This window comes from Chromobacterium sp. ATCC 53434 (assembly GCF_002848345.1).
Classification (GTDB): Bacteria; Pseudomonadota; Gammaproteobacteria; order Burkholderiales; family Chromobacteriaceae; genus Chromobacterium.
Map to the genome: position 1 here is coordinate 2352059 of NZ_CP025429.1, position 57061 is coordinate 2409119.

A 57061-nucleotide genomic window follows, 5' to 3' on the forward strand; every position below is an offset into this window, starting at 1 on the left:
ATTCCGGAGCCGGTCAGCCACGCATTGAACTGGTCCATCGTGACATTGTATTTCTGGAGCAACTGGGCGACCGACGCCGCGAGGTCTGCCGTAGAAGGGCTTGCTGCTGACATCACGCCTCCAAAGAAGAAGCCCCGCTGTCGCGGGGCTTGGGATAGGTGTTTTTGACGGCGCGAATCTGGTCCAGCATCGCCGCCGCCTCCGGCGGCAACGTGTCGGGCGGCAGGCTGGCAATCACCCGCCACAACACGTCGAGCTGCTCGCCTGTGTCCGGGTACCGCTGACGCCGCGCCACGACGTGGTCGCCGACATGGTGGATTTTCATCATGTCGTCACCTCGAATACAGCGGTTTGCGCCGGGAAGGCCTCGACGACGACGACATGGCGGCCCGGATGCGCGAACGACAACTCGCACACCGCGTCCGCGCACCGGTACTCCGCGCCGTCGATGTATAGCCAGCACGGCGCCGGCAGCTGCCGCAGCACCAGGCCGTCCAACTGCGCGGTGGCGGGCGGGCGCGGCGCAATGGCGCCGTCGCGCACGTACTGCGTCACCGGGTCGGCCACGACGGCGAGGATGCGCTTGCCGGCGGCGCGATCCAGTTTGATGTTTTCCGGCCGGGACGTCCCGGTTTGCAGAATCCGGCCGGTGTCGTCGTACTCGACGATGTTGATAGCCATGCTCATCTCCTGAAAAGAACGCAACCATAGCGGATCATGCCGTTCAGTCCGCTGCTGATCGCCGGCGACGATACGCCGATCGTCACGACCTCGCCGGCATTGACGTTGAGGACCAACACTGCACTGCCGTTGATCGGCGTGGAGCGCCCCCGCCCGTAGAGGGTTGCGATCGGATCGGCATACGGCGAGTCGGCGAACGCCAGCAGCGTGCCGCTGTCGCTGCAGCTGAACTGGAATGAATAGTCGAACGGAGGGACGCGACCGGTGACGGTAATCGAGCGCGTGTCATTCTTGCTGACCGCCTCCCCCTTGATCTGCAACGTGTCCACCATCAGATTGCGGATGAAAGAGCCGTCGATTCCGTTCATGCTGACGATGATATTCCCCACTGCATCCCTGATCGTCATGCCCCGAGTGTCGATTTGCCCGACCGTCAACTGCCCTTTGATATACGCGGCCCCCATCCCGGTCATGTCGACCACGACGCCGCCGGCAGCATCGCAGATGGTCAACCCTCGCGTATTGATCTGGCCTGCATCGATAGAACCGGACACGATTGCATTTCGACCGGAAATCGAGCCATCAACGATCATGGCGCCGTCGACGCCGACAGCCGCCTGCCCGTTGATACGACCGACCGTGAAAGCCGGGCGCGGATTAGAGCCGTCCGGAAACGCGACCTGGAACTTGTCCGCCAGGACCGCAAACGAAGACCCGCCCTGCCCATTGTTCAACTGGATGCCGGCAACACGGGGATTCTGGCCGTTCGCGTCCAACTGGATCTTCACCGCCCACTGCCCGAGCAGCCCGTTAAGGCTCTGGGTCTGTTGGGCGATGGTCGCGCTGTTACCGTTGAGGGTCGTCTGCAACTGAGACAGCTGGCTCGCCGCGGCGCTGTCAGCAGTGACACGTGCCATCCATTCGCTGGTGATCGCCGCGGCGTTGCCGGCGACGGCCGCCTGCAGAGCCAAAATGTTCGACGCCATCGCGGCATTCTGGTCGGCGCGGACTTTCTGCTCATTCACGATTGCCGCTGTTGCCTGGCCGCTGATCACTCGCGCGCCGCGCGCCTGCGACCATGACGTGTCCACTTGCAGCAACGCTTGCAGCAGTGCGCTCGCCACATTGTCATTGCTGGTGATGCTGCCGGCCAGATCCGGCGCAAGCAGGCTGTAGTCGACGCCGCCCTGCAGCTGCTGGAGCAGCAGCGTGGGATCCTTCATCGTTTGAGCTTGAGCCGTGGCAAACGCCGAAACATTCCCCCAGGTATCGTATATTCGAAGCCAGAAGAAGTAAGTCACACCCAGCTGCGCGCCCTGAAAGGTAAAGGCCGTCGTGGGATAGCCGAGGTCCGCCAGCTTGCCGGGATTGGGGTCCGCTGCAGTGGTGCTATAAAACAGCTCGGCCCGCTTGATGTCCGGCCGGCCGGCAGGATACGCCCACGTCAGATCGACCTTCATCGCGCCACCCACGGCCGACAACGTCGGCGCCGGCGGCGGCGTCACCTGCCCTTGAGTCTGCTGATTTCCGGTAACGGGAATGCTGACGACGCCGGTCACCGATACAGTCGACACCCGGACATCGTAACTGCCGGGCACCACATCCATGATTTCGGCGTGATTGCTCACCTGGTCCGGCAGAACAATCCAGTTCCCCCCGTCCTGCCTATAGGTCACCCGATAACCACGAAGGTACGGATGCACGACCGCCGGCCAGTCCACCAACAGCTTCACCCTGCGGCTGCCATCTGGCGCCAAATAGGGCTGCTCCTGGAGCTGAACCGCCAGGACCGGCGGCATCGCGCCAGGATCTGGAAGATTGCTGGTCGGGGCCGGGTCGAAGCGGAGGCCGGTTTCGATGGCAGCCCATTTATTCGGATCGTACTGCAGGCCCGAGATCTCGAACTCGCCGTTATCGGCAGCCTTGATAGACACGCAGGTCCACAGGTCAGGCTGAAGATTGGTCGCGATCAACACCCAGGTGGCACCGGCGACCGGCTGGGCCGGATACTGCGACACGATGGTCAGCGTGTCAGTCGTTCCCGGCGGAGCGACAACCCCACGACGCACCGGTACGCCATCCGGCCCCGTCACCTCCAACGTGTAGGTGACACCTGCCTGCAGCGTAACTGGAGCATCGAGCCGAACCACGGTGCCGGCCACCGAAACTACCCGACCACCCATCCGCGCGCCGGCCACGTGGAAGTCGGACGTCGCAAACAGGTCACCCGGTTGCAAATCCGCGCTGTACGCCGCCGCCTTGAAATCCACCATCTCGGTACTGCGCTGCGCAGTCTCCAGGATGTACCGGCCACAGCGGCGCGCCTGCCCGCGCGTGACGGCGCCCATCGCCACCGCCGACGTCTGCTGCAGCCCGTAGGTCAGCAGCCCTTGCCCATGCTCGGTGTACTCCACCGCGCGCCGGTAGCGGTCGCTCGGATCCGTCCAGGCCACGGCCGCAGCAGTGAAGCGCCCATTTTTCGGAGTGGACGAATAGGTGAATTTTCCATCAATGACATTGGTGGCGTTGAAGTGCTTGACCGGCTGTTTGCCGGGCATGTCCGCGACGATCCGAATGCCGCCGGCAGACCAGTAGGCCTGGCCGCAGAAACTGCTCACGATGTCGGAAACGACTTTCCAGGCATCCTGCGTGTCTTGCTGGAAATTGTGGAACTGGAATCGCGGCTCGAAGCCGCCGTAACCGTCCGGAACAGGCTGATCACACCACTGGGCGATAGCGTACATCCCCCAGCGGTCCATGTTGGCCGCCGGAATGTTGATGCCGAAACGGTTATCCGTGCAGTAGGTCCACAGGAACCAGACGGGGTTACTGGTCGGCGCCGGCTTGAAGTTGCCATCCCATGGGCCGGTATACGTGCGCGCCACCGGATCGTAATTGCTGGGCACCTGGCACTTCAGCTGCTGCCACAGCACCGACACCTCCGGCATCCGACTGAACTGGCGCGCGTCGAACTTCAGCGCGACCACAGACAGGTTTGGATAGCGCAGCTGCGCGTCGATGATGCTGGTGAACGATGTGAAAACGGTCTGGTTTGCCAGATACTGCGTCGTGCTGTCCGGCGTGATTCTGCGAACCCGGACGAGCCACGGGCCAGTGCCAGGCAACTGCAGCCGCGTGCTGCGCTGGTAGTTGGCCGTGGTTTTGTCGGAAATGGTGACCATGGCAGCTTGGGAAAATTTGCCATTCGTCGGCGCCAAATCGATGGCGTACTGCACCGACGAACCACCGGTGTCGCCGGTTTTCGGATCGGTGGAGCGCAGGCCGGCGGGCAGAGATACCGTCACCCGGATGGCGGTGGCGTTCACATCCGCCACAGTTTGCGTGATCGGATTCGTCGCCTTCACCTCCAAGCCCACGCCGATCTCCGTCTCGACAGCCGGAAAACCCTGAATCGCGGGCTGCGTTTGGGTGCCAGTGCGATACGAAACCTGCATGTTCTGGAAGTTGAACGAACCGTCAGAATTCTGAATCGGCGTATCGTCCAGATAGATGCTTTTCAGCGGATTGGCCGGGTCGGCCGGCCCGCCGGTCTCGCCATGGCCCAGCAGCACCATCATGCGGCCGTAGCTGATCGACTGCGCGGTGTCGGGCGACTCTACCGGGGTATGCTGGCTGCCACCGCCGCCGCCCTTGGCGCCAAAGATTGCATCGTCGGACATTCATGCTCCAGAAAAGATGCCCGCGCTCGGCGGGCTATACGAGTACAGGGGAGTTGGTGGGCAGCGCCCCGGTGCCGATGTCCTCGACGCTGACGCCGGCGGAAATCACAGTGCCGGCAATCAGCATGGTGCCGACGCCTATCGGGATGGGCAGGCCCTGGGCGCTGGTCTGCTGCGCGCCGTTGAACCAGTAGTTCGGCTTGCCGTCCTTGGCCTGCCAGTCGGGCTGCTTGGGGATGGGGGTCAGCAGTTGAATCGCTCCGCCAATCATCATGCTTGCGCCGACGCCATAGCCTGCGGTCACTGCCGCGGCACTCCAGTACAGCGGGTTCCACCACGAGAAAGCCAAGATGGCCGCACCGGCCAGAAAGCGAACGCCAGCACTCGCCCCAACGATCACCGGCATAATCAGGATGTCGCCCTGACTCACCAGCACGATCTCATCCTCCGCGACATCCCTATCAGCCACCGTCACGCGATATCCGACCTTCTCCGGATCGCTCTCACGCAGGTGCTGGGCAAACCCTGGCCAGTTGGCTTCCAGCATGCGGATGGCTTCCGCCACGCTGTCCACGTAGGCGGCGAACTCCTTCACGAACTTCTCGCCCAACTCTCCGCCCAGGCGGACGTTCCGTTTCTCACCCATTTCGAGACCTCACAATCGTGACGGTACAGCGCCGCCACCAGCCGCCATAAATGCCGACCTGGCTGGGCTGATGGTAGAGCTGATGAAGGATGCGGCTATCGCCGAGGTAGATGGCAACGTGGTTGACCACGCTGGCCTCGCACATCATGAAGATCAGGTCGCCACGCGCGGGCTCGCCTTCAACGACATCCACCGACGCGCTAGCCAGCCACGCCGGGAATGGGCTATCTCCCCGCTTCCAGAATTCCTCTGCCACCTGCGCCCGCGGCAATACAATCCCGGTCTCCCGACGATGCCAGTCCTGCGCCAGCGTGAAGCAGTCGAACATGCCCCAGCAGAATGGCCGCCCCTCGTAGGGCGCCTGCCAGCCGATGGGCTCGGTCAGCGTGTGCTCACCGTTCGGCCAACTGACGATGTGCCAGGGCAGCCCGGTCCGCTCGCACATCACACGATCCACCATCGATGGCTCGGCGGTGTCGTCGGGGTGACTGTGCCAGATGCCGACAACTCGGCCCAGTTGCTCAGCGGCGGCATAGTCAACCGGGTCGAGCTCAAACTGCGCGCGGGGGTCGCCGGCGATGTTCCGGCACTGGTAGACGCGCCCGGAGTTCAGCAGCACGCCGCACGCCTCCTGCGGGTGTGCCAGCTCCGCCAGGTGAAGCATTTCGTTGATCATGGGACATCCAGAAACGAGAAAACCCGCCGGAGCGGGTTGATTGTAGGGGTGAGATCGCTCAGCCGTAACGACGCAGCCCCAGCAGTCCAGGGAAGTTGGTCTGGTTCCCTCGGCACTGGCAGTCGCTGTAGTGCTTGCCGCAAGCGTCTTTGTTGGGATCGCTATTAATCCGGCAGTAATAATCCGTACAGATTGTATACTTCCGGCATGGAAAAAATCGATGTGCGCAAGCTTGAACTGGCCGCCCGTGAGCAGCTGAGGCGTACCGCTATCCGGATGTACAAGCGAGGCCGGTCTCAAGCCAGTATTGCCGAAGAACTCGGGCTGCGCCGCCCCACCATTTCCGCCTGGGTGGTGCGTGAGGCAGCACTAGGTGCGCAGGGATTCAAAGAACAGAAGCGCGGTCGCGCCGAAGGCACCGGCCGTCGGCTGACCGAGGCGCAGGAAGCCCGGATCAAGCAGGACATCGTGGATCGCACGCCAGACCAGATGAAGCTGAGGTTTGCCCTGTGGAGTGCTCAGGCGGTCAAGGCTGTAATCAAGCAGATGTTTCTGATCGATCTGCCGATCCGTACTGTCCGTCTGTACTTGGCCCGCTGGGGCTTTACGCCGCAGCGCCCGCTCAAACGCGCTTATGAGCAGCGACCGGCAGCAGTCGAGAAATGGCTCAAGGAGGAATACCCGGCTATCGTCGCGCGTGCCAAAGCGGAAATGGCTGAAATCAGCTGGGGCGACGAATCGGCGGTGTCGAGTGTTGAGCACTTTCCGCGTGGCTACGCCCCAAAAGGCCAAACCCCAGTTCTGGTGTTATCCCAATCGAAAAGAGCGCGCATCAACTTGATTTCGGCCATTACCAACCAAGGCAAGATGCGCTTCATGCTGTACCGGGAGACCTTGACGGCCCGGGTGCTGATCAAGTTTCTGATGCGGCTGATCCGTGATGCTGGCGGCAAGAAGGTGTTCTTGATCCTCGACAACTTGCGCGTGCATCACAGCAAGCTGGTGCAAGCATGGTTGGAGGAGGAAGAGAACAAGAAGGCGATTGAGTTGTTCTTCCTGCCCAGCTACTCACCGGAACTGAACCCGGATGAATACTTGAACGGCGACCTGAAGGCCAGAATGAGCGCAGGTGAGCCGGTTCGATCAGACGGTCAACTTCAAGGGAAAGTGCTGTCCCATTTACGCTCATTGCAGAAGCAGCCGGCCAGAATCCGGTCGTACTTCCGGCATGAAAAAATCCGCTACGCGGCATGAGCTTTCTGTACGGTATTTGACTGCCGGATTAATAGCTCCGGCCGCCTTCCATTGCTTCATGAAGGCCGCGCCCCGCCCCTGGATGAAGGTGCTGGCGATCTCCAACGAAGCTTCGTAGCTGGAGAAGCCACTGCCGACCAGGCTTTGCATGCTGCCCTGGTAGTCGATGCCGGCCTTCTTGTACGCCTCTATGGTCGGCTTGGCATTCATGTGCGACAGCCAGTTACGCAGATTGGTCACGGCCTCGTCGCCGGACCCGGCGCCTTCGCGGCCGACTTCCAGACTGGCCACGATCTGGGTGACTGCTTCCTGGCCCTTGATGCCTTTGGCCGCAAAGGCGGCCGTCATTTCCGGCAACGCCTTCGCCATGTCCTTCAGTTCGAACCTCCCCAACTTGCCGCCATAGGCCGCCCGGTTGAACGCCTCCTTCAAGCCCTTTTCGGTTTTGATACCCAGCGTCTCGGTGAAGCTGTAGACCATGCTGGCCACGTCCCGCATGTCGGCATTGGTCGCCGTCGACACCTGGCCAAGCAGCTTGGCCCGTTCCCCGGCCTCCTTGGCATCCATGCCGGCCGCAACCAACGTGTTGACGCCTTCCATGATTGCGGCATGCCCCTGGTTGGTGGTGAGGGCCGCCTGGCGGATCAGCCCTCCGACCTGCTGCTCCTGCAGCTTGGTCAGATTGCCGGTGATGGCGATATCGCGCAGGCCCGACTCGAATCGTGCTCCCTGCTTTATGGAGCTGAAGACCGGCGCGCCAACGGCTACCGCTGTCGCTGCGCTTTCCTTCATCCCCGACCAGCTGTCCTGGCGTGCCTGCTTCAACTCCAAGCCGCGCGCCATGCTGGCGGCCAGCTTTTCCTGCTTCAGCCTGAGCGCGTCCACTGCGCGCCCCAGCCGTTCGTAGTCGCGGTTCAGCGCGGCTAGGCTGCCGCCGCTCAAAGTGCCCATGGCGCGCCGCATAGACTGCCCCAGGGCGTCCTGCTGGGCCGTCAATTGCTTGCTGGTGGCGCCGAGTACATCCATGGTGCGTTTGGCGCCAGCGAATGCGGCAAGGTAGGAACCCTGCAAAACGGCACCGATTGCCACACTGACCAGCATGTTGTTCGCCATCTGAAAGCGTCCTCGCTATACTGCGCTTATGAAAATCGAAACCCATGACATCAGCGAAACCATCGCTGAAGCCGTCCAGATCGTCGGTGCCGCCGTCGCCTGCGGAGTCGCCATATGGTGGGCATGGTCGCTTGCTGCGGGTAGCGTGGTCGGCTTTGTCTTGCTGTTGCTTCTGGCCGTGCTATTCATCGCGCCGCTGGTCGCCTGGGGATTGCCGATGGTGGCGCTGGTGCTGGGCGCGCTGGTCCGGGTGATCCGCTCCGACCACTCCATCCCGCTGTAAGTCCGGCTCTTCGCCACAGGCCGCCGATAATCCGGCGGCCTTTGCTTTGTGGCCTTAGTGAGTTTGCCGGCGCTTAATCTCCCTCTCCGCAGCTCCCAGCCAGAACCAGTAATCTTCCATCTCCAGCCCGTCGATCTCGGACGGCGGCATCCCCAGCGCGATCAACAGCACTTCATCCAGCGGCAGCAGGCTGCTCTCCGATGCCCACCATTTGGCGAAAACAATCGGACAATGCCTTGCTGTCGGCGATGTCCAGCTGGTCGATGTCTTCCAGCGTCAGGCCCGTCATGCGGGCGAACAGGTAGTCTTCCTGGTCGGCGTCGTCTTGGCTGTGGCGGCTGGCGGCCTTCAAGTCCGCGCGCTTCAGGCGCTTGATGTCCAGCGCCTCAATACGCTGGCCTGCGGCACTGGTGAACGGGTACTGCAGCTTGAGCTTGTCCATGGAAATATCCTTCCGTTTGATTGATTGGGAACCACGAAAGGATTGTGGCCGGGTGGCCGAGGAAACGCCGTTAAAGGGCTTTAAAGAAGGGTTTGCACGTTTGGTCAGTCGAAAAGGTCAAGGTATCGTGATAGTTTCCGCGGCCATGAAACCCGTCATCAGATTGGGCGACCCCACCAGCCACGACGGCAAGGTGGTCAGCGCCTCCAGTACCACCACCATGTTCGGCAAGGCTGTCGCATTGGTGGGCGACTCCGTCTCTTGCCCACAGCAGGGCCATACCAATTGTGTGATTGTTGAAGGCGATCCCACCTGGACAGTGGGAGGCAAAAGCGTCGCGTTGGACGGCCACAAGGTCAGCTGCGGTGCCACGCTGATCAGCACGCTCGGCGCAGTGATGCGAAGCTATGAAAGTAGTGGAACAGCGACTACAGGGGCTAGCTCTATTGGGGTTGCCGCTGGCGCCGCAGTTGCCGCGGCGGCGGTGGGCCTTGCCGCCTTCGATGAGCAGATCAGGTTCTTTACTGCCAATCGCAATGTCTTGGCGAACACCCGTTACAAGCTATTAATCCGGCAGTCAAATACCGTACAGAAAGCTCATGCCGCGTAGCGGATTTTTTCATGCCGGAAGTACGACCGGATTCTGGCCGGCTGCTTCTGCAATGAGCGTAAATGGGACAGCACTTTCCCTTGAAGTTGACCGTCTGATCGAACCGGCTCACCTGCGCTCATTCTGGCCTTCAGGTCGCCGTTCAAGTATTCATCCGGGTTCAGTTCCGGTGAGTAGCTGGGCAGGAAGAACAACTCAATCGCCTTCTTGTTCTCTTCCTCCTCCAACCATGCTTGCACCAGCTTGCTGTGATGCACGCGCAAGTTGTCGAGGATCAAGAACACCTTCTTGCCGCCAGCATCACGGATCAGCCGCATCAGAAACTTGATCAGCACCCGGGCCGTCAAGGTCTCCCGGTACAGCATGAAGCGCATCTTGCCTTGGTTGGTAATGGCCGAAATCAAGTTGATGCGCGCTCTTTTCGATTGGGATAACACCAGAACTGGGGTTTGGCCTTTTGGGGCGTAGCCACGCGGAAAGTGCTCAACACTCGACACCGCCGATTCGTCGCCCCAGCTGATTTCAGCCATTTCCGCTTTGGCACGCGCGACGATAGCCGGGTATTCCTCCTTGAGCCATTTCTCGACTGCTGCCGGTCGCTGCTCATAAGCGCGTTTGAGCGGGCGCTGCGGCGTAAAGCCCCAGCGGGCCAAGTACAGACGGACAGTACGGATCGGCAGATCGATCAGAAACATCTGCTTGATTACAGCCTTGACCGCCTGAGCACTCCACAGGGCAAACCTCAGCTTCATCTGGTCTGGCGTGCGATCCACGATGTCCTGCTTGATCCGGGCTTCCTGCGCCTCGGTCAGCCGACGGCCGGTGCCTTCGGCGCGACCGCGCTTCTGTTCTTTGAATCCCTGCGCACCTAGTGCTGCCTCACGCACCACCCAGGCGGAAATGGTGGGGCGGCGCAGCCCGAGTTCTTCGGCAATACTGGCTTGAGACCGGCCTCGCTTGTACATCCGGATAGCGGTACGCCTCAGCTGCTCACGGGCGGCCAGTTCAAGCTTGCGCACATCGATTTTTTCCATGCCGGAAGTATACAATCTGTACGGATTATTACTGCCGGATTAATAAGTTAAGCTTTTGGCACATTTACTTGTCAAGTTATCTCTAAATGCTTTGATCAGCAGACATACATCTTGCTTGGCTAATTTGCTCGGCCATCCCGCTCTGGTTTCTGCTATTATTTTTCTACACTTAACTCGGGCAATAATTAAGACATGGAGCTTACGCCTATCCGTTTGCTTGGCTTGTGCCGCCTTCAAGATATTGTCTACGCGGCGAAGTAGAAAAGGGCTGATATCCTTTCCTTTTTCAGAAGTAGATATAAGGATTTTCGTTAATCCGTCGATAGCCGCGTGGTCTTCCATCAGCATCAACTCCTCTTAAGTAGCGTTCCACAAATTTTATTTTGCATATGGCCCGCCCGAAATAAGACTAGTCTTAAAATTCTTTTTCAATGACATGGCCGTCCTCTATGATCGTCCAGCAACATCAGACGTAGAGGGCGCGTAAGGCCTGGACAGTTTGTCCGGGTCTTTTCATTTGATATCCGCCGCCCGGCAGCCAAGCGGAATGCTTGACTCACTGCGTGCGAGGCAGCACCGGTTCAAAACTTGCGCCCTCGCCGCCAATCGCCTGCAGCGTCACCAGCAAGCCGGGGATGTGATTGGCCCCGACCACCCACAGGACATTCTTGTTCTCATAATCGCCCTTGTTGTCGAAAAACCTGTCGCTCAACCACTGATTGCTTCGGGCCTCGCAACAGGCGTAATCGTTGCCCTCTTCCGCGAGCTTTTGGCCATATTCAACAAAACTGGCATTTTCATTGCCGGTCATGAACGCATCGTCGCCATGGTCCATATCCGCCGCCTCCCCTGCCTGACGATAAGTCCTGACCTGATCGCCATCGTCCTTGTAATGATTGGCGAGCTGGACCCGCGAATCAGCGGTTTCAAGATATTCGACCTTGCCTGCCGCGCTGAGGAACAAATCGTCGTAGGGCGCCTTGTTGATCTCGCAAACCGACTCGTACTGCTTCAACCTCATCTCCGCGCGGCGGATATCGGCCGGTTTTCCGCCCTCCCGCGCCGCCGCCACCCGCGCGCGGCCGTCAAGCACGTCCTGAACCTGCCCGGCCAGCTCATCCAGGCTTTTCCCTGTCGAGTTTCCTGGCACTTCCAGGTAGACCACGTCAAATTTCTTGTCTCGAACAAGATTGAGCAGTTCAACGCCATGATGCTTGTCCTGGATGATGCCTTCCCTGTGCATCGCCCCCAGCAGATGGAGCTCTGCCCCATCGACATTGACCTTCCACAAGTTCATCCCATTGCTCGGCGCCATCTTCGACAACTCGGATATCGCCGCCCCTCTGGCCTTCAAATCATCCGGCCTCATGGTCCTCTTCAAATCCGCCACTTCCAGTTTCTTGCTTCCCGCCACCGAAGCGCTCTCAAACGAACCATTCAAAACCGAACTCAAACCGCCCGATGCTGTAACGCCATACATGCTTTAGCACTCCAAAAATAAATCATTGGAAACAAGAAACCTTACAGTGCGAATGGGAATATGCGCCGACATCAAACACCCGGCACAAAGAAAACCACATCATTAATAATGGTTTTTGCCCTAGCCCCGATAAAATTTTTATACCAGAGCGATTTGGGATCCACTTTCAAAAAACGGTCGGCGGCGCAGCAAGCCATCCGGCCTTGGCGTCCACGGACCAGGAGGCGGCGCGTCGGGTGGACATGGCGGATGCGGCAAGCATGATAGGGTGAACATTTTTTGCAAGAGAAAGCCAATGCGGCCATGGAATATCGGGTTTTATTTTGAGCGCCCATCATGCCTATCCGACCCAAATTCAAACTGAACCTGACGCCTCTGGACTTCAGCGCTCCGATGGAGAAAAACGCTCCTTCGGCGCGCGAACAGCTGCGCGCTGATTTCGACAAACTACGCGGGCAGATGCGGGAATTGCCGTTTCCGCGCTTTCAACAGGCCTTGCATGCGCCGGACTATGCCGGCATGCGGCAAAGCGGCTTCTGCGCCGTCAGCAACGGTTTCCGCATGGAAAACCATGGTGGCGATGTTTTCATGCATGCCCGCCGCGAAAACCCGCAAAGCCTGGGAGAGTTCGCTGGCGACAAGTTCCACATCAGCATCCAAAGCGAACAAGTGCCGCAAGCGTTTCAGGCGCTGTCGAGCCTGCTGTTTTCCGATGACAGCCCCATCGACAAGTGGAAAATCACCGATATGGAACGCGTAGACCATCAATCCCGCGTGGGAGTGGGCGCGCAAATCACCCTGTATGTGAAACCGGATCAGACGGACTCGCTTTACAGCGCCTTGGCGTTGAACAAGACGCGACAATTCATCGAAAACCTGGAAGCGAACCTGTCCGAACACGGCATTGCGCCGGGACAGCATCCGGAGTCGGATGTGCGTCCCGATGGCTGGCGATATACCAGCTATCGAAACGAGTTGCGCAGCGAGCGGGATGGCAGCGAGACCCAGAGCCAGGCCTTGCGGGAGGAACCGTTTTATCGCCTGATGACGGAATAAGCTGCCGCCTACGGCATCAAACCCGCCAGGGGGACTGGGGGGCCACCCCAAACCGGCGATGGACACGCCGTGGAGTCCGGGCCGGACACGGCCTCAAACCGACAAGCCGGCCCCTCCCCCTGACCTTGGCGTCAGCGGATCGGCATCTCGCGAGCGGCTCAAGGCCCTGCCAAGCATCCGCGCCCCTGCCTCCTCATCGCCAGTGCGAGATGCAATATTCGGCGCCCAGGGTTTTCTTGGCCAGCGCCAGGCAGGTTCGCGCCGCATCCGGATGGCTGGGCACGTCCTGCACGCTGAACGGAATGCGCAGACAGCGGCAGAATGCCAGCATCCGCTGCCACGCTCCGATGAACTCTTCGCCGGCGTCGACGCTGCCGTCGTCAAGCACCGACAAGTCCGGCATGGCCAGCGCGGCGATGCCGGATTGGCGCGTAATCCGGTAGAACATGTCTTCCGAGCACAGCGCCGCCAGCAAGCCGGGAGCCGCGTGGCTGAACACCTCCGAATACGTGGCCGCCGAATAAACCAGGCAAGCCTCGCCGCCGTTGTCGAAATAATGCTGGACGGCGGCCGGCAAGCGGCAACGAAAACCGAAAAAAGCTTGCTCCAGCGGATCGGCGATCTCCGCGCACAGGCCGCGCTTGTAATCCTCCCAGCAAGACAATAAATACAAACCTGGCTTGCCTACCTCGGTGAAGCCGATGAATAGCGGCATCGCCGCCGATTGTTGCCGGATACCCGCGCCTGATGACATTTCCGCTCCTAGGAACCGATGTTGCTTCGACATGGCCGGGCGGGTTCGACCGACGTCTGCCGCCAGTCCTCGCGTCACGGGAAACGTTGGCGATCCGTAGCAGAATCAGAGACAGATCATTGGCGCCCGCTCGCAGAGTCTCCAAGCGGGCTCCAGCGGCAAGATCAACACACAGGCTCAGCCTTCGACTGCGCCACCGGCGGCTTTTAGGACAGCTCCTAGACAAAAGCCGACGCAAGGCCGCGGCAAACACCGGCGTCGCGGCGCACGCGACTACACCCGGCCGCTGCCCGCGCCGGCGATATTTCCACTGGAAAAACCGACGCCGCTCATCAGAAATATCCCAAAAACTTCATGCACTTATCAAAATATCGTTCATAAAAATCAAATAGGCCGGCGACAACAAAAAACCAAAGTCGGCACCGAATAAAGGCAGGAATGGAGAGTGGCGAGAATCGCAGGAGAAATAGATGAATTTTGGAAGAACAATCACCTTTTTAAGTATATTTGCATATATTTTTGGCATAAATGTGACATCACCGGCTTACGCGGACACCAGGCCGATAAGCTTCGCCTTATACGAGTTGGGCTATTTGTACAACGACGCCACCAAGGCCGGCATAGACAAGGACATTGCCAATGAGCTGGCCAAACGGAGCGGACGGGAATTCCAACTGGAATACATGCCCAGGGCCAGAATCTGGAAAAAACTGGAGGACGGCACGCTGATGATGACCGGCAGCGGGATACAAAACGATGCCCGAGAGAAATTCGCCTGGTTCATTCCCTGCATGCAGCTGAAAAACTACGTCATCTTCAACAAGGACGAGCCGTTCAGGAACCTGGAGCAGTTCAAGGCCAGCAACAAGCTGGTGGGCGTGATCCGCAGCTATAAACACGGCGTGGCCGCCGATGCCGAAATCGACGCGCTGCGCTCGCAACATCGCGTGCTGGAAGTGGCCGAGCAGGAGCAGCTGTACCGGATGCTGCAGACGAGGCGGCTGGACCTCATCGTGGCCCTGCCCCCGGCCAGCATGTTCTATCTCGACCAGTTCACGATCAGGAACCGCGTGGTGATAGCGGACTGGTTTCCCGATCCGCCCATCGTCCACAACCTGGTCTTCTCCAGAAAAGCCTTCAGCAAGGAGGAGATCGCGATGTGGAGGAAGATCATCAAAAACATGGTTGCCGATGGCACGCTGAAAAGAATCTACGCCAAATACCTTGGAGAGAAATACGCGGTGGACATGCTGAAATTCCCCGACCCCGGCGGCAATTGAACCCGCCCCGCGCGGCGGGAGCGCGCCATGCCGGCCAAAAAGCGCCGCCCGACCGCGCATGGCGCAGCAGCAAACCTGGCGGCCGCGGACCGCGCCCATGCGGCGGCCATGGCGAGGCGGCATGCCAACCTCGCCCACCGCCCCCGCAAGCGCGCGCTAAGGCCGGATGCCGCGGTAGATGGCCACCGTGCCGTAGAAAGTGGGAATCTGCCGCGCCACCGCCACCTCGGCGAAGCCCACCTCCCGCATCAGCCGCGGCAGCGCGCCCTGGACATTGCCCCGGGTGGTCTCGAAACCGTCCAGAAACTGGGTCGTCAGGCTCAGCACCCGCATCAGCGCGTTCTGCGGCTTACCCAGATCGCCTATCACCAGCTCGCCGCCCGGCTTCAGCACCCGCAGCATCTCGCGCAGCGTGGCGCGCTTGCTGTCCATCCGCAGATGGTGGAAGAACAGGCTGGACAAGACCCGATCGAACAGCTTGCCCTCGTAAGGCATCCGGTCCGACATCGCGTGGCTGAGCCGCAGGCCGACGCCGGCCTCGGCCGCCTTCAGCGCGGCGCGGCGCAGGATCTCGGCGTCGCCGTCCAGGCCGTGCAGCGCGATGGCCGGCACCTTGCGCGCCGCCATCACCGCCAGCGTGCCGGTGCCGCAGCCGACATCCAGCACGCTGTGGCCCGGTTGCAGCCGGGCGATGGTCAGCAGGGTTTCCTTCACATGGCGTTCGCGCCCGGTCAGCGCGATCAAGGGATCGTACAGCGAGGTCAGGCTGGAAAACCTGAGGGCGTGTATGTATTGCGTTCGCGGCGAAGGCATGGCGTTCTCCATGGAGTGGCCGGACGGCAGGCGCCGCCGGCTTGCAAGCTACAGGACTTTGCCCCCGCCGCGCTGCTGGCCGCGGCGGCGGTCGACATCGCGCTTGGCATGACGACCTCCCACGCGGCATGGCGGACACTTAGCCACCATATACCATGTGCCTGGGGGCGCAAAACCGGCACAAAGGATATGCCATTGGAATTTTTGGCAAGTTTTCCGTTGAAGAGGCCACCGCCGGCCATGCCCATGCCCATCCGCCGCGCAATTTTACGCCATCAGCGTAGCGGCCACGCAACAGTTGATGACACAACATCTAGTGACAGCCAAACCACGGGCACCTGCTGCTAGGATTCACGCGACTTTCTGCAATTTTCTGACAGCCGCATTCAAGTCCAAATCCGCCGCCAAAAAATTTCTGTCACCGCAAAGCCAATAACGGCGCGGCTTTCCGCCCTCGCTGCCAGATTCCTGCCTAAAGTCAAGACTTGAACTACGTCCCCCCCACCACTAGAATTTGGGCAGATTCAGCGGTGCAAACGGTACATCTTGTGTTTACCCACAGCCCGCACACAGCTTTTCAACAGAATTGTCCACAAGCCGACCTGCCGCCAAGAACGCAGTGCGAGCGGACGTAAACTTCTCTTTATCGAGGGATACATGCAACTGACCACCTTTGAAGGGCAAACCGCCGCAGAACTCGGCCGCGAAGCAGCACCGCAAGCCGATTTCAGCCTGTACAAGACCATCCGTCGCAATGGTGCGGTGGTGCCGTTCGAACCCGTCAAAATCTCCATTGCCATGACCAAGGCGTTTCTGGCGGTAATGGGTCAGCAAGGCGCCACCTCCGCCAGCATTCGCGACAAGGTGGCCCAGCTGACCGAACAGGTGGTCAACGCGTTGATGCGCCGCAAGCCGGAAGGCGGCGCCATCCATATCGAAGACATTCAGGACCAGGTTGAACTGTCGCTGATGCGTTTCGGCGAGCACGACGTGGCCCGCGCCTACGTGCTGTACCGCGAACAACGCTCGCAAGAGCGCGCCGCCCGCGGCGAAGCGCTGACCAGCGTGCAGATCAACGTGCTGCGCAAGGACGGCCGCAAGCTGCCGCTGGACGTGGCCCGCCTGCGCGCCAATATCGAGGCCGCCAGCAAGAACCTGGCCGGCATCGACGTGGACGCCATCCTGAGCGAGACGCTGAAGAACATCTACGACGGCGTGCCGGAAGAAGAAGTGGGCAAGTCCGCCATCCTGGCCGCCCGTTCGATGATCGAACAAGACCCGGCCTACGATTACGTGACCGCCCGCCTGCTGATGGGCAACATCCGCCTGGAAATCCTGGGCGAAGCCGTCAACCAGGACGAAATGGGCAAACAGTACGCGCCCTACTTCGCCGACTACATCAAGAAGGGCATCGCCGCCGAGCTGCTGGACGAAAAGCTGGCCGAATACGACCTGAAAAAGCTGGGCGCGGCGCTGGACGCCGAACGCGACCTGCAATTCGGCTACCTGGGCCTGCAGACGCTGTACGACCGCTACTTCCTGCACATCGACGGCACCCGCATCGAAATGCCGCAGGCTTTCTACATGCGCGTCGCCATGGGCCTGGCGCTGAACGAAGTGCACCGCGAAGACCGCGCCATCGAGTTCTACAAGGTGCTGTCCAGCTTCGACTTCATGTCGTCCACCCCGACGCTGTTCAACTCCGGCACCCGCCGCAGCCAGCTGTCCAGCTGCTACCTGACCACCATCGCCGATGACCTGGACGGCATCTACGAAGGCATCAAGGAAAACGCGCTGCTGTCCAAGTTCGCCGGCGGCCTGGGCAATGACTGGACCCCGGTGCGCGCGATGGGCTCGCACATCAAGGGCACCAACGGCAAATCGCAGGGCGTTGTTCCGTTCCTGAAAGTGGTGAACGACACCGCCGTGGCGGTGAACCAGGGCGGCAAGCGCAAGGGCGCCGTCTGCGCCTACCTGGAAACCTGGCACGCCGACATCGAGGAATTCCTCGAACTGCGCAAGAACACCGGCGACGACCGCCGCCGCACCCATGACATGAACACCGCCAACTGGATTCCGGACCTGTTCATGAAGCGCGTGATGGAAGGCGGCGAGTGGAGCCTGTTCTCCCCGTCCGAAACCCCGGACCTGCATGACCTGTACGGCCAGGCTTTCGAAAAGGCCTACAACGCCTACGAAGCCCGCGGCGCGCGCGGCGAATTGAAGGTGCACAAGCGCATCCCGGCCCTCTCCCTGTGGCGCAAGATGCTGACCATGCTGTTCGAAACCGGCCACCCGTGGGTGACCTTCAAGGACCCGTGCAACATCCGCAGCCCGCAGCAGCACATGGGCGTGGTTCACAGCTCCAACCTGTGCACCGAGATCACGCTGAACACCAACGACGACGAGATCGCCGTGTGCAACCTGGGCTCGGTCAACCTGGCCGCCCACCTGCAGGCAGACGGCTCGCTGGACGCGGAAAAACTGCAACGCACCATCCGCACCGCGCTGCGCATGCTGGACAACGTCATCGACATCAACTTCTACCCGGTGAAGAAGGCGCGCAACTCCAACCTGAAGCACCGTCCGGTAGGCATGGGCGTCATGGGCTTCCAGGACTGCCTGCACATCAAGCGCACCCCGTACGGCTCCAACGCCGCCGTGGAGTTCGCCGACGAATCGATGGAAATGGTGGCCTACTTCGCCTACCTGGCCTCCACCGAGCTGTCCGAGGAACGCGGCCGCTACCCGTCGTACAAGGGCAGCCTGTGGGACCGCGGCATCCTGCCGCACGACAGCCTGAACCTGCTGGCGGCCGAACGCGGCGGCTACCTGGAAGTGGACCGCACCGAACGGATGGACTGGAACAAACTGCGCGAGCGTATCAAGCAGCACGGCATGCGCAACAGCAACTGCCTGGCCATCGCCCCGACCGCGACCATCGCCAACATCATCGGCGTGTCCGCGAGCATCGAGCCGACCTACCAGAACCTGTTCGTCAAATCCAACCTGTCCGGCGAATTCACCGTCACCAACGAATACCTGGTGCGTGATCTGAAGGCCGCCGGCCTGTGGGACGAAGTGATGGTTGCCGACCTGAAGTACTTCGACGGCAGCCTGGGCCAGATCGACCGCGTGCCGGCCGAGCTGAAAGCCATCTACGCCACCGCCTTCGAGCTGGATCCGAAATGGCTGGTGGAAGCGGCTTCCCGCCGCCAGAAGTGGATCGACCAGGCCCAGTCGCTGAACCTGTACATGGCAGGCGCCTCCGGCAAGAAACTGGACGAGTTGTACAAGCATGCCTGGCTGCGCGGTCTGAAGACCACCTACTACCTGCGCACCCTGGCCGCCACCAGCGCCGAGAAGTCCACCGGCCGCGGCGGCGAGCTGAACGCCGTGTCCAGCCAGATGCAACAGGCTCCGGCCGCCGTGGTGGACGACACCCCGGCTACCGACGCCAAGTTCTGCAGCATCGACAACCCCGATTGCGAGAGCTGCCAGTAAAGCAGGTTTCGTACGGTGGAACACCCCGCAAGGGGCGTTCCACCAAAGCGGCGAAGTCTCTCGCGAGGCTACGCCAAACCGGGAGGCGCAAGCCTCTCCATCCTCAAGCCGCCTGGCGACAGACGGTTTCGGGATGCGGACGACAGGCCCGCCGCCGACGCGTCGGTCCGGCCAGATCGTTACAGATGGATGGCGTTTCATCTATCGGCCGGGCCCCGGCCCGGACCGCAACCAGAACGAAAGCCGCCATGAACCTTGAAGCATTTTTTGAACAATACCGTCACAGCTACTCGCGGCTGGACGTGGAAGGCGTAACGGGCCACTTCACCGTGCCGTTCACCGCCATCCACCACGGCGACCTGGCCTGCTGGCAGGACATGGACTCGCTGTGCGACACCACCGCCTCGCTGCTGGCGTGGTACCGGAGCCAGGGCTTCGTCAGCGCCAGCCACCGGCTGGAAGACGCGATGCCGATGGGCCGGGACGTCGCCAGCGCCGTCGTGGCCTGGACCGTGGAGCGCACCGGCCAGCCGCCCTGGTGTTATCGCACCGGCTACCACCTGAAACGGGTGGCCGGCGAATGGAAGATTTACGGCGTGGTGCAGTACGACACCGATGCCGACGCAGTGCACGATGGCGACGCCTGAAGCGTAGCCTCCGCAGGCCGCCGCCAGGCAAGACGGCAACCGCGACAGCGGCGCCGCCGGCCCGGCAGCTTTGCAACAGGCAGTATGGGAGGGTCAGATGCAGACATTTGAAAACATCAGCATTACCGGCTTTTGCGAAGACAAATCGCACAACCCCGACAAGCAGTTCCTGCTGTTCAATATGTATCTGCAGCTGAGCCTGGCGCCGCCCAGCGAGTGGAAGGACTACTTCAGCGAATCGCGCCGACTGCCCCGCGGCAATGTCTGGCGCAAGGCCTGGATAGAAGGCGACACCCTGGTGGTCTACTGTCAGCCGGAAGAGTTGCAGACCGAAATCGAGACCTTGAAGCAGGACCTTGGCGCCGCCAACCTGCAATACCGCCAGCTGCTGGCGCTGCGCGCCCAGCACAAGCGATTGCAGGAACAGGTGGAAGAGGAAGCCTGCGAACGCCGGCTGATCCGCGAACTGGCCGAACAACTGCGTTTCTAATCCCGGGAGACGCCATGAGCACCACCGCCTACTACCTGCTGCGCAAGAGCATCAGCGGCCGCCGCCCCGCCATGGTGGACGTCGGCACCCATGCCGTGGCCGTGCCGGCCGCGCAACAGGAGCCGGACCCGCCGGCGCCGGGCGAGGTCCGCATAGACCGGCAAGACCAGCTGCAGCCGGCCCAGGCCGCGCAGCTGCGCAAGGAACAAGCAGTCAAAACCGCATAAGCAACCGCCGCGCCCCGGCGCGGCAAAACCAGAAATCAGGAGCACCCATGCTGAACTTCGAAGACACCGTCCCCGCCCCGTCCGCCGCCCCCTCCTCCATGGACGCCCATGGCAACGGCCGCGTAAACGTGGTGGACAAGAAGGTGATCAACGGCACGACCGACGTCAACCAGCTGGTACCGTTCAAGCACAAGTGGGCTTGGGAAAAGTACCTGGCGCAGTGCGCCAACCACTGGATGCCGCAGGAAGTGAACATGCAGCGCGACATCGAACAATGGAAAACCGGCCAGCTGACCGAAGACGAGATGCGCGTCGTCAAGCGCAACCTGGGTTTCTTCGTCACCGCAGACAGCCTGGCCGCCAACAATATCGTGCTGGGCACCTACCGCCAGATCACCAGCCCGGAATGCCGCCAGTTCCTGCTGCGCCAGGCCTTTGACGAAGCCATCCACACCCACGCCTACCAGTACATCGTGGAAAGCCTGGGCCTGGACGAAGGCGAAGTGTTCAACGCCTACCACGAGATCAAGTCCATCCGCGACAAGGACGAATTCCTGATCCCGTTCATCGACGTGCTGTGCAATCCGGAATTCAAGACCGGCACCGTCGAAAACGACCAGAAGCTGCTGAAGTCGCTGATCGTCTTCGCCTGCATCATGGAAGGCCTGTTCTTCTACGTCGGCTTCGTGCAGATCCTGGCGCTGGGCCGCCAGAACAAGATGACCGGCGCCGCCGAGCAATACCAGTACATCCTGCGCGACGAATCGATGCACTGCAACTTCGGCATCGACCTGATCAACACCATCAAGCTGGAAAACCCGCTGTTGTGGACCGACAGCTTCAAGGCCGAGATCGTCGAGCTGTTCAAGCAAGCCGTCGAGCTGGAATACGCCTACGCCGAAGACACGATGCCGCGCGGCGTGCTGGGCCTGAACGCCAGCATGTTCAAGGAATACCTGCGCTTCATCGCCAACCGCCGGATGCAGCAGATCGGCCTGGACCAGCTGTTCCCGGGCGTCAACAACCCCTTCCCGTGGATGAGCGAGATGATAGACCTGAAGAAGGAGAAGAACTTCTTCGAGACGCGGGTTACCGAGTATCAGACTGGCGGGGCATTAAGCTGGGATTGATTAAACGTCGAGCGACACATAAGCTTGCCAAAACGACAGATAAGCTTGCAGTCGACGACACATAAGACTGCACTGTCATAAATGAAAAGCCTCGCAATCGCGAGGCTTTTCTATGTCCCATAGCCGAAAATGAGGCAGTATTTCGTTTAGGGTACTTCTTGTGATCATGCTGCTAGAGTGGATAACAATAAGTAGATTTATACGCACTATTCGATTGGCCGAATACCACCAGTGGTGCTTCCGCACATCACCGCCAGCAACAAGGATATTATTTATTGGCCTCAACGGAGAGACACTCCCTAATTATCGTGTCTAATGCATCCGCATCTTTCGTTTGACACTCCCATATTACGCATACTCGCCACCCTGCTTCCTCAAGTGCAATCACATTGCTTTCGTCTCGCATACGATTTTTTTCGAACTTCTCTATCCAAAACTCCCTATTACTTTCAGGGACATTTGAGCGCTTACAGCCTTGATGCTGATGCCAAAAACACCCATGGACGAACAAGCAGAGACGATGCCTGGGGAGAACAATATCCGGTTTTCCTGGCAAATCCTTTCGATGCAGGCGGAAACGGTACCCCATAGAGTGCAAAGCATGCCTAACACGTAATTCAGGAGTTGTGTCGCCGGCCTTTATCCGAGACATTACTGCCGAACGTTGTTCGCGCGTTAATTTATCCATTGCCAGCTGGACGCATACCTACAAAATCGAGGCCAACTCTCGAAAGATTCGCGCCAAGGCGATGCAGCAAGTTGAGTGCATACTCATAGCGCAGGTGGGCGACGACTTGAGCAGGCTCAGATTTGAAGGCAAGCAGCCCATTTTCGCCGTCAGCGGCACGAGCAACCATAAATTTATTGTCCTCTCCCTGAAAGCGCCCTTGCTGCGCAGCAAACATCTGCTCCCATTTTGGGTTGGTCGCCCTCACTGCATCGGTGGAGGCCGGAGTAAAGCTAAAGCTCTTGAAAACGTCATTAATTTTGAGGAACAGGTGATTGCCAGAAGCAGCCTGCTGAAGGGCATCCTCCTTATTTGCATCGAAGAGCTGCACCGCAATGAATGGCGTATGGGCACCGAGCCGCTTATACCAGCCGGTGCTTTTTTGGCCCGGCACCAAGTCACAAGCAGGCGAAAGACAAAGCCAGAAGCAGCCATCCCCAACGTCACTGTCAAGCCTTAGTACATGTCCAGTTGTCAAATAGCCACCTTCCACAACAGATTTACTACTGACATAATGATTAAGGGAGTAAGTCATCTCATCCTGAGCGACTGACGGATACCACTTGCCAATGGCTTTTTCGCGCCCTTCGCCACGCAAATGTGTCGCCAGTCGGTCCGCAAACTCCACGACGTTGTTCCTGATGGAGTCCCCTAGCCCTTCCCAGTGTCGATTGACCGTGCTGTGCACCTTCCACTGACGCTCATCTAGGTCATCAGTAAGATACTCGCTTAGCCATCCCGCCTGAAGGTGGCGATCACCGAGCACTCTACCTTCAGCCCAAACTCCGCGTTCGTCTAACTCAGCTCTCATTTTTGACATCAGCAACCGATGTGGAGCGGGATCCCAATCACATAGCGCCTTTAGTAACTTTTCAGGAAGTTCCAATGGAGGGGCGTCTTGTTTGCTTACAACCGTAACAAAGATCCTGTCATTTCGGACCCAATTAATGCCAGAAACATAGCCTGATTCAAAGCGCGCAGCGCCATAGTCCTTAACTGCGAGCTTGCTGGCTAAGGCATTCTGCTTTCTGAACAGGGCCCACTTAGCAAGCAGCTTGATATCCGGTTGGGGCGACAAAGCACTTGGCGCACCGGCCACAATTGTTTGCAATGCATTTAACTCGGTCCAAGAGCAAATATCTTTCCAGTTGATATTTCCGGCAGGTAGATTCCTAATTTTTAAATAGGTTCCGTCGTCGATTGCATCTTCGATCTTCCCTCCGATTTCAGCATCGTAATCCTCCCAGCTCTCTAGGAGTTGTACCACTTTCTGAAGAGCTTGTTCAGCCATGTTCAGGCGATCATCCGCGATGCTTAACCCCAGTGCAATTTCCATTACAACCCGAGGGATCTCTCCTCCCACCTGACCATACCCTTTCGTGTAGACGACAACAAGGTTGAAATGTTCATTTTCAGCAAGTCTGCGGAGGATACCAATGGCACTACTCCCATCATCTGGCTTTGACGGATCAAGATGAAAATCCAGAATCATGAGATCAGATTGGTGAAGGTGAGATGCTACGTCACGCTCAGCCTCAAGAGAAAGGATTTCTCTGCCATCGTGAATTTCTACCATCCAGCGCCGCTGATCTTCTCGGCAGAATTGGATAATTTGACGAACTCGCTTGAGATTTTCCGTGCCCCATTGTTGTCCAGAGCCATCAATTTCTTTATCCAGTAAAGCATCGATAGTTGGAAACTCGTCATCCACAACGACTACTGTTCGAATAGGTTTGATGAAAACTTCTTCGATCAATGCATCATAGCTGGGAGTCGTTCCGACTATTCCTTCACTCATACGTCGCGCCCTTGAAATCAATGACGAAATTGGCACCTGGTAGGATCTTAAATTTATCCTCCACGGCATATTGAATAGTGTGTCCACCCGCCGCCAGATTTGCGCGACATAGATGGAGTCCAACACCACGCCCCCCCCGCACCTTACGAGTAAAGAATAGCGTGAAAAGGTGTTTCTGATCCTCGGCATCTACTCCTGGACCATTATCTCCGATGACGATTTTACCATCGACTACATCGAGCATAATGTGATATTTGTCATTCTGTCTCTGGCGTACCCAGTAAGCAGCATTGTTGATCAGATTGATGAACACCGGAAAAATACGTGACGGTTGTTCATAAACGGAAAAACCCAAAAAATGGTCCGTTGCATCAATAAGAATTTCGTTATCCTCCATCGATGTGCCAAAGAAGCGACGGATATATTTCAGGATCTCAATGCCGGTTAGATGCGCCTTGAATTTCGGCCCTGACAATTTTAACGGCGAGAGAAAGCGCAAGCGATCCGCCAGCGCATCGTGGGCCACCTTAACGGCAGAAAACGTCGTAGTCTTCTTAGCGATATCTGGCAGCTCATCCAGTCCCTCGCTAATAGTCAATTCTAGCCCCTCAATCTCATGCCCAATTATTTCCACTGTAATTCCGAGCTGGGCTAGGGAGTGCAGTCTGTCCACCTCCACCCTCATCTCGTCCACGGCATCCATGCCATAGGATGCCAGAGTCTCGAGATCGATGTTTTCCTGTAAACTACGCAGCGCTGCGATATAAGGTTCGAAGGTTTCTGCATTATCAAAATCGCTCTTATCCCGCTCCCTAGTTAATCGCTCCAATGCATCGGTCAGAGAAATACGCTCCTGGTCGACAGCGTCAAGTAAGGGGAGGGTCAAAGCGTGATAACGTTTGCTGCGATCCTCGTAAAGCGTAGAGATACGTTGCTGTTCTGCTTCAAGCAATTCGCGCGCCTCTTTGAACCATTTACGTAAGCGGGCTTGCAGAAACGCGGCATGGCTATTCAAGTCGGAAAAGACAATTTCACGCGGCGCTTTGGGCTTGATGGTTTCAAGAGCCACGTTCAACGATTGCTCCGTAGCATTGAGCAACTCGTTTACTCGGCGCTGATTGAAGCGGTACTCTCCGTATTCATTCTCAAGTGACCCCAGCTCGCGTGGAGCTTCTCCTAAAGCAAAGTCCCTGGAACTATCCTTGAGACTACGCAGTTGCTCACGCAGCCTTAGCACCTCTGACTCGCTCGTCGGTAACGCAACTCGTATATTGTCGGCAAGTGCATCCAACTGCTCACATAGCTTTGCAAGCTGCGGCCCGAGTTGCCGAAGATTGGTTCGGAAGCGCTTCCGCTTCGCTGCTCGCTGCTTATTGCGTTCTTTTTCTGCCCTTTCCCGGGCACGAGTTTCTTTTATTTCGGGAAGAAATTTAGCCTGTAAAGACGAATCCGTTCCAAAGTAATCATAAGCAGTCTTTATGAGGATATTTTCGACCAAATCTCGCAGCTTTTTTACTGCTGTGTTGTCGATAAAACCCTCACGGCCGGCCTTATCCTTAAGATTGGGATTTCCTTCACGCGTAATGGCGATTCGACCGAAAGTCCGGCGGTTTGACCAGAAATAACGGCCTGCATGCAGGCTTCGTCTTTTCTCGATTTCAAAGAAGTCATTGTCCTCGCGACCGTAAGGCATTACGCGCAGGCCGTTGCGATAGACCATGACTCCACCGTACTTTTCCGATTGCTCAAGTAGTTGTTGATGTACATTCGGCGGATGAGAGGATGCCCCTGGATCTCGCTGGTATGCGCCTAAACGAATATGGAAAGGTCCCACCTTTGAGTTACTTCGGTTAGATACATCACCTTTCGGGAGAATGCAGATATCACTATCCAGCCATTTCCCAAATGCTTTTACACGCCCAACAAACATCCCATTTTCATCAACACGTCCATCTACCACGTGCTCCAGATCTTCCAAGTTGTGGTAGTCAAACTCCCTCTGGCTTGAGATGACAGAGCGGCGTAATGCCCCCTCCCATGTTGTAACAGAGTACTCAAACGCTTCCGCTCCGTATCCTTCTGAGATCTCCGTGGGGTCAGCATAAGGGTCAGAAAAATTGGATAGTGTTTGAAAGAGTCGATCTTTAGCCTGCGCTGCTGCATCGGCATCTTCGATATGGATACGACTCTGCAGGTGTGCCTCTAGGTCAAAAACGATATCTGCGATGAGGAGAATGGTGCCGTGATCGGTTTCACCACGCCACAACGGCCATTGTTCTAAGTGGCGAAGTTCAAAAACTGCTTCTGCCACCACCTGCTCCATGGCCAAACGAGTAGAAGCTTTTTCCTCGGATGCTTCAAGGATATCGAAATCTTTCCATGCTCTAGCAATGCGGCCATCCCGTGCTACATCTCTGCCGTTACCTCGTAAATTCCCCCACAGCTCGTCGAACATGGCTGGAATATGAGTGAAAATCTCTTCCTTAGTATCGAACTCGACAACTGGCACCTCGATATCCTGCAAGTAGAGGAAGGGGTTTTCGAACAGACGCCAATCGATCAGGGCTGCAGTGAATGGTTTCTTACGGCGCTTGGATACCACCATCAAAAGGGGACCAAGAAATGCAGATGAAAGCCGTCCAATGCCCTTTTGTCCCTGCTTCGGCCTAGGGGGCAGCCCGTTCCGATCCTCCTCAGGAACTACTGAACCATTTGCCTTGGACTCAGTTCCGACAACCAGCCACTTATCGATGAATTCATCTCTACTCATTCCATGCCCATCATCAGTCAGAGCAGCAATCGGCACAGCACCATCATAAATATGCAATCCAACTGTATTGGCGTAGGCATCGTAAGCGTTTTTCCAAAGCTCGGAAACAGCGGTGGGACAGTCAGCAATTTGCTCGCGCCCCAAGTGATCAATGGTTCTCGCCCGAGTCCGGAAGGAAACAGCATCAACCATTGTTTTCGCCTCGTTTGTTATGCATCTGGGTTTACCCCAAGGCCTAGTGAAACAGCCCGTAAAAGAATTTCCCCGAGGTCGACAGGTACTGCATTTCCAATTTGGGCCCCAGCAGCCATCAATCCCCCTTTGAAAATAAAATCATCAGGGAATGTTTGAAAACGTGCGGCCTGTCGAACAGTAATTCCATGATGCGCTGTCGGGTGAACAAACCTTCCTTTGGAAGGGTTAATACAAGCAGTGGTCATGGTCGGGCCAGGTTCGTTTGGGTTGATTCGCCCATAAACGTCACTATGCCCATCATGCCCTTCATGACAAGGCAAAACTCGCTTTGAGTCGCGTCGACTCCCACCATTTATCGGCGTTGTACGGAATACTTCGATCAACTCTGCCGAATGATTCATGTGACAATTGTTTACGTCGTCAACCAAATCTGGCTTTGCGAATACATCCGCAGCCGTCACCCACTCTTTTAGATGTGGTGTTTGCTCTCTAGCTCGAGCATCACCATGCGTTGGCGCAGGCGGCCACACTGATTCGTCAAAGGTAACATCGTGTCGGATACCAAGAACGAACACACGAACTCGACGCTGCGGCAACCCATAATTTCTGGCATCAAGCCGCAAAGGACCGAGAATACGGTAGCCTGCATTATCACTTTGCTGGAGAAACGCATCCAAAAAATTTCGATGGCGAGGCCATAGCAAACCGGGGACGTTTTCCATTAGAAAAACTTTGGGATTCAGGCTTTGAACGTATTCAAAATAACGGAGGATTAATGCATTGCGAGGATCACCAACACCGGCATCCTTGATCCGATGTACGGAAAACCCCTGACATGGTGGGCCACCTAAGACGATATCGCAATGGCTGTTATCAGCAAAATTAACCACGCGCACATCCTCCGGAGACAGAGCAAGGATGTTCTCGGGGTAAAGTCTGGGGCGCTCTTCTGGCTTATCGCAGCGATCAATCAGATTCGTTCGGTAAGTATCACATGCGTGCTTGTTGAGTTCGACCGCAGCTACAACTCGAATCTTGGCCCTGCGGGCCGCAAGGGAAAAGCCCCCTGCCCCAGCGAAGAGATCAACACACTGTAGCGGACTAAGTGAAGCTGGCTTTAGCTTAACGTAGTCCTGCCCCGAACCTTGGGTGCACGGTTGGGCATCGGACACCAAATTCACTCGCCCGTCTGGAGTTGCATCCATCACAGGAATCCCTCAGAGCGAAAAAATGCTGAATGGTTTTTTGGATTTTGCATCAAAATTTACTGCATGTCGAATGAAATTCACATCTTCAGGACGCAATTCTACCGGTGGGCAGTAACAATGCCTACTATTAGTCACTGCCCGTAGCCTCACCCTGCTCCTGCGGTTCCAACCGGTTGTTGAACAAACGAACGATGTCAACTCATTCTGCATTTCCTTGGTTGCAACTTACGGATCGATTATAACCTCTCTCGATCCAAGTGCAGGCGTAGCGCCCCACTGACAGCCATCCCTTTCAAGAAAGTTCTGACGTTGGAAATCAAGCTTCGCAAGATACACCCTTTTTTATAGTGCAAAATCATAAATAAACCATTTAAAACATGCACTTATTATATTAATCAAGTCTCATCAAAACTACTCTCACCTGTGATATTCATCTTAGCCTCCGGTCAACATGAGTCTCTTCTCCAAGTATCTACACCAGTTGCGCACAAGCTACTGCGTCCGACAGATCGAGCTGGCGGAGTGGCTTGGCTATGAACAGAGCTACATCTCTACCCTAGAAGTCGGCACCAAAGGGCCCCGACTGCCGAGCTAGTTCAGCGCCTATTAATCCGGCAGTCAAATACCGTACAGAAAGCTCATGCCGCGTAGCGGATTTTTTCATGCCGGAAGTACGACCGGATTCTGGCCGGCTGCTTCTGCAATGAGCGTAAATGGGACAGCACTTTCCCTTGAAGTTGACCGTCTGATCGAACCGGCTCACCTGCGCTCATTCTGGCCTTCAGGTCGCCGTTCAAGTATTCATCCGGGTTCAGTTCCGGTGAGTAGCTGGGCAGGAAGAACAACTCAATCGCCTTCTTGTTCTCTTCCTCCTCCAACCATGCTTGCACCAGCTTGCTGTGATGCACGCGCAAGTTGTCGAGGATCAAGAACACCTTCTTGCCGCCAGCATCACGGATCAGCCGCATCAGAAACTTGATCAGCACCCGGGCCGTCAAGGTCTCCCGGTACAGCATGAAGCGCATCTTGCCTTGGTTGGTAATGGCCGAAATCAAGTTGATGCGCGCTCTTTTCGATTGGGATAACACCAGAACTGGGGTTTGGCCTTTTGGGGCGTAGCCACGCGGAAAGTGCTCAACACTCGACACCGCCGATTCGTCGCCCCAGCTGATTTCAGCCATTTCCGCTTTGGCACGCGCGACGATAGCCGGGTATTCCTCCTTGAGCCATTTCTCGACTGCTGCCGGTCGCTGCTCATAAGCGCGTTTGAGCGGGCGCTGCGGCGTAAAGCCCCAGCGGGCCAAGTACAGACGGACAGTACGGATCGGCAGATCGATCAGAAACATCTGCTTGATTACAGCCTTGACCGCCTGAGCACTCCACAGGGCAAACCTCAGCTTCATCTGGTCTGGCGTGCGATCCACGATGTCCTGCTTGATCCGGGCTTCCTGCGCCTCGGTCAGCCGACGGCCGGTGCCTTCGGCGCGACCGCGCTTCTGTTCTTTGAATCCCTGCGCACCTAGTGCTGCCTCACGCACCACCCAGGCGGAAATGGTGGGGCGGCGCAGCCCGAGTTCTTCGGCAATACTGGCTTGAGACCGGCCTCGCTTGTACATCCGGATAGCGGTACGCCTCAGCTGCTCACGGGCGGCCAGTTCAAGCTTGCGCACATCGATTTTTTCCATGCCGGAAGTATACAATCTGTACGGATTATTACTGCCGGATTAATAGTCAATGTACTGTCGCTTACGAAAGAGCAACATCAAGAGCTGCAAAAGACCATCGAGGCATCACAGCGCAAGCTGGTGATACCTACGGGTGCACATGGAGACGTGTATTGGTTGATGCAGGACTTGAGTAACCGCTACCTTGGTAGCCGGAAATCGCGCCCAAGGTCAGTGTCGCGCATCTTGTCGATCCAGGCGTACTTCACTGCGACTTCTTCGCGAAGTACGCCGTCGCTTTTTCCAGGATTTCGAGCTCCATTCTGAGGCGAGCGTTTTCGGCACGCAGACGAGAGAGCTCCATTTGTTCGGACGTGATCGGCTTGCCCGTGCCGCCGGTCAACTTGCCGGCCTTGTGGGCTTTGCGCCAGTTGGCGAGCGTCTGCTCGGCAATGCCCAGTTCACGGGCAACCTGGGCCTGAGGCTTGCCTTCAGACTCAACTTGCCGGACGGCTTCTAGTTTGAATTCGGCGGTGCAACTCTGCCGTGGAATCTTGTACATCGGTACCTCCGTATGCCAGTTTACCTGACTACGCTTGGTATCCGAAATCTGCGCCCAACCTCAGACGAAGACATCAAGCTGCGAAAATACCGATATGATGTTGACAAAAACGAGGTTCGGCAACGCTCAAACAGTGGAGAGCCAAGTGGAGCCCCTACTTATTGACGCCATAAACAAGCAGCTGCATACACCGACAATGCATGCAAGGTGGCTCGGACCACCTTATCTCCAGATTACAGCCAAATCAGCGAAAAGCGGACTCAGGAGAAACGGACATGGAATACCCCTCGACAGGCGCTGCGGCAATCACAGCGTGGCTGAACCTCTCCACCAACACTCTAATCGAGATGATTCGCCAAGGACTACCCGCTACAGCCATGCACGCTGTCAGCCAAGAGTATGGCATTTCACTTGAGCATCTATGTCAGGTGCTCGGCCTATCGCCACAACGAGCATCTCGCCGAATCAGCCAGCAGCAACTGCTAGACCCACCTAGCAGTGAGAGAGTGCTTCGCATCATGCATATTGCCCGCACGGCCGAATCCATTCTAGGGAGCAAGGTACTGGCGGGAGCCTGGCTGCAGCAACACTGCATCCCGCTGAATGCGTCCCCACTCTCACTGATGGATACCGAATTAGGAGGTGGACTGGCTCTCCGAGTGCTTGCGTCCATTGAGCATGGGTTACCTGTCTAAGAGCAGCTAACAAAATTCAGTTTCACGCCCAGGCAAGGCTCGCCGTCGTAGGTGTACAAGCAGTGCGGCGAGTCGGCGCAACGCAGCATCAGGATTTTTGTTAGCGGCTCGAAGGCGGCCAAGTAAGGTACCGCTGTATAGCTGGGGATTAATCAGATCGTCAGCTTTTCGATATGCGGCCGCGGCTTCTGCTTTGCTTGCCAAAGTTCCCAAGCCGTCTGCATGCCAAGCCACACCTCAGGACTCGTCCCCAAGGACTCGGCTAGGCGCAACGCCATATCTGCGCTGATACCAGCGTGGCCGTACAGGATTCTCGACAAGGCAGCTCTAGTCACCCCCAGCTTGCGAGCAGCTTCCGTCACACGTATACCTTCTAGCCATTCTTGCAACACCTCTCCTGGGTGTGCAGGGTTGTATATGTTGCTCATTCTGAATGCTCCTAGCAATAACTAAACTGTTATAAGTTTAGTAGACCTTACATCTCTCACAGATGTCTTTCATATCAGGTTCTTTTCTCCTACTCTCAAATTTGTGCTGTTTTTACTTTCACCTCCAGATTATACGCATGGCATTTTGAACAGACCAAACCTCTACTATCCAAGCTCGATGGACAAAGGAGCAACTAGCGGCCATGTATCACAGCCCCATTTACAAAGACTTGCACCTGGAGCTACTAAGGCAGGCCGAAGAGGCTTTCGGCAAGCCCCCTGACCTATCGGGTGTGGTGCATGGATGCCGGCGCATTATACAAGGTGCACGTGGACGAAGGACCGCGTTGTTCCCCAGTCGGAAAAACTGCGTGACAATCGCATTGGAAAGTCAGCTAGAAACACCATACTGTCTTTTACTTGAACGTGACTCAAATGTGATCGGCTACCGCTGCCAGGCGTTGGAAATTGAATACTCCAAGGGCCGATTTTACTTTCCTGATTTCTTGATTCGCATGCGCGACGGTCGCTGGCTGGTTCATGAGATTAAGCCAAGTCGAGAGCATTTATCCGATGAAACCCGCGAGTGTTTCGATGTGGCGGGAGTGCTGCTGGCCAATTGTGGCTTCTATTTTTCCTTGATCGATGCAATGGACTTGCCTCGTGGCAGCTATTTGGAAAACCTCTACTTTCTTTATCACCGTTCGATCAGCAAACTCTGGTCAAAACAAGAGTGCGAACAGGCGCTAGAACACATAACCACGCTCTCCGGTGCATGTCCATTAGACGAGCTTCATACGCTATTGGCCGATGCCGGGCTTTCACCGTTACTGGCAGACCATCTTCTATTTCATGGTTTCCTGATCGCAGACTTGAGTCGCCCATTGCGACTGCACACGCCGGTGAGACTAGCGTTGTGAATACGAATACCTACACTCCCAGAGCTGGCTTACGCTTTCAAATCTATGGCAGCGAGTTCGAGGTCACCTTCGTCTCAGCCGGCACTGTACGCTATGCTGCAACCGCTGGTGGCAAACCGTATCGCATCCCATATGAACGGTTCATGGAGATGCAGGAATCTGGCTTGCTACAGATCTTGGATGTGGAACTTGGCCGCCTATCAACCGATGGCGTGATACGCAAACTGTCCGAACTCGATGAAGTGGAAACACGCGCGGCCATTCGCCAAACGCGCTATGTTGAGGCTGCGATAGCGCACCTAGACAATCCACGCTCGCAAAAGCGGCTTGAGAAATTGATCCCCATGCTTGCCGAGGATTTTAATGATCCAACACCTCCCAAACCCCGAACATTAATTGATTGGATTCAGCGCTATTTCAATGACGGACGAGGCGGGCATGCCTTCTCATCCCGCAAGCATCTACGTGGCAACCGGACACTCCGGTTTTCTCCACAGATAGAGATACTGATAAGTGAAGGCATCCAGCAGGTATATCTTCAAAAAGAACGCAGGGATGCCAAGGACGTAATGACTTACGTTGTTGGTAAGCTTGCCGAACAAGGGATCCTTACCAAGCACAGCTCATCGATAAAACTACCATCGTTACGAACGATTGAGCGCCGAATCAAAGAATTGGACCCATATGTCGTGATGCTCGCCAAGCGTGGAAAGGTTGCAGCTGATCGTGTTGCGCGCGCTGCTGGGCGTCAAATCCTTAGCTCACGTGCGATGTTCTTAGTTCAGATTGACACACACTATCTAGATATCATTTTGATCGACCCGGAAACAGGTGAATCCATTGGTCGCCCTTTTCTAGTTTGCATTATCGATGTATATACCCGCGCTGTAATTGGGATTTACATCAGCATGTTTCCGCCTTCAGCAGCCACGGCCTTGGCCGCAGTGAAAAACATGCTAACTCGACCCGAACGTGGTCTGCCTGGCGGCGTTCCGGTGCGGATAGTTCCAGACAACGGGGTCGAGTTCAAAAATACAGCATTTTCCCGACTCTGTGGCCGGCTCGGGATAACAATCCTACCGGCTGAAGTTAGAGACCCAAATGACAAGGCACATATCGAATCGTTCTTCCGAACACTGACGTTCCATCTGATCCAAAAGTGTGCGGGAACAACATTTTCGTGCCCTGTAGAGAGAGGCGATTACGACTCCCGGCGTGCAGCTTCGCTAATGCTTGAGCAACTGCAACAGTACATTTTCGAATGGATCAACGAGGTCTACCACGCGAGTATTCACAGCCGCACCGGCCGAGCCCCCATTTTGGCTTGGGAAGATGCCATCAAAGGCTGGCCTACCTCTACGTTCTCAAAAGAGGAGATTGAGGCCATCGCGCGCCGACCTGAACAACGTAGTATCCACAAGGGGCGTGTGCTCGTCGATGGTATTGAGTATTTCTCCCATGCATTGGCGACACTCGAGGCAATGGGGGAACAGCAGGTCACAGTACTGGTCGATGAACTAAATCTGCATGAAGTGTATGTTGAACACCCTTCGGAGCGAGGCACCCTTATTCGAGCCGAATCGACCAACCCAGACTACACAAATGAACTGACTTGGTACGAGCATCAGGAGTCAAAAAAGATCAAGGCTGCCATGACGGCACTCGACCGACAACGACTCGGACGATACTGTGACTTACTCGCTCGTTGGCAATTGTTCCAGAAGATCCATAACGACTCTACTCTTGCCAAGCGGCAGATTGCCAGACTTACCCGTGGCAAAGGACGCACTCAAGTTCAAGTCCCCAGGCTTCCTGAAATTCGCATGCCGGCAGATATTGGTATAACGCTAACATCTACTGACAACCAACCGATGCTGCTGTTAGGCAATCCCACAGACATGCAGAGTGAACTCCATCACGCCCCCTCGAGCGACACCACTCCTGACACTACGAGTGTAGACTATGGAATCATCATCATGGACTGGCGCAAATGATGAATTTTGGACTTTCCGCTCAAGAATTAGCTGTTATTGAGCGCGCGGCGGTACTTGACGAAGTGATAATCCGCCACCCTACCATGGATCTTGCACTTCAAGGAATACAAAGGTGTATCGCTCAATCAGTCCATTTTAAGGAGCCCGTAGGCTGCATGCTTCTGGCTGAAGGTGGCATGGGAAAAAGCAGCGTGTGCAAGCTCATCCAATCCATGCTTCAAGGCGGAGTTGTTAAGACGGATGACAGCGAGGTAACGTTGGTTCCAGCATTCTGTGCGGAAGTTCCATCTACGGTATCCGTCAATTACCTAGCTACCAATATACTGACAGGTTTGCATGATCCCAACCCCGACTACGGTACAATTCCTGCAAAAACGAAACGAATTGCCACTCACCTGCAGACATGCAGGACGGTGGTGATTTTTCTGGACGAATTTCATAACTTGTTAAATAAGAATGATCGCTCAGCGACAGCTAATTTGATTGCTCTTCGCTGGCTGAAATCATTGGTCAACAATAGCGGGGTCTGCATCTGTCTTTCTGGAACGCCAGACTGCAAAGATATCATCGATTCAGATTGCTCTTTGCAGCTCCCTAGGCGTTTCAAACAATCCTTCCTGATGGAGCCGTTATCGCCTGGTACCGCCGACCAGCCAGGTACCCTCTTTCACTTTCTCACACAGATGTGCATCTATATCCGTGACCGTTTCTCGCTGGAGCATATGCCCCTGATTGCCAACTACCCGGAGGTGCTTCGTGTTTATGCGGCTACACACGGCAATCTGTCATTTGTGATGACACTAATCAAAGAAGGGTTACAGCATGCTTGGCGCCAAGGATGTTCGTCAGTTTCCCTTGAGGATTTCGCCGCAGTTTGGGATACCGGCATAATGCGAGACGCCACTATCGCAAAGCGGAATCCTTTTCGATTGAGTGATGGAGCCCTTGCTGCCGAGTTTAGGGGTATACGGTGAGTGAATACACTTTACCATATCGTCCTATTTTGCAGCAGGATGAGTCGCCGGCAAGTTTGCTTCTTCGAGCGGCGGAAGGAAATGGCTTTGCCAACATTCTGCAATTGTTGTCAGCTTGTGGTGCGAATTTCAATGGCATTGCCTCCGTCAGAGCTTCCCTGACTGACCCTAACCGATATGGAACACTACTCCGTGCCCTTGGGCTCAACACTGACTATGCAAGAGCAGCCCTCCGTCGCAGCAAGCCAACACTTGCCTCACCTCGGATACTTTGGGAAACCGCAATTCCAGAGAGGCTGTTTCGGGAAGATGCAACGGCTTTTTGTCCACTTTGCCTTGCGGAACAGCCTTACTGGCGCCTCATCTGGACATTACGACCATACTCCGTATGCCATGTTCATGGCACATCTCTGCTGCAATATTGTCCTGATTGCAACCGACCACCTGACCTAAAACGTGAACACTTAACGACATGTGGCTGCGGTGCAAACTGGCGTAAAGCAGTTGCGCCCGCTAATGATTTGGCTTCATCTAGATGGCTCTATGAACACATTCGCAACCAATCGCAACAATTGCTTGATGAATGCTTCGCTTTATGGCGGGCATTGGAAATATTCGATGGTTTGGGTGACGCTACAGATGCTGTGCTATGGCGGTTACGCCTCATGATCTCATGGTGCGAAGATCGAGATGTCTGCCGTGAAGAAATTAAGCGCTTCGTACTCGAGCGGGCCCCACAGCAACATCCGCGGGTACAACTTCTCCCACTCCTCAAACAACGGGGAGCGCTTGCGAGTTTTGCTAGGCAAGTTTTATCCAGTCTGAAAAGAATCCCACCCGTGAATCACCGCTCCACCTCTCAAACACTAATGTCGATACAGGATGCAACATATGCACTCGGAGTTAATATCCAACAGATTAGAGAGTTTTTAGACAAAGGGATATTAACTAAGCAACCTGGAAATGATTCAAATGATTTCAGTGTGACCGTCCAAGAAGTGGAGCACCTTTTGGAAGCGCTACAGTTCACAACACCCCCGCTAGAGCAGTATATTTGGCGCGCAGCCAATCAAAGCCTCGCAGATTTAATTATTGACATTAGAAATGGTCGCACCATCTCAGCCGGGTACGATCTTGAGAAAGGTCTAAACTATATCCGCATTCTTGATCGTCCAGTTATCAGCCCATCATCAGGTGGGGAGCTTGATTTATGGGAAGCATCACGGGCTCTCGACGTATATCCAGAGGTTGTTCGCAGCCTCGTAAAAAAAGGATGGTTGGCTGGAGTTAGTAAAGTCGTTGCAGGACATAGAAAGCTTGTTATTGATGGCGACGAGATTGAGCGCTTCAACAACCAATACACAACTGCAGGAACGCTAGCCCGCTCGATAAGGCATAGCTCAACCAACTTCGCCGAAAAACTAGAATGCCTTGGTGCGTCACCGATTGCAGGCCCTCGGCTGGATGGCACGTTGGTTTATTTGTTTCGGCGCACTGATCTTGTAGATGTGGATTTACTTGCCATCAAGGCGCTGTCCGGCTATGAGTCGCGGACTGGCCGCCATCCACATGGGAGGGCAATCCAAACTGAGCCAGGAATACCACTGATAGTTGCTGCCAAACGCTTAAGAATATCCGTGCAGCAGGCGGCAAAATTGATGCAGCATGGAATGCTAGATGAAGAACAAACAAACACCCGCAATGTATGTGTAACAGAAAGTTCACTATGCAAACTCCTTGAGATAGTATTTTCCCCAGAAATCTTTTCGATAAAGGAAGCTGCAAAAATATCGGGATATGATGATCATGCTTTCCAGGTGTATTTCATTGAAACCGGCCTTGTAGAAATCATTGACCTTCATGTCTGGAAATTCATACCTGAAAAAGCATTAAAAATTGTTGAATCAATAAAAAAAAGCTTTTTAACAGCAAGCGAAGCTGGTCAGCTTTTTGGGATGCATAGAAGTTTCTTACCAAATCTGGAAAGAAAGGGTGAGATATATCCACTCATATTCGGGTCAAAAAGGAAAATTAAGTTTTACAGTAAAGAAAGCATTAGAAAAATAGCAGAAAGTCGAGGGGTGCGCATTGATTTTGGCATAAGTAGTGATGTCAAATCATGAACCAGCTAATAGAAGAGCGGAGTTAAAGAAAACTCCTTATATATATACCTTCCCCACAATAGACAAAACCGCCATTATTCATAGTAGCACTCTGACTTCATTCTATTTAAATGGAGTGCCTAGCACAACTAAGTGATCCTCTCTGACTCTTCAACGCCTATGCACCCCATAAGCCGGGCGTTCGCCAACAGAAGACTACCGATTATGGCCTCTGCCCTACCTACTGCTAGTAATGCAATTCATAAAAAACGGGTCACAGTGCTTCCATCGCTGTTGAAGACTACGTGCATCCGATTTTCGTCAGCACGGCTTCATTGCGAGCCCGCATACCCGGAATACATCGGGCCACATGCCAATCAATTTATTTGAAATGAGTTTCGTGAAGGAGAAATTCGAATCCTTCGTCCACGAACGATGGCCTGACAAACTGATCCTGCAACCGAATCTCTGCTTGTCAGGCAAAGCGGACATCGGGGAAGTGGACTTCTGCAGCTTGGATCCATTTGGGATTGATGAAATGTAGCGATTGGACAGTACAAAGGCCTTCCCTCACTTGCCGCAGGCCTTCCTCTTGGTATGCGCGCTTGACCAGCTGCAGGATCTCATCGTCGAATGCTTGCTGTTCCAATTCACAAGCATGCAGATTCGCAGCGGCTCGTAAGGCAAGTCGCTTGGCAAGAACCTGGCCGGACCTTCATCCTCCGGCCCTGTTTGCGCTTGATGTTCATGCGTCATGTATTCCACCCGTCTATTTCCTTGTCCACATTGGTGGACAGGCAATACTCCGAGCGGGGCTGTTCGCCCCAAGGATATGTAGCCGTTCCTACGTTCCTACGATGACTTTTTACTTCTAGCTCAATGGCCTTCCATACAATGCATGATGGCACTACGGGAAGGTCAAGCTGGTGCCTCTATCTCCGTTAAAAGTGCAGGCTTATGTGTCGCTTCTTTTACTTTCACCTGACGAAATTCATCATAACTTGTTGATTTACAAACACCTGCAATGCAGGGATATCTGTCGTTCGACGTTAAATTAGATGAAAGCATGCCTCGGCATGCTTTTTTTGAAACGAGCAATATGACAAGGGATTGTATGAAATTTAGTGTTTATTTCAACATCAATAAGTCACAATCGGAATTAGATTTTGTCGACATCCCTCTGAATACAGATATTCCTCTTTTTATTGATCCATGCACTCTTATCAATAATGAATCAACATGGCATCAAGAGTGTGCCGAAGGCGTTCAGTCTTATTTCCAGACCCTAATCGAATCGATAAAAGACAATGACCCTGCTAGATCATGGAAATTACTCAGTCATCTATCAGAGCCAAGAGAAACTCACTTAGGCCTTTCAAGAGGAAAGTCCAATGGAAAAGGAATCGGAGGATTTCAAGCGCAGCTTCTTCATGATAAATTGAAGAGCAGCGAAGCAGTACGATCCGGCATTCTATCAAACATTTCAGAACTAGAGCTCATGATTGATGGAGTTGGGCACGACAAGATATCAGATTTAACAACAAATCTAATAAGGCATCAATTAATTGAATACACGCAAAATCAATGCAAGAACTATTCAATTGAAATGCAAAATGTGCCTTCTGGTTTTTACTGGGATGCTGAAAATGAAAAATGGAACCAGTGTTTCACTCAACTTCCCGTGGCTAATAGTGAGAAGATAATTCTGGTCCCAAAGTCAATAGTAAGCTGGACAATGTCAGTAAATCATCAAGAATATTATCAACATTTCATTTTAAACTATCTACAAGAACACCATATAAACATACATAGTTCCCTAGTCCAACTTTTAAAAGATGGAACCCCTAGAGTAACGAAGAAAAAACTAAAGAAAGAATACCCATTAACAAAAGAATTTCTATTTGAATTTACTAAAAGATATCCGCAAGTAATTGAACGATACAGAAATGACATAAAATTTAGCAAAAGCCCAACAGACTCTGAGATTGCTTCAGCTCACGGAGAAGATTTTGACAAAACCAAGACAGGCGAAGAGTTAAAAAAAATAATAAGTTCAATTAAAGAAGGAAAGTCTGAGGCCTATGCATATCAAGATGCAATGCTCGGAGCTATGCTATTTATTTTTGGAAAGAGTTTAGTGAATCCAAAAATGGAGCGAGAAATACATGATGGCAGAAAAAGGATTGACATCACATTCTTAAATAATGCAAAAGATGGATTTTTCTATAGAGCATTAAAATCAAGTCGACTCAATGCAATTGAAATTTCATTTGAATGTAAAAATTACTCTTCAGACCCAGCCAATCCAGAATTGGACCAGTCAGCAGGAAGATTCTCACCACAGAGAGGGTGTGTTGGCTTTATTCTCGCAAGAAGATGCATAAATAAATCGCTTTTTGAAAAGCGCTGCAAGGACACTTTTACTGATGGGCGCGGATTAATAATACCACTATACGACGAGGACATCTTCTCCATGCTTGAAATGGCATCAGTTGATGATAACGCAGCTATAAATTCAAAAATAGATGATATTTATAGAAGAATCTCTGCGTAACAAAACTAAAAACATCAGTTCCACTGCGGACTGATTTAAAAATTGCAGCGCTAAAATTTACCTTTCATACAACTAACCAGCACGGTAGGTTGGGCTGGACCTGTGAAGCCCAATGCTTACCGCGAAATTGAAGCAACTCATTGGGATCGTTATTATATTTTGGAATCCGCTTCGCGGATAATATTTGACATGCCGGTTCCGCCCAGCAAACGGGCAAGGGGATTGCGCGGCCAACCCCCTTGCAACCCCAGGCCGCCCCTACAGCGCTGCGAAACCCCGTCTTTCAAACCAGATTCGGGGAGCTGCCGAAACTAACGGCGCGCTACCATCGCGCCGCAGTCGAACAACCGGCAGCTTAAAACCCCGAGTCTGATTCGAAAGTCGGCTTGCGCTGAAGGGGGGCTGGCAAGTTGGTTCGATCGCACCGATTTCAACGCCATACATAGAAAGAGTTTGAAAATGCTGTGGGAGAAAATCTTACCCGTATTCTTCATCGCACCATTACTCATTTACGGCATATCTCTCGAAAACAAGCGTCGCGGAAATATCGCTCAAGATATAGCAAAGGATTGGTTGCAGACCAACTATACCGGATGCTATATCCGCTCGATGGAGTCATCCAAATGGAGCTGGCCTGTCGTGGTGACAACGAAGGTTTACACATCAAAAAATGAGGACTTCGATATCAAGTTGAAAGTTGGATCCTCTCTTGCAGGCATCTTCAATGATAAGATCCGCATCGTTTATATCCGAAAAATCAAACCTACATAGCAGACAAGTCAGCCCAATCACAAACCTTACGTCACCCAATCTCAATCCCCTGCTACATGAACCTTCTCAACATTCCGACAAGTCTTTAATTTTTTAACCAAATCATCAAGAGCCTCCTTCATGCATGGTGAAAGTTTACAAGCAATAGAATCTAGCTCATCAACCCATGCTGAAAACTCACTCCCACTCAAGTAAACATTCGCCCGATAATAATCATGAAGCATACTTGTTAATGGAAATGAATTAGCTCCATTCCCAAACATCTCTCGATGAATCGACTCCGGTATCTCACAAAAAAATTTACTACCCCCTTTTTGGTAAACAACAATATCCAGCCCCATAGCAATTCCCTCTCTCCAACCCAACAATTACTTTGATCACGCACCATTGCTAGCCATTCGACCGACCATTCATTCTACTTGAATAGATTGACCACCAGCCATCTTACCGTTAGATTCACTACTGATGCTCAACACATCTCCGTTAGCGGTGGCCCACGCCCGAAAGCCGTGGTTGTTCAACACGCCCATGCGTTGCACCCCATTCGTGCCTTTGCGCGTGCAATGCATTGTCGGGCAAACCGTTTTGGAGCCATCACCATGGATGCTCGTCTTGTAGTTATTAATCCGGCAGTCAAATACCGTACAGAAAGCTCATGCCGCGTAGCGGATTTTTTCATGCCGGAAGTACGACCGGATTCTGGCCGGCTGCTTCTGCAATGAGCGTAAATGGGACAGCACTTTCCCTTGAAGTTGACCGTCTGATCGAACCGGCTCACCTGCGCTCATTCTGGCCTTCAGGTCGCCGTTCAAGTATTCATCCGGGTTCAGTTCCGGTGAGTAGCTGGGCAGGAAGAACAACTCAATCGCCTTCTTGTTCTCTTCCTCCTCCAACCATGCTTGCACCAGCTTGCTGTGATGCACGCGCAAGTTGTCGAGGATCAAGAACACCTTCTTGCCGCCAGCATCACGGATCAGCCGCATCAGAAACTTGATCAGCACCCGGGCCGTCAAGGTCTCCCGGTACAGCATGAAGCGCATCTTGCCTTGGTTGGTAATGGCCGAAATCAAGTTGATGCGCGCTCTTTTCGATTGGGATAACACCAGAACTGGGGTTTGGCCTTTTGGGGCGTAGCCACGCGGAAAGTGCTCAACACTCGACACCGCCGATTCGTCGCCCCAGCTGATTTCAGCCATTTCCGCTTTGGCACGCGCGACGATAGCCGGGTATTCCTCCTTGAGCCATTTCTCGACTGCTGCCGGTCGCTGCTCATAAGCGCGTTTGAGCGGGCGCTGCGGCGTAAAGCCCCAGCGGGCCAAGTACAGACGGACAGTACGGATCGGCAGATCGATCAGAAACATCTGCTTGATTACAGCCTTGACCGCCTGAGCACTCCACAGGGCAAACCTCAGCTTCATCTGGTCTGGCGTGCGATCCACGATGTCCTGCTTGATCCGGGCTTCCTGCGCCTCGGTCAGCCGACGGCCGGTGCCTTCGGCGCGACCGCGCTTCTGTTCTTTGAATCCCTGCGCACCTAGTGCTGCCTCACGCACCACCCAGGCGGAAATGGTGGGGCGGCGCAGCCCGAGTTCTTCGGCAATACTGGCTTGAGACCGGCCTCGCTTGTACATCCGGATAGCGGTACGCCTCAGCTGCTCACGGGCGGCCAGTTCAAGCTTGCGCACATCGATTTTTTCCATGCCGGAAGTATACAATCTGTACGGATTATTACTGCCGGATTAATATCGTTTCTCTTTCGCCTCCCCATTCCCGCCCTACCCATCGCTTTTCGCGCCCTCTTCCACTTCTGCTTTCGATTTGCCTAAGCCAGTTCACGCGGGAGCTGCAGCCATGAACCCGCCAGCCGATCAGGAAATCAACACTCCGCTGCGCCTCGATTACGCCAAGGACCTGACGATGCGAGTGGTAAGCCGGCCGGAAGGCTTCTGGTTTGTCGCAGTGGACGTGGCGGCGGCGATGAAGCTGGAGCTGGCCGGTCTGTTGCAAGTGCTGGGCGAGCCGGCAGGGCGGTGCTTGCGGCTGGCCGATGCCGAGGAGCCGGTCTTGTGCCTGTCCGAGGGCGAGCTGGACGAAGTGTTGCGGCGGGTGAAGAAGCCTGGCGCGCGGCGGCTGCGGCGCTGGTGGGAGGAGTCAACCCGCCCGGCCTTGCTCCAGGACGATGGCGCGGCCGGCACGGCGGCGCAGTTGCATCTGGCCCTTGCCCTGGCCGCCGAGGCGGCGCAGCAGGTCAGCCGCGCGGTGATGGAGGCGGTGTTGTGCAGCCCAGGCCCGTGGCAGCATTCGCGCTGGTTGGTGGCGCTGGATTACGCGCCGCAGAACCGGCAGCGCTGGCCGCATGGCCGGGTGGTCGGCATCAACAGCACCGTCGCCACGCTGGAGGGCCTGGCCGAGTTGATCGCCGAGCCGGACAAGTTGCCGGTTCACACCGTCGAGTTGATCAAGCTGGCGGCGGCCTGCCATTTGCGCCTGGCCGAGCGGATGGGGCGGATGACGGCTTGATGGTGAGATGTTGGCCCCTTGGGTGGGGTTTCCGTTGTTTGGTGCGTCGCCCCTTTGGGGTGACGCACCCTACCGGTGGTTTTGCCGGGGATGGCGTTTTTGTTGTTGGTGCGTCGCCCCTTTGGGGTGACGCACCCTACCAAATCACCGTCGCCACGCAGGAGGGACTGGCCGAGTGGATCGCCGAACCGGACAAGCTGCCGGTCCACACCGTCGAGTTGATCAAGCTGGCGGCGGCCTGCCATTTGCGATTGGCGGAACGGATGGGGCGGATGAGGGCTTGATGGTGAAGTGTTGGCCCGTTGGGTGGGGTTTTCGTTGTTTGGTGCGTCGCCCCTTTGGGGTGACGCACCCTACCGGTGGTTTTGCCGGGGATGGCGTGTTTGGTGCGTCGCCCCTATGGGGTGACGCACCCTACCAAATCACCGTCGCCACGCAGGAGGGACTGGCCGAGTGGATCGCCGAACCGGACAAGCTGCCGGTCCACACCGTCGAATTGATCAAGCTGGCGGCGGCCTGCCATTTGCGTCTAGCGGAACGGATGGGGCGGATGACGGCTTGATGGTGAGGTGTTGGCCCGTTGGGTGGGGTTTTCGTTGTTTGGTGCGTCGTCCCTTTGAGGTGACGCACCCTACCGGTGGTTTTGCCGGGGATGGCGTTTGGTGCGTCGCCCCTATGGGGGTGACGCACCCTACGGCCAGACAGCTGCAGCGGCTCGGGAAGAAAAGACCGCGCAGAATCGGGATGGATCACGGCTCGTAATCGTATTTCTCCAGGCCGCCTTTTATGATGGGCAACAATGCTCGCCTATCGTAAAACTCTCTCCTGATCTCGAGATATTGATTGGATTGGCACGCATCAGGCTGGGCAAGCGAATTGTAGTAGGAAGAATGCGGCTGCGGATTCACGCCAAAGCAGGTGAAACTCAACGGCACCGGCGCTTGCGTGCCGTTTTCAACCAGATGCATATGACCGCTTGGCACGCCGACTATCGGATAAATCAGCCGGGAACTGGCATCAGAATCGAACCCGCGATCGTAGGCGGCATTCGACATCCAACGTCGCCGCCAGAACTCGTCGCTGAAAAGCGGATAATTAGGCGCGTAGTAATAGTCTCGCAACATTTGTCCGTCCAGACGGGCGTAGGCGATGATTCGGTCATCGCGGAACCCGCCTCTCGCCGCGAATTCCTGCATGCCGGGGTAATCCCTTATCAGCCGGCCAAGCCGATCCCGTCTGGCGCCGGTGGATGAGTTGTGCGCAGTCTGGAGCGCCTCGCTGACGCTGAAGAAATTCGCGGCGGGCCTGATCTGGTAGAGATAGGCGACAAACTCGGTATCGAAAGGCGATTCGCTGTTGGGCCGCGCCTGCGACGCGGCAAACTCCACCACCTGCCTCAGGCTGGCGCTTGTCGAAACGAAGTTGCTGTTGCGCCCCGCCACAGACTGCCCTTCGAAATGATGCGTCAGATCGTTGTCCAGTGCACCCCGCGCCCACGGCCACATTCCACCGGAATGTCTGATGGCGGCAAGGCTGCGGCCATCCACGCGATACACGATGTTGACCGGCGGGGCCGCCATTGCCGCGGCGGCCATGAAAAATATCAAACAGATCCCATACTTCATCCGTCCGCCCTCGCAAATTTCAATGAAGCCTCACGCGGCATGGAAGCGCTGCCCGCCTTGCCTCCCGCCGCGTCTCATTCATCGTTTCTGTAGCCTATGCCGGTAATGTTGTGCTCTCTGTCGGTGGAGATGGTGACATGGGCTTTCAGAATGAAGGCATTCATGATTATGTTGTATCGCTTGGTATTGTGATCGTCGGTGAACTGTATGCACCCCATATCCCCCGAGTCGGTTTTCATAATAAAGTTGGTGTGCCTGTAGCCGTCCTTGTCGATGACATCGATCAAATGGCCTTCAAACTTTCCATCGCTGAAAACTTTGGCACAATTAAGGGTGGATGCCGACACAATCATCGACATCAGCATCATGGCAACAAAAGCAATCACGGTCTTGAGTTTCATTTGCTTACCCGCCTTTCCTGATTTGGCTGAAACATCGATCGCCTGAAACCCGTTTCGAACGACACCCTCTGCAGGCTGCCCTTTTTCCTCTTGAATAGGCTGTCGCGCAGTGCAAAGCGAGCCAGCGACTCTTGATCCGACATTGCCCGGACTTGTCGCGCCATACGCGCCAACCATGCCAACAGGCTTTGGCCCATTACCAGGCTTTCTCACCGCCCCCGATCCAAATCCGGGCATTTATCGGAAACTTCCGAAACCTCGATATCAATCCGCCGCGATCAAGCAGACCGGATTAGCTTGCCAAGCGTTAACCATCGACTTGAGCAACCAGGCGCGTCACCGGCAACACAAATGACAAAGAAACTGCTTATCCTTACCGCCGCAGCGGCCATCGCAACAGGCTGCGCCTGCCTTTCGCTTGCGGCACATTCCAGCCCGCATTTATTTGAAGCCATCCTGTATCGTTTTACCCTGTTCTCCATTCCGGCCTCCTTGCTCGCCATTTTCGGCCTTACCCGAAAGTGAGCGATGCGCTTCGGAATTGGCCCGCCCCCTACCTCATCGCTCACGCGCCACGCACCTGTCCGCGAACGGCCATGCTTCGCATAGACCATCGCCGCCGATACGGCGCTAGCGCTGGTCTCTCCGAATGCCTCCACCCTCCGCGCAAGCCTCGCTCGATTTGAATCCGCGATCGGGAATCCCAGCCGGCAAGGCCATTAGGAAAAGACCGAAAAGCCTGACACGGGAATCGATGACTTCATCAAAAACCGGACGATGCGCCTGCAGCGGCATTTGGCGACTGGATGGAGCAATCGATGCACAACAACGTTTTGGGATGGAACGGGGAACGCCTGGACCCGGTCAGCGGCGCGACGCATCTGGGCAATGGCTACCGGGCATACAGCCCGGCATTGATGCGCTTTCACAGCCCGGACAGCCTGAGTCCGTTCGGCGCCGGCGGCGTCAATCCGTACGCCTATTGCGCCGGCGACCCGGTCAACCGCGCCGATCCGTCCGGCCATCTGAGCTGGCAGGCCTGGGCCATGATAGGCGTGGGCATCGCCGGCCTGGGTTTGGCGGCCATCACCAAGGGGGTTTCCATTATCGCCGCCGGCGGGATCATCGCCGCGCTGGAAAGCGCCTCGGCCATGTCGCTGGCGATAGGCGGAGCGGCCATCATGGCCGATGTGGCGGCGATAGCCTGCGGGGCGACGGAGGAAATCAATCCGCAAGCGTCGGCGGTACTCGGCTGGGTGTCGCTGGGGGCCGGCGCGGTGGGCCTGGCGCACGGCGCCGCTGGTCTGACACGAGCCTTGAACAAGACAACAGAGGGACTGCGTTTTCGGTTGGGCAAGCTGATGCATGCCGGTCTCAGCGGGCGCGGCGCCGAGGCGGCCGCCGCTGAAATGGCGGGGGCATCGTCAATCATGCTGCCACAAGATATGCTCAAGCTTCCTCCAGAACTCCAGCTAAGGATTATTCAACTGATGGACCTCCGGACGCTAAAGAATGTCATGCAGAGTGGAGATTCACCTATCAGCAGAATGGCAACCGAGCACTTTCGCTTCGTTCGCGCCAATCGCTCCAATTTAGTCGATATCGCCCGGATATTGAGCTATTCTCGCAAGCATACGAATGCCTTTCTGTCCAGCATAAAAAATAATGACCCCGTCACTCAGCTTTACGCAAGACTTGGCGCGCTAAAGCAACTCGACGATAAGCTGCCGATACGGGGATATAGCGTACAAGCAGTTGATGAGGCATATCGGAAAATAATAAACGGCCTGCCAGAAGAATCAGCCGTTCAGTTTCAAGACGCCAATCAGCAAGCTATAAGGCTGCAAGACATTTCGCCTCCCAACGCCGAGCTTAAGGCAATCTTCAATCAAGCTCGTGAAATACCAGTCCCCTTGACCGATTCATCGATTCCCTACCCTCTCTGGAGGCTCATATGACTATATGGCCATCGCGGCAAGTCAGCGCCTTCCAAGCGCGATTACCGACAAAACGCCCTTTCCGTCCAGGCAAGCATTGACAGCCTTTTACCCCATGGCGTCTTGGCGCCGGTCCACAATCCGCTCCATCCACGGCACGCGGAACAGCCGCGCTCCGGCGTCGGCGGCTCAAATTGGCGTACACTGACGCAAGCGATATCCAGGCCGATGGCATTCGACATGCCGGCCCTCCCCGCCCGGCGGCGGCAAACCCGGCGGCCAGGCAAGACCTAGCTGTCAATGGAGACAAGAATGAGCGCCTTCACCACCTCCCGCGAGATTCCCGCCACCGTGGAACAGGTCTTCGCCGCGATCAGCGATCCGGCTCGGTTGGCGCGCTGGTGGGGCCCCGCCGGCTTCAGCAACACCTTCGACGTGTGCGAGTTCAGGACCGGCGGCCGCTGGGCGTTCACGATGCACGGGCCGGACGGCAAGCATTATCCGAACGAGAACGTGTTCGCCGAGATCGCCGCGCCGGCCAAGGTGGTGGTGCAACACGTTTCCCAGCCAAAGTTCCACCTGACGATCTCGCTAGCGGCCACGCCGGCCGGCACGCGGGTTTCCTGGTTGCAGCAGTTTGAAAGCGACGAACTGGCCGAGCGCATGGCCGCCATCGTCATCCCGGCCAACGAGCAGAACCTGGAACGGCTGGAGGCCGAGGCGCTGCGGCGCTAACGGGACGGCAAGCCGGGCGTCGCGGTCGGGCGCCCCATCAACCCGATGCCGGCGTAAGCCAGACATCGCTGTTCTCTATGCCTTTTATCGTCAGTATCCGGGTGTTTTCGTTGGGTATTCGAGCCAGCTTGGCATTCAAAAGGGCATTCGTTTCAGCAATGGCACGATCATACGTCCCGTTTTCAAGACCAATCGCGTCAAACCTTTCCGCGGCCGCCCTGAGCACATCCCGGTACAAGGCATTATCATTGGCATGGGTAAAAAAGCGATTTCCGCCAAAGGTATACATGCGGAATTTGCTTCCTCTAGGCAAAGAATGGGCCATCCTGCCGCTTCCTCGACCCAGTATTCTGACGCTCCTGATCTGATCGAAATCAGGCACCACCTTTTTAAGCTCTTTGATCAGCCGCTTCAGTTCCCATGTCACACCGTTGATGCCAACGTGGGCGCCCCTGTTTTCGCGCAAGCTCATATTGATGACCACATCCAGATGATTCGGATCATTCGCCACTCCGCGATAAGCCAGGGCCACCTCCCGCGCTATCTGGTCGTGGGAGTCGAGCCTGGTGCTAATGCCCAGGGTGTAGACCCCGCTCTGCGGCAAGGTGGTAATGCGAGAGACGATAATAGGGTCCTCCGCCGCCGCGGCCCCGCGCCCGCTGAGGCCGACGCGCATCAGCGTGCCCAGCCGCTGGCGCAGCCCGGCCGTCAGCGCTCGCCCGAGGCCAATGCCCCCATGCGCCACCCCCACCACACCGCTTCCCAACGAACTCCAAGCCAGTATCGCCGACGCTTGCGGGTGGCATTCCTCCATCGCTCCGCTCGCTATCGCCGCCACATCGGCCACCACAGCCGCTCCGCTTATCGCCAACGCTACGGCCGAGGCGCTTTCCAACGCGGCGATCACACCGCCGGCGGCGACGATCGAGCTCCCGGCGGTGAAGGCCGCCAGCGCCAGACCGGCCGCGCCCAGGCCGATGCCGGTCCAGGCCTGCCAGCTCAAATGACCGGATGGATCGGCCCGATTGACCGGATCGCCATCGCAATAGGCATAAGGGTTGACGCTGCCGGCGCCGAACGGACTCAGGCTGTCCGGGCAATGAAAACGCATCAATGCCGGGCTGTATGCCCGGTAGCCATTGCCCAGATGCGTCGCGCCGCTGACCGGGTCCAGACGCTCGCCATTCCATCCCAAAACACTGCCGTTGTTCATCATTGGGGGCACACACGAAGTTGATGACAGGATTGTACAAGCCACGACTGACTTGACGATTTCCTCCCGCCATCGATATCAGACCAGTCCGACCCGCCCCGTCTCCAGGCTGACCGCCGCCCGCGGCTATCGATGCGCCCTTCGGCCCGACATCATCCTCCACCAAACAATTGACTTTATCAACTATTGACCAATACAATTATTGAGCTGATCAACTCAGGAATCATCATGCTCCACCTTCTCGGCCACCGCCTGGCCCATATCGTCAACCTGAAGCGGCGCCTGATGGACGCCCGCCTGCCCGCCGCCGGCATGACGCGCTCCCGGCGCCAGATCCTGCTGATGCTATGGCACGCCGGCGACTGCACGCAGAAAACGCTGCTGGGCCACCTGGACATGGACCCGGGCCAGCTGGCCAGGACGCTGGACGGGCTGGAAAAGGACGGCTACGTGCGCCGCGCGCCGTGGTCGGCCAACCGGCGCTGCCTGTTCGTCGAAATGACCGAGCGTTGTCGCGCAGAAGCGATGCCGGAGCTGCTGGCCGCGGCGAACGATGTCGACGAGCTGCTGCTCCGCGGCTTCAGCGACGACGAGCGACAACAGATGCAGGACATGCTGGCGAGAATGCTGGCCAATTTCCAGAGACAGGCCGCTGGAGGCGATCATGACGACTGACATCCACCCACTGCCGCCGAAGCAATTGAAACGGCTGATCCTGGTGCTGCTGCTGGTAATGCCCTTCTTCGGCATGGCCGTCGACCTGGTTTCGCCGTCGCTGCCGGCGATGGCCGCGCAGCTGGGCGAATCGGACAATTCGATCAAGAATCTGATCAGCCTCTATCTGCTGGGCTATGCGCTGGGCAACTTCGGCTCCGGCTTTCTCACCGACGCCTGGGGCCGGCGCAAGCTGCTCTTGGGCGGCATGGCCGGCTTCGCGCTGATCAGCCTGCTGCCGCTGTGGCTGCCGACGCTGCCGGCGCTGTTGGCCACCCGGCTGGCGCAGGGCCTGATGGTGGGCACCATCTCGGTGGTGGCGCGCTCGGTGTATCCGGACGTGCTGGCGCCGCAGGAGCTGGTGAAGATAGGCGTGGTGTCCGGCAGCATGTTCGGTCTGGGCCCGATCATCGGCCCGGTGCTGGGCGGCTACCTGCAGGTCTACGCCGGCTGGCAGGCCTGTTTCGTGTTCTTCGCCGTCTCGATGGCGGTGATGGGCGTGCTGGTGGCCCGCTTCGTGCCGGAAACGCATTTCCGCCGCCATCCGCTGAACCTGCCGACGATACGCCGCAATCTCGGCGAGGTGATGCGCCACCACCAGTTCATGGGCATGGTGGTGCTGATGGGCGCGATCTACTCGATGAGCATCGCCTTCAACACCGTCGGTCCGTTCATCGTCCAGTCCGGCTGGCATTACTCGCCCATCGTCTTCGGCCACATCGCCTTCGGCCTCGGCTGCGTCTTCCTGCTGGCCACCTTCATCTGCCGCTATCTGGTCAGCCGCTTCCCGGTGGCCCGCGTGCAGCAGGGCATGACCCGGCTGCTGCTGGCGGTGACGCTGCCGGGCCTGGCGCTGTCCTGGCTGTGGCCCGACAGCCTGGCGCTGCTGTGCGCCGTCAGCGCGCTGATGTTTTTCGGCCAGGGCATGCTGTTCCCGATGTCGATGGGACGCGGACTGGCGCTGTTCCGCCATATCGCCGGCACCGCCACCGCGCTGATGTTCCTGATCAACATTCTGATGACCAGCGCGACATCGTTCCTGCTGAGCCTGCTGTCGGTCCACGACGCGCCGGCGCTGCTGGCCGTGTATCTGGTGCTGGCGCTGATCTGCTTCTTCGCCAACCGGCTGCTGATACAGCCGGCGGAACAGGCGGTGCGCGACTGAGCCGGCGGCCGCGGTCGATAAAATCGTCGCCCGCGCGCCGCCGTCTTGCGCTACCCTACGCGCCTTGAGCAATACGCGCGGCTCCGCCGCGCGGCAACCGTATCCGAAACATGCGCATCCAGGAATTCCACCAGGCCCTCGCCGACATCGGCGCCCGCTCCTGTCATATCGGCCGCATCAACCGCGCCTGGCTGAAGGGCCAGCCGCTGGACGCCGGCACCCGCCACCAGAAAAGCGAGGACTATTTTCCGCTGTCGGTCCGCGACGGCCTGGCGCCGATCGCCGCGCGGATGGAGGGCCTGGCGCGCATCCGCTCGCAGCATACGGCGGCGGATGGCTCCTTGCGGCTGCTGGTGGAGTTGAATGACGGCCAGATGGTGGAAAGCGTGCTGCTGCCGCGCGACGGGCTGTGCGTGTCCAGCCAGGTCGGCTGCGCGGTCGGCTGCACTTTCTGCATGACCGGCAAATCCGGCCTGCTGCGCCAGCTGGGCAGCGCCGAGATCGCGGCGCAGCTGGCGCTGGCGCGGCGCATCCGCCCGGTGAAGAAGGTGGTGTTCATGGGCATGGGCGAGCCGGCGCACAATCTGGACAATGTGCTGGAGGCGATGGACTGGCTGGGCACCGACGGCAATATCGGCCACAAGAATCTGGTGTTTTCCACCGTCGGCGATCCGCGGGTGTTCGAGCGGCTGCCGCAGCAAAAGGTCAAGCCGGCGCTGGCGCTGTCGCTGCACACCACCCGCGCCGATCTGCGCGAGAGCCTGCTGCCGCGCGCGCCGCGCATCGCCCCGGCCGAGCTGGTGGAGATGGGAGAGGCCTATGCCCGCGCCACCGGCTACCCGATACAGTACCAGTGGACGCTGCTGGCCGGCGTCAACGACGGCCAGGACGAAATGGACGCCGCCGTCCGCCTGTTGAAGGGCAAGTACGGCGTGCTGAACATCATTCCGTACAACAGCGTGGACGGCGACGCATTCCAGCGGCCGGACGCCGGGCGGGTCGCGGAGCTCCGCCGCTATCTGCACGACAACGGCGTGCTGACCAAGGTGAGGGACTCCGCCGGCCAGGACGTGGACGGCGGCTGCGGCCAGCTGCGAGCGCGGGCCGCCCATCTGATAGACAGCAGCCGCCTGCGGCGGCGCGACGCGGCGCAGGCGCCGGGCCAGGCCGGCACGGACTGACTACGGCGGCGGCGCTCAGTTCCGATAAACCCGCTGCAGATACGTGGCTCTGCCGAAATCGATGAATTTGACTTCACCCTCGTCGGTCAGCAGCACGTTATCCCCGCTGAGATCGTCATGAAAAATGCCCATGTCCGCCAGCCGCCGCTGTTCGGCGGCAATCTTCCGTTCAAGCTCCCAGGTCTCATAGGGAGAAAGATCGAGCGAGCTTACCGGCCGGCCACGAATCTTCAACATCCACAACCTGTCGTGACGGACCACGGCCGATTCCGCCCCATAGACTTGCCTGAAAACGTAGGCTTCGTTCTGCAACGCGAAAATGTCCCGCGCGGTGCGGACACCAAGCAGGGGCTCCTTGACCACCCAGCGCTCGCCGACATCGTAAACGGTCCCCTGCGTCCCCGCCCCGATCAGCCTGTCCTGCCGCTGCCGCCGCGACAAGGCCAGGAAGGCGTCCATGCCCGACGACAATGACGAGCGCCGCGGCGCACTCATTTCAACCAGCTCTTCCACCGGCTCCGCGGCCGGGCGGAAACATCTAGTCAGCCGTCCGCCCAACGCCACGCCGAAACCGCCCCGCTCGCCGCGCTCGATGCGCGCCAGCAGCCGGCCGCGCCCCTGCAGCCACGCGCCCAGCTTCAGATCCGCCACGCCGATCAACGTTGCGGCCTTCGGCACCAAGCGGCTCACGCCCAGCGCCACGCCGCAGCTGACGATGCCCAGCGCCAGGCTGCTCCAGCCCAGAATCTCCGCCGCCTTGCGGTCGTCGACCACCTCCGCCGCGATGCCCAGCCCGACCGAGGCCACGCCAGCCACCACCGCGCCTATCGACAGCGCCGCCGCCAGCGTGGTGCCGAAACTGACCGGCGTCAGCAACACGCCCAGCGCGCCCAGGCCGATGCCGATGGCGCCGCCGACGCTGAATTGGCCGGACGGGTCGGCCCGGTTGATCGGATCGCCGTCGCAATAGGCGTAGGGATTGACGCCGCCGGCGCCGAAGGGACTCAGGCTGTCCGGACAGTGGAAGCGCATCAGCGCCGGGCTGTAGGCCCGATGGCCCAGGCCCAGGTGATGAACGCCGCCGACCGGATCCGGCCGTTCGCCGTTGTAGCCGATTGCACAGTCGCTCATGGCCATCGTGTTCCTTGTCCAAAATAAAGCCTGGCGGACGCGCCCTAGACAGGCGGCTCCCGGAGCGTAGACTTGCCGAAATCGACGAATCTGACGACGCCTTCCACATCGATCAGCACGTTTCCGCCATGGGGATCCCCATGATAGACACCCATTTTTTCCAGCCGCTTCGACTCGACGTCAATTCTTTGCGCTATCCGCCGATATTCACCGCGGGGAAGGTCGAGCGAAATCACCCGGCGGCCGGGAATTTTCCTCATCCACAGCATGTCATGAGCCACCAAGGCCGACTTCCCCCCATATACCATCCGGAACGCACGGGCTTCGCGCTGCAAATTAGGGATATTTTCCGCACCGCCGCTCCCCGGCACCGGCTGCTTGACCACCCAGTGCTCGCTAACGTTGTAGACGGCGCCCTGCGCTCCTCTTGCGATCAGCAAACGTTCCTCTTCCGGCAAGGCCAGGAAGGCGGCCATGTCCGGCGTCGATGACGCGCGCCGCACCGCGCCCATCTCGATTGACGCCGCCGCCCCATCGCCACCAGACCGCAAATAGGCGGCCAGCCGCCCAGGAAGCGAGCGAACGAATAGATTCCCGCCATCGTGGACGATGCTTCCCGGCAAACGGCTGCCAGCCGCCCCGGCCAGCGCTCCCGCCTTGAGCGCGAGGCGACCGACTGCCACCGACGCGATGCCGCCGATCACGCCCACAGCCACGCTGGTCCAGCCCAGCTTATCCGCCAGCTTGCGGTCGTCGACCGCCTCGGCCGCGATGCCCAGCCCGACCGAGGCCACGCCGGCCACCACCGCGCCTATCGACAGCGCCGCCGCCAGCGTGGTGCCGAAACTGACCGGCGTCAGCAACACGCCCAGCGCGCCCAGGCCGATGCCGATGGCGCCGCCGACGCTGAATTGGCCGGACGGGTCGGCCCGGTTGATCGGATCGCCGTCGCAATAGGCGTAGGGATTGACGCCGCCGGCGCCGAAGGGACTCAGGCTGTCCGGACAGTGGAAGCGCATCAGCGCCGGGCTGTAGGCCCGATGGCCCAGGCCCAGGTGATGAACGCCGCCGACCGGGTCCAGCCGTTCGCCATGGCAGCCGATTGCGCAGCCGTTCGTCACCGGCCGCCGCCGGCAACGGCGCCGGACGGCGCGTGGCTCACCTTGACCGTGACCGGCACCGACGACTCCGCCTCTGGCGCCCCGTCGACGACGGTGTAGATGGCGACGGCGCCCTGGATCAGCCCATCGACAAAATCCTTCAAGCCCAGTTTGCGGGCCATCTCTTCCGCCATCTCGAAGCGGGTGGCGTCCGGATTGTCGACATCGCCGATGACCCGGATCGGAACGCCGTAGATATCCATCAGATAGATGCGATACCCCCGGACCCGCGCCATGTCAGACGGCTTGTCCCAATGCACCGACAGGCGGGTCCAGTAATGATCGCCCCCCCGGACCGCCTCGGCGGACGCGTTGCGCACGGCGATGTCCCGGTCCGACAGATAAATGCAGGTGCCGGCATTGCGCCGCCTGGACGCCGCCTCCGCGGAAGCGGGCATCGGCGTCCGGGTTACCGCCAGCGCGCGGTTGCGCTGCAGCGCCGTGTCCACCAGCGCGCAGGAATAGTCGGCCGACGGCGGGAAGCTCACCTGCCGGCGACCGGTGGCCGCCCACCGCGCGGCGGAGCCATCGTGGCTGCTCAGACGCACCTGGGTGGCCGCGCCGCCGGCGTCCTTTGAGGCGAAACGCCAGGTGGAGGCGTCGACGGAGCGCCCGCCGGCGACGTCCACCGCCGCGTGCGACGCGACCATCACGTCCACCTCGCCATCGCCGGCCGGCCCGGCCCCTTGCAGGTATCCCGGATTGGGCGTGTACGTCAGCGTTTCCACATAGGACAACCGCGACGCCGCGTCATGGGCCGGGCGGTTTTTGACAAAGCGCGTTTCGAACAGGCCTTTGACAAAGCGCGAACGCACGCCGCCGGGGAAGGCGATTTCCTCCTCGTCGTCGGCGCCCGCGATCTCGACGTCCGGACCGGCAATGCCCATCGTCTCGTCGACGGCGATCCCGCCCGGCGCATGGATCACGTAGACATAATGGCGTTCGTTGCGGCTGGCCAGCGCGAACCGCTCCGCCAGCGCGTACAGATACGAGGAACTCTTCAGCGCGCTGGCGGTGCCCACGCCGGCGCCGGGCCGGAGCTTCAGGCTGCCGTCGGCCTGGATCGCCTGCAGGCCCTGGTCGAAAACCGTGCCCGGCTCGTAGTGGCGGTTGCCGGCGCCGTAGAACAGCAGCTTGTCGTCGGCGGCGCCGTGGCCGCGCCAGACGATCTTGACGCCGGGATTGTCGCGACCCACATGTCTGACATCGGTGCACAGATCGGCCGTCACCGTCCGCCAGTCCCGATACCACGATGTCGCCAGCAAGGCATCCCGCGCTCCCGCGTCCATTGCCGCCAGCCATGGCGGATTCCCGCCCTCGGTCGGCACGCATGCGGCCGGACGCTGGGCGGCGGCGCCCAGCGCCGGCCAGATCAGCGCGGCGGACACCAGCCAGCCGCGAACCGCCAAACCATCAAGCAGCGACATATCGCCTCCTTTCGCGCCGCAAGCGCGAGCCTGCCTACAGAGCCTGCACCGGATAGGCGACCAGCCTGCCGATGCCGGCCGCGAACAACTCCCCCGCCCGCGTGGAGCCGGCGTCCAGCACCAGCGTCTTCGCGGCGACCAGGTCGCCGCTGCCCACTTTCTGCAGCCGGCAGAGCGGATAGTCGGCGCCGTCGCAATTGAAGACATAGCCGTCCCGGCGCGCCACGATGGAACCGGCCTTGATATAGCCGCCGCACGACGGTATCAGCTGGATGTCGATGGCGGGCCGGTTCAGCGAGTGGGCCAGCCTGCCGTTCAGATGGTCGAGACAGATTTCCACGCCGAAAGTCAGGCCGTCGCGCCGGAAGACCGCCGCGCCGTCGTAGGCCGCGGACTGTCGCTCGTCGCGCTTGTCGCCCTTGGGCTGCAGATGCTGGACCCACTCTTCGCTCAGGCCCTTGCCGGCCAGGCTGGCCTGCTCGATGAAATCGATGCCGGACAGGTATTGCTTGATCACCGCGTGGGCCGCCGCCGGCCCGGCACCCGCGCCGTCGCCGAAGCCGCCTTTCTGCACCAGCGCGTAGTTGTAGACTTCGGCCTTGCGGTCGTCGTCGATCGGGTGCTTGTCCGCGCCCGACGCGACGTCCCTGGTCGGGAAGGATTTGCCGACGATGGTGCCGAACACGAACA

General features: G+C 57.4%; 54 protein-coding genes and 2 pseudogenes (2 of these 56 cut by a window edge). 26 read left to right on the plus strand and 30 right to left on the minus strand.

Annotated elements, in window-relative coordinates:
- The 6 genes in view from CXB49_RS10760 to CXB49_RS10785 are tightly spaced (at most 34 nt apart) and all read right to left on the minus strand, a layout consistent with a single transcriptional unit that may run on beyond the window.
- A protein-coding gene (locus tag CXB49_RS10760; RefSeq protein ID WP_101708389.1) for a hypothetical protein crosses the window boundary here: on the minus strand, positions 1-113 show its 5' portion. The gene continues 796 nt to the left of window position 1, outside the view; 113 of the gene's 909 nt are visible here — the first part of the coding sequence; the start codon lies at positions 111-113; the stop codon falls past the left edge of the window.
- Positions 113-328, minus strand: a complete 216-nt coding sequence (locus tag CXB49_RS10765) for a hypothetical protein (protein WP_101708390.1) — start codon at positions 326-328, stop codon at positions 113-115. Before CXB49_RS10765 ends, CXB49_RS10760 begins: the two co-directional genes overlap by 1 nt.
- Entirely contained in the window at positions 325-681 is a 357-nt protein-coding gene (locus CXB49_RS10770) for a hypothetical protein (RefSeq protein ID WP_101708391.1), read from the minus strand. The genes CXB49_RS10765 and CXB49_RS10770 overlap by 4 nt, the downstream gene beginning before the upstream one ends.
- A 2-nt stretch (positions 682-683) precedes the next feature.
- Positions 684-4361: a host specificity protein J gene (locus CXB49_RS10775; protein WP_101708392.1), complete on the minus strand. Its 3678-nt coding sequence runs from the start codon at positions 4359-4361 to the stop codon at positions 684-686.
- Between the two features lie 34 nt (positions 4362-4395).
- Positions 4396-5007, minus strand: a complete 612-nt coding sequence (locus tag CXB49_RS10780) for a tail assembly protein (RefSeq protein ID WP_101708393.1) — start codon at positions 5005-5007, stop codon at positions 4396-4398.
- A complete protein-coding gene (locus CXB49_RS10785; RefSeq protein WP_101708394.1) occupies positions 5000-5683 on the minus strand; it encodes a C40 family peptidase in 684 nt (227 codons plus the stop codon). The genes CXB49_RS10780 and CXB49_RS10785 overlap by 8 nt, the downstream gene beginning before the upstream one ends.
- Before the next feature lie 207 nt (positions 5684-5890).
- Here CXB49_RS10785 and CXB49_RS10790 point away from each other — a divergent pair, with 207 nt between their 5' ends.
- Positions 5891-6937, plus strand: coding sequence for an IS630 family transposase (locus CXB49_RS10790; RefSeq protein WP_101706528.1), 1047 nt, complete (start codon positions 5891-5893; stop codon positions 6935-6937).
- Here the strand turns inward: CXB49_RS10790 and CXB49_RS10795 are convergent.
- Positions 6869-8050, minus strand: a complete 1182-nt coding sequence (locus tag CXB49_RS10795) for a phage tail tape measure protein (RefSeq protein ID WP_101708395.1) — start codon at positions 8048-8050, stop codon at positions 6869-6871. The genes CXB49_RS10790 and CXB49_RS10795 overlap by 69 nt on opposite strands.
- A 28-nt stretch (positions 8051-8078) precedes the next feature.
- Between CXB49_RS10795 and CXB49_RS10800 the strand changes: the two genes are divergently transcribed.
- Complete coding sequence (locus CXB49_RS10800; RefSeq protein ID WP_101708396.1) at positions 8079-8333, plus strand: hypothetical protein; 255 nt, start codon at positions 8079-8081, stop codon at positions 8331-8333.
- Between the two features lie 172 nt (positions 8334-8505).
- On the opposite strand, the gene CXB49_RS10805 is transcribed toward CXB49_RS10800, so the two are convergent.
- A complete protein-coding gene (locus CXB49_RS10805; RefSeq protein ID WP_101708397.1) occupies positions 8506-8775 on the minus strand; it encodes a phage tail assembly protein in 270 nt (89 codons plus the stop codon).
- Between CXB49_RS10805 and CXB49_RS10810 the strand changes: the two genes are divergently transcribed.
- Entirely contained in the window at positions 8774-9385 is a 612-nt protein-coding gene (locus tag CXB49_RS10810) for a PAAR domain-containing protein (protein ID WP_233493048.1), read from the plus strand. The genes CXB49_RS10805 and CXB49_RS10810 overlap by 2 nt on opposite strands.
- Here CXB49_RS10810 and CXB49_RS10815 read toward each other — a convergent pair.
- From CXB49_RS10815 to CXB49_RS23505, 4 genes are all read right to left on the minus strand, one after another.
- Complete coding sequence (locus tag CXB49_RS10815; protein WP_101706528.1) at positions 9373-10419, minus strand: IS630 family transposase; 1047 nt, start codon at positions 10417-10419, stop codon at positions 9373-9375. The genes CXB49_RS10810 and CXB49_RS10815 overlap by 13 nt on opposite strands.
- Before the next feature lie 39 nt (positions 10420-10458).
- Positions 10459-10761: a hypothetical protein gene (locus tag CXB49_RS23500; RefSeq protein ID WP_158300762.1), complete on the minus strand. Its 303-nt coding sequence runs from the start codon at positions 10759-10761 to the stop codon at positions 10459-10461.
- A gap of 214 nt (positions 10762-10975) precedes the next feature.
- A complete protein-coding gene (locus tag CXB49_RS10820) occupies positions 10976-11899 on the minus strand; it encodes a hypothetical protein (RefSeq protein ID WP_158300763.1) in 924 nt (307 codons plus the stop codon).
- A gap of 71 nt (positions 11900-11970) precedes the next feature.
- The gene (locus CXB49_RS23505) at positions 11971-12234 is read right to left on the minus strand and encodes a hypothetical protein (RefSeq protein WP_158300764.1); all 264 of its coding nucleotides are present in this window, start codon (positions 12232-12234) and stop codon (positions 11971-11973) included.
- Position 12235: 1 nt separating this feature from the next.
- On the opposite strand from CXB49_RS23505, the gene CXB49_RS10825 reads away from it, so the two are divergent.
- Positions 12236-12955, plus strand: coding sequence for a type III secretion system effector phosphothreonine lyase (locus CXB49_RS10825; protein WP_101708400.1), 720 nt, complete (start codon positions 12236-12238; stop codon positions 12953-12955).
- A 193-nt stretch (positions 12956-13148) separates the two neighbouring features.
- On the opposite strand, the gene CXB49_RS10830 is transcribed toward CXB49_RS10825, so the two are convergent.
- Positions 13149-13787: a hypothetical protein gene (locus tag CXB49_RS10830; protein ID WP_158300765.1), complete on the minus strand. Its 639-nt coding sequence runs from the start codon at positions 13785-13787 to the stop codon at positions 13149-13151.
- A gap of 515 nt (positions 13788-14302) precedes the next feature.
- Here CXB49_RS10830 and CXB49_RS10835 point away from each other — a divergent pair.
- Positions 14303-14989 (plus strand): ABC transporter substrate-binding protein, encoded by a 687-nt coding sequence (locus tag CXB49_RS10835; protein WP_158300766.1) that lies wholly within the window; start codon positions 14303-14305, stop codon positions 14987-14989.
- 156 nt (positions 14990-15145) lie between these two features.
- On the opposite strand, the gene CXB49_RS10840 is transcribed toward CXB49_RS10835, so the two are convergent.
- Positions 15146-15802: a class I SAM-dependent methyltransferase gene (locus CXB49_RS10840; RefSeq protein ID WP_158300767.1), complete on the minus strand. Its 657-nt coding sequence runs from the start codon at positions 15800-15802 to the stop codon at positions 15146-15148.
- A 657-nt stretch (positions 15803-16459) separates the two neighbouring features.
- Between CXB49_RS10840 and CXB49_RS10845 the strand changes: the two genes are divergently transcribed.
- The 5 genes from CXB49_RS10845 to CXB49_RS10865 all read left to right on the plus strand — a co-directional run bounded on the left by CXB49_RS10845 (position 16460) and on the right by CXB49_RS10865 (position 21800).
- On the plus strand, positions 16460-19306 hold the full coding sequence (locus tag CXB49_RS10845) for a ribonucleoside-diphosphate reductase subunit alpha (RefSeq protein WP_101708404.1): 2847 nt from the start codon (positions 16460-16462) through the stop codon (positions 19304-19306).
- A gap of 248 nt (positions 19307-19554) precedes the next feature.
- Positions 19555-19953: a hypothetical protein gene (locus CXB49_RS10850; protein WP_101708405.1), complete on the plus strand. Its 399-nt coding sequence runs from the start codon at positions 19555-19557 to the stop codon at positions 19951-19953.
- Positions 19954-20050: 97 nt separating this feature from the next.
- Positions 20051-20443: a hypothetical protein gene (locus CXB49_RS10855; protein ID WP_101708406.1), complete on the plus strand. Its 393-nt coding sequence runs from the start codon at positions 20051-20053 to the stop codon at positions 20441-20443.
- A gap of 14 nt (positions 20444-20457) precedes the next feature.
- Entirely contained in the window at positions 20458-20670 is a 213-nt protein-coding gene (locus CXB49_RS10860) for a hypothetical protein (RefSeq protein ID WP_101708407.1), read from the plus strand.
- 98 nt (positions 20671-20768) lie between these two features.
- The gene (locus tag CXB49_RS10865; protein ID WP_233493084.1) at positions 20769-21800 is read left to right on the plus strand and encodes a ribonucleotide-diphosphate reductase subunit beta; all 1032 of its coding nucleotides are present in this window, start codon (positions 20769-20771) and stop codon (positions 21798-21800) included.
- A gap of 268 nt (positions 21801-22068) precedes the next feature.
- Here CXB49_RS10865 and CXB49_RS24445 read toward each other — a convergent pair whose 3' ends face one another.
- The 6 genes and pseudogenes from CXB49_RS24445 to CXB49_RS10900 form a co-directional block, all read right to left on the minus strand.
- The gene (locus CXB49_RS24445) at positions 22069-22488 is read right to left on the minus strand and encodes a very short patch repair endonuclease (protein WP_101708409.1); all 420 of its coding nucleotides are present in this window, start codon (positions 22486-22488) and stop codon (positions 22069-22071) included.
- Positions 22481-24325: a response regulator receiver domain gene (locus CXB49_RS10875; RefSeq protein WP_158300768.1), complete on the minus strand. Its 1845-nt coding sequence runs from the start codon at positions 24323-24325 to the stop codon at positions 22481-22483. Before CXB49_RS10875 ends, CXB49_RS24445 begins: the two co-directional genes overlap by 8 nt.
- On the minus strand, positions 24318-27287 hold the full coding sequence (locus tag CXB49_RS10885; protein ID WP_101708412.1) for an ATP-binding protein: 2970 nt from the start codon (positions 27285-27287) through the stop codon (positions 24318-24320). Before CXB49_RS10885 ends, CXB49_RS10875 begins: the two co-directional genes overlap by 8 nt.
- Positions 27288-27304: 17 nt before the next feature.
- Complete coding sequence (locus tag CXB49_RS10890) at positions 27305-28495, minus strand: DNA cytosine methyltransferase (protein ID WP_101708413.1); 1191 nt, start codon at positions 28493-28495, stop codon at positions 27305-27307.
- Positions 28496-29136: 641 nt separating this feature from the next.
- Complete coding sequence (locus CXB49_RS10895; RefSeq protein ID WP_101706528.1) at positions 29137-30183, minus strand: IS630 family transposase; 1047 nt, start codon at positions 30181-30183, stop codon at positions 29137-29139.
- Positions 30184-30407: 224 nt separating this feature from the next.
- A pseudogene (locus CXB49_RS10900) lies at positions 30408-30724 on the minus strand (transposase); the annotation flags it as partial.
- Positions 30725-31071: 347 nt separating this feature from the next.
- On the opposite strand from CXB49_RS10900, the gene CXB49_RS24450 reads away from it, so the two are divergent.
- A complete protein-coding gene (locus CXB49_RS24450) occupies positions 31072-31419 on the plus strand; it encodes an antitoxin Xre-like helix-turn-helix domain-containing protein (protein WP_369826576.1) in 348 nt (115 codons plus the stop codon).
- Between the two features lie 152 nt (positions 31420-31571).
- Here the strand turns inward: CXB49_RS24450 and CXB49_RS10910 are convergent, their stop codons facing one another.
- A complete protein-coding gene (locus tag CXB49_RS10910) occupies positions 31572-31847 on the minus strand; it encodes a HigA family addiction module antitoxin (protein WP_101708416.1) in 276 nt (91 codons plus the stop codon).
- Between the two features lie 371 nt (positions 31848-32218).
- On the opposite strand from CXB49_RS10910, the gene CXB49_RS23510 reads away from it, so the two are divergent.
- The 6 genes from CXB49_RS23510 to CXB49_RS10930 all read left to right on the plus strand — a co-directional run bounded on the left by CXB49_RS23510 (position 32219) and on the right by CXB49_RS10930 (position 41162).
- Positions 32219-32767, plus strand: coding sequence for a TnsA endonuclease N-terminal domain-containing protein (locus CXB49_RS23510; RefSeq protein WP_158300770.1), 549 nt, complete (start codon positions 32219-32221; stop codon positions 32765-32767).
- Positions 32764-34761, plus strand: a complete 1998-nt coding sequence (locus CXB49_RS10915) for a Mu transposase C-terminal domain-containing protein (RefSeq protein ID WP_199406828.1) — start codon at positions 32764-32766, stop codon at positions 34759-34761. The genes CXB49_RS23510 and CXB49_RS10915 overlap by 4 nt, the downstream gene beginning before the upstream one ends.
- Positions 34758-35735, plus strand: a complete 978-nt coding sequence (locus CXB49_RS10920) for a TniB family NTP-binding protein (protein ID WP_101708418.1) — start codon at positions 34758-34760, stop codon at positions 35733-35735. The genes CXB49_RS10915 and CXB49_RS10920 overlap by 4 nt, the downstream gene beginning before the upstream one ends.
- Entirely contained in the window at positions 35732-37858 is a 2127-nt protein-coding gene (locus CXB49_RS10925; RefSeq protein ID WP_101708419.1) for a TniQ family protein, read from the plus strand. The genes CXB49_RS10920 and CXB49_RS10925 overlap by 4 nt, the downstream gene beginning before the upstream one ends.
- 1093 nt (positions 37859-38951) lie before the next feature.
- Positions 38952-40391 (plus strand): hypothetical protein, encoded by a 1440-nt coding sequence (locus CXB49_RS23515; RefSeq protein WP_158300771.1) that lies wholly within the window; start codon positions 38952-38954, stop codon positions 40389-40391.
- Between the two features lie 459 nt (positions 40392-40850).
- Entirely contained in the window at positions 40851-41162 is a 312-nt protein-coding gene (locus CXB49_RS10930; protein WP_101708420.1) for a hypothetical protein, read from the plus strand.
- Between the two features lie 41 nt (positions 41163-41203).
- Here the strand turns inward: CXB49_RS10930 and CXB49_RS23520 are convergent, their stop codons facing one another.
- On the minus strand, positions 41204-41503 hold the full coding sequence (locus CXB49_RS23520) for a hypothetical protein (RefSeq protein ID WP_158300772.1): 300 nt from the start codon (positions 41501-41503) through the stop codon (positions 41204-41206).
- A 312-nt stretch (positions 41504-41815) separates the two neighbouring features.
- The gene (locus tag CXB49_RS10935) at positions 41816-42862 is read right to left on the minus strand and encodes an IS630 family transposase (RefSeq protein ID WP_101706528.1); all 1047 of its coding nucleotides are present in this window, start codon (positions 42860-42862) and stop codon (positions 41816-41818) included.
- Positions 42863-43013: 151 nt separating this feature from the next.
- Between CXB49_RS10935 and CXB49_RS10940 the strand changes: the two genes are divergently transcribed.
- The 3 genes from CXB49_RS10940 to CXB49_RS10950 are packed head-to-tail and all read left to right on the plus strand — an operon-like array spanning position 43014 to position 44244.
- Positions 43014-43682 carry a hypothetical protein gene (locus tag CXB49_RS10940; protein ID WP_101708421.1) on the plus strand — a complete coding sequence of 223 codons (669 nt, stop codon included), beginning with the start codon at positions 43014-43016 and terminating at the stop codon, positions 43680-43682.
- Positions 43683-43741: 59 nt separating this feature from the next.
- The gene (locus CXB49_RS10945; protein WP_158300773.1) at positions 43742-43966 is read left to right on the plus strand and encodes a hypothetical protein; all 225 of its coding nucleotides are present in this window, start codon (positions 43742-43744) and stop codon (positions 43964-43966) included.
- Between the two features lie 59 nt (positions 43967-44025).
- The gene (locus CXB49_RS10950; protein ID WP_158300774.1) at positions 44026-44244 is read left to right on the plus strand and encodes a hypothetical protein; all 219 of its coding nucleotides are present in this window, start codon (positions 44026-44028) and stop codon (positions 44242-44244) included.
- A gap of 187 nt (positions 44245-44431) precedes the next feature.
- On the opposite strand, the gene CXB49_RS10955 is transcribed toward CXB49_RS10950, so the two are convergent.
- Positions 44432-45277 (minus strand): enterotoxin A family protein, encoded by an 846-nt coding sequence (locus CXB49_RS10955; protein WP_158300775.1) that lies wholly within the window; start codon positions 45275-45277, stop codon positions 44432-44434.
- 104 nt (positions 45278-45381) lie between these two features.
- A complete protein-coding gene (locus CXB49_RS23525) occupies positions 45382-45921 on the minus strand; it encodes a hypothetical protein (protein WP_158300776.1) in 540 nt (179 codons plus the stop codon).
- 138 nt (positions 45922-46059) lie between these two features.
- Between CXB49_RS23525 and CXB49_RS23530 the strand changes: the two genes are divergently transcribed.
- From CXB49_RS23530 to CXB49_RS10970, 3 genes and pseudogenes are all read left to right on the plus strand, one after another.
- Positions 46060-46233, plus strand: coding sequence for a hypothetical protein (locus CXB49_RS23530; RefSeq protein ID WP_158300777.1), 174 nt, complete (start codon positions 46060-46062; stop codon positions 46231-46233).
- A 278-nt stretch (positions 46234-46511) separates the two neighbouring features.
- Positions 46512-47666: pseudogene (locus tag CXB49_RS10965) on the plus strand (RHS repeat-associated core domain-containing protein); the annotation flags it as partial.
- A gap of 291 nt (positions 47667-47957) precedes the next feature.
- Positions 47958-48380 carry an SRPBCC domain-containing protein gene (locus CXB49_RS10970; RefSeq protein WP_101708427.1) on the plus strand — a complete coding sequence of 141 codons (423 nt, stop codon included), beginning with the start codon at positions 47958-47960 and terminating at the stop codon, positions 48378-48380.
- 37 nt (positions 48381-48417) lie between these two features.
- On the opposite strand, the gene CXB49_RS10975 is transcribed toward CXB49_RS10970, so the two are convergent.
- On the minus strand, positions 48418-49596 hold the full coding sequence (locus CXB49_RS10975) for an RHS repeat-associated core domain-containing protein (RefSeq protein ID WP_101708428.1): 1179 nt from the start codon (positions 49594-49596) through the stop codon (positions 48418-48420).
- Positions 49597-49821: 225 nt separating this feature from the next.
- Between CXB49_RS10975 and CXB49_RS10980 the strand changes: the two genes are divergently transcribed.
- The 3 genes from CXB49_RS10980 to CXB49_RS10990 all read left to right on the plus strand — a co-directional run bounded on the left by CXB49_RS10980 (position 49822) and on the right by CXB49_RS10990 (position 52653).
- Entirely contained in the window at positions 49822-50268 is a 447-nt protein-coding gene (locus CXB49_RS10980) for a MarR family winged helix-turn-helix transcriptional regulator (protein ID WP_101710680.1), read from the plus strand.
- Entirely contained in the window at positions 50258-51472 is a 1215-nt protein-coding gene (locus tag CXB49_RS10985; RefSeq protein WP_158300778.1) for an MFS transporter, read from the plus strand. Before CXB49_RS10980 ends, CXB49_RS10985 begins: the two co-directional genes overlap by 11 nt.
- A gap of 110 nt (positions 51473-51582) precedes the next feature.
- Positions 51583-52653: an RNA methyltransferase gene (locus CXB49_RS10990; protein ID WP_101708430.1), complete on the plus strand. Its 1071-nt coding sequence runs from the start codon at positions 51583-51585 to the stop codon at positions 52651-52653.
- A 15-nt stretch (positions 52654-52668) separates the two neighbouring features.
- Here the strand turns inward: CXB49_RS10990 and CXB49_RS10995 are convergent, their stop codons facing one another.
- The 4 genes in view from CXB49_RS10995 to CXB49_RS11010 are tightly spaced (at most 44 nt apart) and all read right to left on the minus strand, a layout consistent with a single transcriptional unit that may run on beyond the window.
- Entirely contained in the window at positions 52669-53784 is a 1116-nt protein-coding gene (locus CXB49_RS10995) for an RHS repeat-associated core domain-containing protein (RefSeq protein ID WP_199406830.1), read from the minus strand.
- 44 nt (positions 53785-53828) lie between these two features.
- Complete coding sequence (locus CXB49_RS11000) at positions 53829-54905, minus strand: RHS repeat-associated core domain-containing protein (RefSeq protein ID WP_101708432.1); 1077 nt, start codon at positions 54903-54905, stop codon at positions 53829-53831.
- Positions 54902-56371, minus strand: a complete 1470-nt coding sequence (locus tag CXB49_RS11005) for a hypothetical protein (RefSeq protein WP_101708433.1) — start codon at positions 56369-56371, stop codon at positions 54902-54904. Before CXB49_RS11005 ends, CXB49_RS11000 begins: the two co-directional genes overlap by 4 nt.
- Positions 56372-56405: 34 nt before the next feature.
- Positions 56406-57061 carry the 3' portion of a hypothetical protein gene (locus CXB49_RS11010; RefSeq protein WP_101708434.1) on the minus strand. Its footprint extends 319 nt past the window's final position, so only the last 656 of its 975 coding nucleotides appear in the window; the start codon falls outside the window, past its right edge; the stop codon is at positions 56406-56408.

What these genes read in the sequence shown, in the direction of transcription:
- CXB49_RS10935 (WP_101706528.1), bottom strand. Translation starts at nt 42,862, where the DNA reads ATGGAAAAAATCGATGTGCGCAAGCTTGAACTGGCCGCCCGTGAGCAG.
- CXB49_RS10840 (WP_158300767.1), bottom strand. Translation starts at nt 15,802, where the DNA reads ATGCCTTCGCCGCGAACGCAATACATACACGCCCTCAGGTTTTCCAGC.
- CXB49_RS10910 (WP_101708416.1), bottom strand. Translation starts at nt 31,847, where the DNA reads ATGAGCAACATATACAACCCTGCACACCCAGGAGAGGTGTTGCAAGAA.
- CXB49_RS10955 (WP_158300775.1), bottom strand. Translation starts at nt 45,277, where the DNA reads ATGGCCGCCGCGGCAATGGCGGCCCCGCCGGTCAACATCGTGTATCGC.
- CXB49_RS24445 (WP_101708409.1), bottom strand. Translation starts at nt 22,488, where the DNA reads ATGGATAAATTAACGCGCGAACAACGTTCGGCAGTAATGTCTCGGATA.
- CXB49_RS10815 (WP_101706528.1), bottom strand. Translation starts at nt 10,419, where the DNA reads ATGGAAAAAATCGATGTGCGCAAGCTTGAACTGGCCGCCCGTGAGCAG.
- CXB49_RS10795 (WP_101708395.1), bottom strand. Translation starts at nt 8,050, where the DNA reads ATGGCGAACAACATGCTGGTCAGTGTGGCAATCGGTGCCGTTTTGCAG.
- CXB49_RS10975 (WP_101708428.1), bottom strand. Translation starts at nt 49,596, where the DNA reads ATGATGAACAACGGCAGTGTTTTGGGATGGAATGGCGAGCGTCTGGAC.
- CXB49_RS10800 (WP_101708396.1), top strand. Translation starts at nt 8,079, where the DNA reads ATGAAAATCGAAACCCATGACATCAGCGAAACCATCGCTGAAGCCGTC.
- CXB49_RS10985 (WP_158300778.1), top strand. Translation starts at nt 50,258, where the DNA reads ATGACGACTGACATCCACCCACTGCCGCCGAAGCAATTGAAACGGCTG.
- CXB49_RS10775 (WP_101708392.1), bottom strand. Translation starts at nt 4,361, where the DNA reads ATGTCCGACGATGCAATCTTTGGCGCCAAGGGCGGCGGCGGTGGCAGC.
- CXB49_RS10785 (WP_101708394.1), bottom strand. Translation starts at nt 5,683, where the DNA reads ATGATCAACGAAATGCTTCACCTGGCGGAGCTGGCACACCCGCAGGAG.
- CXB49_RS10820 (WP_158300763.1), bottom strand. Translation starts at nt 11,899, where the DNA reads ATGTATGGCGTTACAGCATCGGGCGGTTTGAGTTCGGTTTTGAATGGT.
- CXB49_RS10930 (WP_101708420.1), top strand. Translation starts at nt 40,851, where the DNA reads ATGCTGTGGGAGAAAATCTTACCCGTATTCTTCATCGCACCATTACTC.
- CXB49_RS10805 (WP_101708397.1), bottom strand. Translation starts at nt 8,775, where the DNA reads ATGGACAAGCTCAAGCTGCAGTACCCGTTCACCAGTGCCGCAGGCCAG.
- CXB49_RS23530 (WP_158300777.1), top strand. Translation starts at nt 46,060, where the DNA reads ATGACAAAGAAACTGCTTATCCTTACCGCCGCAGCGGCCATCGCAACA.
- CXB49_RS10990 (WP_101708430.1), top strand. Translation starts at nt 51,583, where the DNA reads ATGCGCATCCAGGAATTCCACCAGGCCCTCGCCGACATCGGCGCCCGC.
- CXB49_RS10765 (WP_101708390.1), bottom strand. Translation starts at nt 328, where the DNA reads ATGATGAAAATCCACCATGTCGGCGACCACGTCGTGGCGCGGCGTCAG.
- CXB49_RS10810 (WP_233493048.1), top strand. Translation starts at nt 8,774, where the DNA reads ATGGAAATATCCTTCCGTTTGATTGATTGGGAACCACGAAAGGATTGT.
- CXB49_RS10885 (WP_101708412.1), bottom strand. Translation starts at nt 27,287, where the DNA reads ATGGTTGATGCTGTTTCCTTCCGGACTCGGGCGAGAACCATTGATCAC.
- CXB49_RS10845 (WP_101708404.1), top strand. Translation starts at nt 16,460, where the DNA reads ATGCAACTGACCACCTTTGAAGGGCAAACCGCCGCAGAACTCGGCCGC.
- CXB49_RS10970 (WP_101708427.1), top strand. Translation starts at nt 47,958, where the DNA reads ATGAGCGCCTTCACCACCTCCCGCGAGATTCCCGCCACCGTGGAACAG.
- CXB49_RS23515 (WP_158300771.1), top strand. Translation starts at nt 38,952, where the DNA reads ATGAAATTTAGTGTTTATTTCAACATCAATAAGTCACAATCGGAATTA.
- CXB49_RS23520 (WP_158300772.1), bottom strand. Translation starts at nt 41,503, where the DNA reads ATGGGGCTGGATATTGTTGTTTACCAAAAAGGGGGTAGTAAATTTTTT.
- CXB49_RS10860 (WP_101708407.1), top strand. Translation starts at nt 20,458, where the DNA reads ATGAGCACCACCGCCTACTACCTGCTGCGCAAGAGCATCAGCGGCCGC.
- CXB49_RS23500 (WP_158300762.1), bottom strand. Translation starts at nt 10,761, where the DNA reads ATGGAAGACCACGCGGCTATCGACGGATTAACGAAAATCCTTATATCT.
- CXB49_RS10895 (WP_101706528.1), bottom strand. Translation starts at nt 30,183, where the DNA reads ATGGAAAAAATCGATGTGCGCAAGCTTGAACTGGCCGCCCGTGAGCAG.
- CXB49_RS24450 (WP_369826576.1), top strand. Translation starts at nt 31,072, where the DNA reads ATGATTCGCCAAGGACTACCCGCTACAGCCATGCACGCTGTCAGCCAA.
- CXB49_RS10855 (WP_101708406.1), top strand. Translation starts at nt 20,051, where the DNA reads ATGCAGACATTTGAAAACATCAGCATTACCGGCTTTTGCGAAGACAAA.
- CXB49_RS10790 (WP_101706528.1), top strand. Translation starts at nt 5,891, where the DNA reads ATGGAAAAAATCGATGTGCGCAAGCTTGAACTGGCCGCCCGTGAGCAG.
- CXB49_RS10865 (WP_233493084.1), top strand. Translation starts at nt 20,769, where the DNA reads ATGGACGCCCATGGCAACGGCCGCGTAAACGTGGTGGACAAGAAGGTG.
- CXB49_RS10850 (WP_101708405.1), top strand. Translation starts at nt 19,555, where the DNA reads ATGAACCTTGAAGCATTTTTTGAACAATACCGTCACAGCTACTCGCGG.
- CXB49_RS10770 (WP_101708391.1), bottom strand. Translation starts at nt 681, where the DNA reads ATGGCTATCAACATCGTCGAGTACGACGACACCGGCCGGATTCTGCAA.
- CXB49_RS10780 (WP_101708393.1), bottom strand. Translation starts at nt 5,007, where the DNA reads ATGGGTGAGAAACGGAACGTCCGCCTGGGCGGAGAGTTGGGCGAGAAG.
- CXB49_RS23505 (WP_158300764.1), bottom strand. Translation starts at nt 12,234, where the DNA reads ATGGGCGCTCAAAATAAAACCCGATATTCCATGGCCGCATTGGCTTTC.
- CXB49_RS10980 (WP_101710680.1), top strand. Translation starts at nt 49,822, where the DNA reads ATGCTCCACCTTCTCGGCCACCGCCTGGCCCATATCGTCAACCTGAAG.
- CXB49_RS10890 (WP_101708413.1), bottom strand. Translation starts at nt 28,495, where the DNA reads ATGGATGCAACTCCAGACGGGCGAGTGAATTTGGTGTCCGATGCCCAA.
- CXB49_RS10825 (WP_101708400.1), top strand. Translation starts at nt 12,236, where the DNA reads ATGCCTATCCGACCCAAATTCAAACTGAACCTGACGCCTCTGGACTTC.
- CXB49_RS10995 (WP_199406830.1), bottom strand. Translation starts at nt 53,784, where the DNA reads ATGAGCGACTGTGCAATCGGCTACAACGGCGAACGGCCGGATCCGGTC.
- CXB49_RS10940 (WP_101708421.1), top strand. Translation starts at nt 43,014, where the DNA reads ATGAACCCGCCAGCCGATCAGGAAATCAACACTCCGCTGCGCCTCGAT.
- CXB49_RS10920 (WP_101708418.1), top strand. Translation starts at nt 34,758, where the DNA reads ATGATGAATTTTGGACTTTCCGCTCAAGAATTAGCTGTTATTGAGCGC.
- CXB49_RS11005 (WP_101708433.1), bottom strand. Translation starts at nt 56,371, where the DNA reads ATGTCGCTGCTTGATGGTTTGGCGGTTCGCGGCTGGCTGGTGTCCGCC.
- CXB49_RS10875 (WP_158300768.1), bottom strand. Translation starts at nt 24,325, where the DNA reads ATGAGTGAAGGAATAGTCGGAACGACTCCCAGCTATGATGCATTGATC.